This window comes from Bordetella tumbae, assembly GCF_965139195.1.
GTDB classification, from domain to species: domain Bacteria; phylum Pseudomonadota; class Gammaproteobacteria; order Burkholderiales; family Burkholderiaceae_B; genus Bordetella_A; species Bordetella_A tumbae.
Genome location: NZ_CBCSJH010000013.1, coordinates 57672 through 113849, shown reverse-complemented (window position 1 = coordinate 113849; position 56178 = coordinate 57672). Strand labels below are relative to the sequence as shown.

Annotated in this window: 51 protein-coding genes (2 of these 51 running past the window's edge); 29 read left to right on the top strand and 22 right to left on the bottom strand. The window is 59.4% G+C overall.

Going from position 1 to position 56178, the window contains the following annotated elements:
• Both dmeF and ACNA0J_RS15600 read left to right on the top strand, forming a co-directional pair.
• A protein-coding gene (gene dmeF / locus ACNA0J_RS15605; protein WP_415819792.1) for a CDF family Co(II)/Ni(II) efflux transporter DmeF crosses the window boundary here: on the top strand, positions 1 to 99 show its final stretch. The gene continues 990 nt to the left of window position 1, outside the view; only the last 99 of its 1089 coding nucleotides appear in the window; its start codon lies off the left edge, out of view; it ends in the stop codon at positions 97 to 99.
• A gap of 416 nt (positions 100 to 515) precedes the next feature.
• Positions 516 to 2489, top strand: coding sequence for a SurA N-terminal domain-containing protein (locus ACNA0J_RS15600; RefSeq protein ID WP_415819791.1), 1974 nt, complete (start codon positions 516 to 518; stop codon positions 2487 to 2489).
• 2 nt (positions 2490 to 2491) lie between these two features.
• Here the strand turns inward: ACNA0J_RS15600 and ACNA0J_RS15595 are convergent, their stop codons facing one another.
• The gene (locus ACNA0J_RS15595; RefSeq protein ID WP_415819790.1) at positions 2492 to 3151 is read right to left on the bottom strand and encodes an arylesterase; all 660 of its coding nucleotides are present in this window, start codon (positions 3149 to 3151) and stop codon (positions 2492 to 2494) included.
• On the opposite strand from ACNA0J_RS15595, the gene ACNA0J_RS15590 reads away from it, so the two are divergent.
• On the top strand, positions 3150 to 3824 hold the full coding sequence (locus ACNA0J_RS15590) for an ABC transporter ATP-binding protein (protein ID WP_415819789.1): 675 nt from the start codon (positions 3150 to 3152) through the stop codon (positions 3822 to 3824). The two genes, ACNA0J_RS15595 and ACNA0J_RS15590, sit on opposite strands and share 2 nt — an antisense overlap.
• A 16-nt stretch (positions 3825 to 3840) precedes the next feature.
• On the opposite strand, the gene ACNA0J_RS15585 is transcribed toward ACNA0J_RS15590, so the two are convergent.
• A complete protein-coding gene (locus ACNA0J_RS15585) occupies positions 3841 to 4812 on the bottom strand; it encodes a DMT family transporter (RefSeq protein ID WP_415819788.1) in 972 nt (323 codons plus the stop codon).
• A gap of 119 nt (positions 4813 to 4931) precedes the next feature.
• Here ACNA0J_RS15585 and ACNA0J_RS15580 point away from each other — a divergent pair, with 119 nt between their 5' ends.
• The gene (locus ACNA0J_RS15580; protein ID WP_415819787.1) at positions 4932 to 5855 is read left to right on the top strand and encodes a LysR family transcriptional regulator; all 924 of its coding nucleotides are present in this window, start codon (positions 4932 to 4934) and stop codon (positions 5853 to 5855) included.
• Positions 5856 to 6214: 359 nt separating this feature from the next.
• On the opposite strand, the gene ACNA0J_RS15575 is transcribed toward ACNA0J_RS15580, so the two are convergent.
• Positions 6215 to 7468, bottom strand: coding sequence for an RNA-guided endonuclease TnpB family protein (locus tag ACNA0J_RS15575; protein WP_415819786.1), 1254 nt, complete (start codon positions 7466 to 7468; stop codon positions 6215 to 6217).
• Between the two features lie 137 nt (positions 7469 to 7605).
• Between ACNA0J_RS15575 and ACNA0J_RS15570 the strand changes: the two genes are divergently transcribed.
• From ACNA0J_RS15570 to ACNA0J_RS15545, 6 genes are all read left to right on the top strand, one after another.
• A complete protein-coding gene (locus ACNA0J_RS15570; RefSeq protein WP_415819785.1) occupies positions 7606 to 8652 on the top strand; it encodes a TRAP transporter substrate-binding protein in 1047 nt (348 codons plus the stop codon).
• A gap of 177 nt (positions 8653 to 8829) precedes the next feature.
• A complete protein-coding gene (locus ACNA0J_RS15565; RefSeq protein ID WP_415819784.1) occupies positions 8830 to 9450 on the top strand; it encodes a TRAP transporter small permease subunit in 621 nt (206 codons plus the stop codon).
• Positions 9447 to 10730, top strand: a complete 1284-nt coding sequence (locus ACNA0J_RS15560; RefSeq protein ID WP_415819783.1) for a TRAP transporter large permease — start codon at positions 9447 to 9449, stop codon at positions 10728 to 10730. Before ACNA0J_RS15565 ends, ACNA0J_RS15560 begins: the two co-directional genes overlap by 4 nt.
• Before the next feature lie 90 nt (positions 10731 to 10820).
• Entirely contained in the window at positions 10821 to 11510 is a 690-nt protein-coding gene (locus tag ACNA0J_RS15555) for a DUF2848 domain-containing protein (protein WP_415819782.1), read from the top strand.
• A 56-nt stretch (positions 11511 to 11566) separates the two neighbouring features.
• Entirely contained in the window at positions 11567 to 12925 is a 1359-nt protein-coding gene (locus ACNA0J_RS15550) for an amidase (protein WP_415819816.1), read from the top strand.
• 87 nt (positions 12926 to 13012) lie between these two features.
• Positions 13013 to 13807, top strand: a complete 795-nt coding sequence (locus ACNA0J_RS15545; RefSeq protein ID WP_415819781.1) for a putative hydro-lyase — start codon at positions 13013 to 13015, stop codon at positions 13805 to 13807.
• A gap of 84 nt (positions 13808 to 13891) precedes the next feature.
• Here the strand turns inward: ACNA0J_RS15545 and ACNA0J_RS15540 are convergent, their stop codons facing one another.
• The 6 genes from ACNA0J_RS15540 to ACNA0J_RS15515 form a co-directional block, all read right to left on the bottom strand.
• Positions 13892 to 15259: an MmgE/PrpD family protein gene (locus ACNA0J_RS15540; RefSeq protein ID WP_415819780.1), complete on the bottom strand. Its 1368-nt coding sequence runs from the start codon at positions 15257 to 15259 to the stop codon at positions 13892 to 13894.
• Between the two features lie 50 nt (positions 15260 to 15309).
• On the bottom strand, positions 15310 to 16293 hold the full coding sequence (locus ACNA0J_RS15535; protein ID WP_415819779.1) for a Bug family tripartite tricarboxylate transporter substrate binding protein: 984 nt from the start codon (positions 16291 to 16293) through the stop codon (positions 15310 to 15312).
• A 42-nt stretch (positions 16294 to 16335) separates the two neighbouring features.
• Complete coding sequence (locus ACNA0J_RS15530) at positions 16336 to 17037, bottom strand: GntR family transcriptional regulator (protein WP_415819778.1); 702 nt, start codon at positions 17035 to 17037, stop codon at positions 16336 to 16338.
• Between the two features lie 268 nt (positions 17038 to 17305).
• Positions 17306 to 18364: a porin gene (locus ACNA0J_RS15525; protein WP_415819777.1), complete on the bottom strand. Its 1059-nt coding sequence runs from the start codon at positions 18362 to 18364 to the stop codon at positions 17306 to 17308.
• A gap of 123 nt (positions 18365 to 18487) precedes the next feature.
• Positions 18488 to 18937, bottom strand: coding sequence for a hypothetical protein (locus tag ACNA0J_RS15520; protein ID WP_415819776.1), 450 nt, complete (start codon positions 18935 to 18937; stop codon positions 18488 to 18490).
• On the bottom strand, positions 18912 to 19304 hold the full coding sequence (locus ACNA0J_RS15515) for a phage holin family protein (RefSeq protein WP_415819775.1): 393 nt from the start codon (positions 19302 to 19304) through the stop codon (positions 18912 to 18914). Before ACNA0J_RS15515 ends, ACNA0J_RS15520 begins: the two co-directional genes overlap by 26 nt.
• Before the next feature lie 127 nt (positions 19305 to 19431).
• On the opposite strand from ACNA0J_RS15515, the gene ACNA0J_RS15510 reads away from it, so the two are divergent.
• Together ACNA0J_RS15510 and ACNA0J_RS15505 are read left to right on the top strand one after the other, a co-directional pair.
• Positions 19432 to 21072 (top strand): VRR-NUC domain-containing protein, encoded by a 1641-nt coding sequence (locus ACNA0J_RS15510; protein ID WP_415819774.1) that lies wholly within the window; start codon positions 19432 to 19434, stop codon positions 21070 to 21072.
• Positions 21073 to 21139: 67 nt separating this feature from the next.
• Positions 21140 to 23479, top strand: a complete 2340-nt coding sequence (locus ACNA0J_RS15505; protein WP_415819773.1) for an ATP-dependent DNA helicase — start codon at positions 21140 to 21142, stop codon at positions 23477 to 23479.
• Here the strand turns inward: ACNA0J_RS15505 and ACNA0J_RS15500 are convergent.
• The 3 genes from ACNA0J_RS15500 to ACNA0J_RS15490 are packed head-to-tail and all read right to left on the bottom strand — an operon-like array spanning position 23448 to position 26222.
• A complete protein-coding gene (locus ACNA0J_RS15500; protein WP_415819772.1) occupies positions 23448 to 24749 on the bottom strand; it encodes a TRAP transporter large permease in 1302 nt (433 codons plus the stop codon). The genes ACNA0J_RS15505 and ACNA0J_RS15500 overlap by 32 nt on opposite strands.
• On the bottom strand, positions 24742 to 25242 hold the full coding sequence (locus ACNA0J_RS15495; protein WP_415819771.1) for a TRAP transporter small permease: 501 nt from the start codon (positions 25240 to 25242) through the stop codon (positions 24742 to 24744). Before ACNA0J_RS15495 ends, ACNA0J_RS15500 begins: the two co-directional genes overlap by 8 nt.
• A 5-nt stretch (positions 25243 to 25247) precedes the next feature.
• Positions 25248 to 26222 carry a TRAP transporter substrate-binding protein gene (locus ACNA0J_RS15490; RefSeq protein WP_415819770.1) on the bottom strand — a complete coding sequence of 325 codons (975 nt, stop codon included), beginning with the start codon at positions 26220 to 26222 and terminating at the stop codon, positions 25248 to 25250.
• A gap of 242 nt (positions 26223 to 26464) precedes the next feature.
• Here ACNA0J_RS15490 and ACNA0J_RS15485 point away from each other — a divergent pair, with 242 nt between their 5' ends.
• The 3 genes from ACNA0J_RS15485 (at position 26465) to ACNA0J_RS15475 (ending at position 29376) form a co-directional block, all read left to right on the top strand.
• Positions 26465 to 26995 (top strand): GNAT family N-acetyltransferase, encoded by a 531-nt coding sequence (locus ACNA0J_RS15485; RefSeq protein ID WP_415819769.1) that lies wholly within the window; start codon positions 26465 to 26467, stop codon positions 26993 to 26995.
• Complete coding sequence (locus tag ACNA0J_RS15480) at positions 26995 to 28398, top strand: 3-deoxy-D-arabino-heptulosonate 7-phosphate synthase (protein WP_415819768.1); 1404 nt, start codon at positions 26995 to 26997, stop codon at positions 28396 to 28398. Before ACNA0J_RS15485 ends, ACNA0J_RS15480 begins: the two co-directional genes overlap by 1 nt.
• Before the next feature lie 216 nt (positions 28399 to 28614).
• On the top strand, positions 28615 to 29376 hold the full coding sequence (locus tag ACNA0J_RS15475; protein ID WP_415819767.1) for an ankyrin repeat domain-containing protein: 762 nt from the start codon (positions 28615 to 28617) through the stop codon (positions 29374 to 29376).
• Between the two features lie 111 nt (positions 29377 to 29487).
• Here the strand turns inward: ACNA0J_RS15475 and ACNA0J_RS15470 are convergent, their stop codons facing one another.
• Positions 29488 to 31677 (bottom strand): phosphocholine-specific phospholipase C, encoded by a 2190-nt coding sequence (locus ACNA0J_RS15470; RefSeq protein ID WP_415819766.1) that lies wholly within the window; start codon positions 31675 to 31677, stop codon positions 29488 to 29490.
• 37 nt (positions 31678 to 31714) lie between these two features.
• The gene (locus ACNA0J_RS15465) at positions 31715 to 31900 is read right to left on the bottom strand and encodes a hypothetical protein (protein ID WP_415819765.1); all 186 of its coding nucleotides are present in this window, start codon (positions 31898 to 31900) and stop codon (positions 31715 to 31717) included.
• Between the two features lie 640 nt (positions 31901 to 32540).
• Here ACNA0J_RS15465 and ACNA0J_RS15460 point away from each other — a divergent pair.
• A complete protein-coding gene (locus ACNA0J_RS15460; protein WP_415819764.1) occupies positions 32541 to 34562 on the top strand; it encodes an autotransporter outer membrane beta-barrel domain-containing protein in 2022 nt (673 codons plus the stop codon).
• Positions 34563 to 34686: 124 nt separating this feature from the next.
• Here ACNA0J_RS15460 and ACNA0J_RS15455 read toward each other — a convergent pair whose 3' ends face one another.
• Positions 34687 to 35709 (bottom strand): C45 family autoproteolytic acyltransferase/hydolase, encoded by a 1023-nt coding sequence (locus ACNA0J_RS15455; protein WP_415819763.1) that lies wholly within the window; start codon positions 35707 to 35709, stop codon positions 34687 to 34689.
• A 247-nt stretch (positions 35710 to 35956) separates the two neighbouring features.
• Between ACNA0J_RS15455 and glnH the strand changes: the two genes are divergently transcribed.
• From glnH to glnQ, 3 genes are all read left to right on the top strand, one after another.
• Positions 35957 to 36703 carry a glutamine ABC transporter substrate-binding protein GlnH gene (gene glnH, locus ACNA0J_RS15450; protein WP_415819762.1) on the top strand — a complete coding sequence of 249 codons (747 nt, stop codon included), beginning with the start codon at positions 35957 to 35959 and terminating at the stop codon, positions 36701 to 36703.
• 105 nt (positions 36704 to 36808) lie between these two features.
• Positions 36809 to 37468 carry a glutamine ABC transporter permease GlnP gene (glnP, locus tag ACNA0J_RS15445; RefSeq protein WP_415804880.1) on the top strand — a complete coding sequence of 220 codons (660 nt, stop codon included), beginning with the start codon at positions 36809 to 36811 and terminating at the stop codon, positions 37466 to 37468.
• Positions 37465 to 38193 (top strand): glutamine ABC transporter ATP-binding protein GlnQ, encoded by a 729-nt coding sequence (gene glnQ, locus ACNA0J_RS15440; protein WP_415819761.1) that lies wholly within the window; start codon positions 37465 to 37467, stop codon positions 38191 to 38193. The genes glnP and glnQ overlap by 4 nt, the downstream gene beginning before the upstream one ends.
• 6 nt (positions 38194 to 38199) lie before the next feature.
• Here the strand turns inward: glnQ and ACNA0J_RS15435 are convergent, their stop codons facing one another.
• The 3 genes from ACNA0J_RS15435 to gmk are packed head-to-tail and all read right to left on the bottom strand — an operon-like array spanning position 38200 to position 41391.
• Complete coding sequence (locus ACNA0J_RS15435) at positions 38200 to 40494, bottom strand: RelA/SpoT family protein (RefSeq protein WP_415819760.1); 2295 nt, start codon at positions 40492 to 40494, stop codon at positions 38200 to 38202.
• Positions 40495 to 40515: 21 nt separating this feature from the next.
• Positions 40516 to 40719: a DNA-directed RNA polymerase subunit omega gene (gene rpoZ, locus ACNA0J_RS15430; RefSeq protein WP_094821324.1), complete on the bottom strand. Its 204-nt coding sequence runs from the start codon at positions 40717 to 40719 to the stop codon at positions 40516 to 40518.
• 39 nt (positions 40720 to 40758) lie between these two features.
• On the bottom strand, positions 40759 to 41391 hold the full coding sequence (gene gmk, locus ACNA0J_RS15425; protein WP_415819759.1) for a guanylate kinase: 633 nt from the start codon (positions 41389 to 41391) through the stop codon (positions 40759 to 40761).
• 213 nt (positions 41392 to 41604) lie between these two features.
• Between gmk and ACNA0J_RS15420 the strand changes: the two genes are divergently transcribed.
• A complete protein-coding gene (locus ACNA0J_RS15420) occupies positions 41605 to 42378 on the top strand; it encodes an SDR family oxidoreductase (protein WP_415819758.1) in 774 nt (257 codons plus the stop codon).
• Between the two features lie 92 nt (positions 42379 to 42470).
• On the opposite strand, the gene ACNA0J_RS15415 is transcribed toward ACNA0J_RS15420, so the two are convergent.
• Positions 42471 to 43076 carry a C40 family peptidase gene (locus tag ACNA0J_RS15415; protein ID WP_415819757.1) on the bottom strand — a complete coding sequence of 202 codons (606 nt, stop codon included), beginning with the start codon at positions 43074 to 43076 and terminating at the stop codon, positions 42471 to 42473.
• Between the two features lie 243 nt (positions 43077 to 43319).
• Here ACNA0J_RS15415 and ACNA0J_RS15410 point away from each other — a divergent pair, with 243 nt between their 5' ends.
• From ACNA0J_RS15410 to ACNA0J_RS15380, 7 genes are all read left to right on the top strand, one after another.
• Complete coding sequence (locus tag ACNA0J_RS15410) at positions 43320 to 44813, top strand: AMP nucleosidase (RefSeq protein ID WP_415819756.1); 1494 nt, start codon at positions 43320 to 43322, stop codon at positions 44811 to 44813.
• 117 nt (positions 44814 to 44930) lie between these two features.
• Positions 44931 to 45227, top strand: coding sequence for a helix-turn-helix domain-containing protein (locus ACNA0J_RS15405; RefSeq protein WP_415819755.1), 297 nt, complete (start codon positions 44931 to 44933; stop codon positions 45225 to 45227).
• Positions 45224 to 46648: a type II toxin-antitoxin system HipA family toxin gene (locus ACNA0J_RS15400; RefSeq protein ID WP_415819754.1), complete on the top strand. Its 1425-nt coding sequence runs from the start codon at positions 45224 to 45226 to the stop codon at positions 46646 to 46648. The genes ACNA0J_RS15405 and ACNA0J_RS15400 overlap by 4 nt, the downstream gene beginning before the upstream one ends.
• Positions 46649 to 46694: 46 nt before the next feature.
• The gene (locus ACNA0J_RS15395) at positions 46695 to 48233 is read left to right on the top strand and encodes a phospholipase D family protein (RefSeq protein ID WP_415819753.1); all 1539 of its coding nucleotides are present in this window, start codon (positions 46695 to 46697) and stop codon (positions 48231 to 48233) included.
• Between the two features lie 94 nt (positions 48234 to 48327).
• Positions 48328 to 49353 carry a L,D-transpeptidase gene (locus ACNA0J_RS15390; protein WP_415819752.1) on the top strand — a complete coding sequence of 342 codons (1026 nt, stop codon included), beginning with the start codon at positions 48328 to 48330 and terminating at the stop codon, positions 49351 to 49353.
• 198 nt (positions 49354 to 49551) lie between these two features.
• Positions 49552 to 50364 (top strand): murein L,D-transpeptidase catalytic domain family protein, encoded by an 813-nt coding sequence (locus ACNA0J_RS15385; protein ID WP_415819751.1) that lies wholly within the window; start codon positions 49552 to 49554, stop codon positions 50362 to 50364.
• Between the two features lie 74 nt (positions 50365 to 50438).
• Complete coding sequence (locus tag ACNA0J_RS15380; protein WP_415819750.1) at positions 50439 to 50780, top strand: hypothetical protein; 342 nt, start codon at positions 50439 to 50441, stop codon at positions 50778 to 50780.
• A gap of 69 nt (positions 50781 to 50849) precedes the next feature.
• Here the strand turns inward: ACNA0J_RS15380 and ACNA0J_RS15375 are convergent, their stop codons facing one another.
• Positions 50850 to 51803 carry a YicC/YloC family endoribonuclease gene (locus ACNA0J_RS15375; RefSeq protein WP_415819749.1) on the bottom strand — a complete coding sequence of 318 codons (954 nt, stop codon included), beginning with the start codon at positions 51801 to 51803 and terminating at the stop codon, positions 50850 to 50852.
• A 134-nt stretch (positions 51804 to 51937) separates the two neighbouring features.
• Here ACNA0J_RS15375 and rph point away from each other — a divergent pair, with 134 nt between their 5' ends.
• Together rph and ACNA0J_RS15365 are read left to right on the top strand one after the other, a co-directional pair.
• Positions 51938 to 52681, top strand: coding sequence for a ribonuclease PH (gene rph / locus ACNA0J_RS15370; RefSeq protein ID WP_415819748.1), 744 nt, complete (start codon positions 51938 to 51940; stop codon positions 52679 to 52681).
• Positions 52682 to 52812: 131 nt separating this feature from the next.
• Positions 52813 to 53895, top strand: coding sequence for a hypothetical protein (locus ACNA0J_RS15365; RefSeq protein ID WP_415819747.1), 1083 nt, complete (start codon positions 52813 to 52815; stop codon positions 53893 to 53895).
• Positions 53896 to 54013: 118 nt separating this feature from the next.
• Here the strand turns inward: ACNA0J_RS15365 and ACNA0J_RS15360 are convergent, their stop codons facing one another.
• Positions 54014 to 55381: an MmgE/PrpD family protein gene (locus ACNA0J_RS15360; RefSeq protein ID WP_415819746.1), complete on the bottom strand. Its 1368-nt coding sequence runs from the start codon at positions 55379 to 55381 to the stop codon at positions 54014 to 54016.
• Between the two features lie 25 nt (positions 55382 to 55406).
• Positions 55407 to 56178 carry the 3' portion of an acyl-CoA dehydrogenase family protein gene (locus ACNA0J_RS15355; protein WP_415819745.1) on the bottom strand. The gene runs 389 nt beyond the window's last position, so only the last 772 of its 1161 coding nucleotides appear in the window; the start codon falls outside the window, past its right edge; its stop codon occupies positions 55407 to 55409.

The following is a 56178-nucleotide window of genomic DNA, read 5'->3' as shown; positions in this document are numbered from 1 at the left end:
GTCAAGGCAGCCGCCGGCATTACCGCGAGCGAGATCCGGTCCAGACTTGCCGTGATCGACGAAATTCGCCACCTGACGGTCGAGGTCGCTCCTGGGTGATACGCTGCCAAACCGCTTGTCTGATATCCCGCTGACAATGGTAAACTCCGGCGGCTAACCTAGTGCGGTTATAGCAGTGGCAAGGGCGAATCGGTTCGCCCTTTTTTGCCCCAGCTGCCTCAAGGCAAAAAATGCCCCATCGGGGGTGTTCAGCCGGTGGCGTGGGGGGATGTGCCATCGGCCGCTAATAGGAAAGTCTTCCCTTACGGGAGGCCCTTTTAGGGAGCCCCTTTTGGGCAGCGCCGCCGCGCCGTGGCAAGCGTGGCGTATTTATTTGTGCCGGGCCATCTCGAACCAAAACATGTGGTTCGAGATAATGCCATTCATGAGATTGGCGTTGCGGTCTGTTTTGATGCGTTTTTTTGCGGCGCGAGGCCCGTTTTTGCCGGGCGTCGCGTAGGGCAAACAAGGATTCCATGTTCGAACTAATACGCAATCACCGTCGCTGGATGCAGTTCATTCTGCTGATTTTGATCGTGCCGTCGTTTTTCCTGGTCGGTATCCAGGGCTATGACAGCTTCATCAGCCGTGAACCAGAGTTGGCCACGGTCGCCGGGCAACCCATTACGCGCGGCGAGTTCGACAACGCGCACCGCAATCAGCTCGAGAATTTCCGTCAACGCCTGGGCAGCCGTTACGACCCCGCTCTGGTGGATACGCCAGCCATGCGTGAGCAGCTGTTGAATCAATTGATCGACCAGCGCTTGTTGGCCCAGGTGGCTCAGGACAACCGTTTTTCCGTCTCTGATAGCACGCTGCGCAATACCATCGCTTCCATTCCCCAGGTTCAGGATAACGGCCGTTTCTCGCCTGAGCGCTATCGCCAGGTGTTGGCCGGCCAGGGAATGACGCCTACGATGTATGAGGCAGGCCTGCGCAGCGATCTGGCGATCGGACGCGTGCTGCAACCCGTGGCGGAATCCGCTACTGCGCCTACCGCTGTGACGGCGTCGCTGGAGTCGGCCCTGACCCAGGAACGCACTGTGCAATTGCGCCGCTTTGCCGCCGCCGATTACCGGACGCAAGTCTCCGTGTCGCCCGAGGACATCAAGGCCTGGTACGACGCCAATCAGCAACAGCTGACCGTGCCCGAGCAAGTCACCGCACAATACCTGGTGCTGGACGAGGCGGCCGCCTCGCAAGACATCCAAGTCAAAGACGAGGACGTCACCAGCTATTACGAACAGAACAAGAACCGTTTTGGTCAGCCAGAGCGCCGCCGCGCCAGCCACATCATGATCCAGGTGGCCGCTGGCGCCTCGGATGCAGATCGCCAGGCCGCTCGTGCCAAGGCCGAGTCGCTGGCCCAGCAGGCTAGTGCAAACCCGGCCGGCTTTGCCGATCTGGCCAAGGCCAACTCACAGGATGCAGGCTCGGCCCAAAAGGGCGGTGATCTGGGATGGATGGCGTCCGGTATGCTGACCGGCGACCTGAACAAGACCATTTTCAGCCTGAACAAGGACCAGGTATCTGGTGTCGTCGAGAGCCCATCGGGTTTCCACGTGATCCAGGTGACAGATATTCAGCCAGCGAGCGCCAAGCCCCTGGCCGAAGTCCGTGACGAGATCACGGCCGAGATCCGCAAACAGATCGCGGCGACGCGATTTGCCGAGATGGCCACCAAACTGACCGAGATTGTCTATGACCAGCGCGATAGCCTGCAGCCTGCCGCCGATGCGCTGGGGCTGAAGATTCGCAGCGTCAGCGGTATCACCCGCCAAGGCTTGCTGCCCGCGGATAAAACCGTCGGTGCGAATCCGGCATCTGCCAGCAGCGATGCCGCCTTGCTGGACAATCCGCGCGTGCGCGAATCCCTGTTCTCGAACGATACGCTGCGTGAAAAGTTGAATTCTGGTGTGATCGAGCTGTCCTCTGACACCTTGCTGGTCGTGCGCGCGGCAGAGGTTCAGCCGCAGCACGTATCGCCGCTGGACAAAGTCACCGATTCCATCCGAGATCGTCTCACCAATGAGCGCGCCGCCGAGGCTGCCCGCAAGGCGGGCGACGAAGCCCTGAAAACCTGGTCAGCCGATGCTGCCAGCTTGCCCGAGGGCTTTGGCGCCAGCATTACCGTGACGCGCGAGCAGCCGCAACAGCTGACTGCGCCTATCCTACAGGCCGCGATGCGTTTGCCCTCGCAGCCTTTGCCTGCGTATGCAGGAGCGGTCGACGGCAATGACTACGTGGTGGTGCGCCTGGACAAGGTCGAGGCGGGCAAGGTCGAGGCGGCTGACTCCGAGCTCTTTAGCCGCCAACTCGGTGCTGCGTGGGGCGATGCAGAGTCCGCTGCCATCATGAAAATGCTGCGCGAGCAGTATCAGGTCAAGATCCTGCCCGAGGCAGCGAATGCGATTAAGGGGTCGGGTGACCCCGAATCGGCCGCAGGCTAGGGCTATTTAGCCGTTTTGCTTGTTTCCAGTATGGGCCGCAATGCGGCCCATACGTTTTTGAGCAGGGCAGGCTGGGCTTGTTCGTTGGGATGAATGCCGTCGGCCTGAAATTGCGTGCGGTCTGTGGCGATGCCTTCCATGAGAAAGGGCGCCAGATGGGCTTGCTCGGATTTGGCGACCGCCGGAAAGACATTGGCAAAGCGCTGGGTGTAATCCCGGCCATAGTTGGGCGGGATCTGCATGCCCACCAATAGCACTTGGGCGCCGGCTTTTTGCGCGCTCTGTGTCATGGTGCGCAGGTTCTGCTCGGTCATTTGCAGTGATAGGCCGCGCAGCGCATCATTCGAGCCCAGCTCGATCACGACAATCTCTGGGTGATGGCGTTGCAGCAGGGCTGGCAGGCGGGCTAGCCCGCCGCTGGTCGTGTCGCCGCTGATGCTGGCATTCATGACCTGATAGTTAGGGTATTGTTCTGACATTCGCTTGGCCAGCAAATCCACCCAACCGGATCCGCGCGTCAGACCATACTCGGCCGACAAGCTGTCACCGACGACGAGTAAGGTGTGCGTTGCGGAACCCGCGGCAGGATTGGGAGTCTGAGCGAAGGCTGTCGCGGAAATGGCCAACGCGCCTATGGCAAAACAACGGAAAAGCATACGCATGGATAGTAAGGTCTCGATTGAAGTCTCAGGGCTGGGCAAACAGGTTTCCGATGCCGGTGGTACCTTGTCGATCCTGCAAAATATCGATTTTACGGTGGCTGCCGGCAGCGCTTTGGCGATCACTGGCAGTTCCGGCTCCGGTAAATCTACCTTATTGGGACTGATGGCGGGGTTGGATGTTCCCTCGTCAGGTACGGTCCGTCTGGCGGGACAAGACCTGTTCTCCCTGGATGAGGATGGCCGTGCGCAGTTGCGTGCCCGGCACGTGGGGTTTGTGTTCCAGTCTTTCCAGTTGCTGCCCAATCTGACTGCCCTGGAAAACGTCATGCTGCCGCTCGAGCTCGCCGGCCAGCCGGCGCGAGAGGCGGCCCAGAGCATGTTGCAACGCGTCGGCCTGGGCGAGCGCCTGCATCATTATCCCCGCACATTGTCCGGCGGTGAACAGCAGCGCGTGTCACTGGCGCGCGCGTTTGTGGTGCAACCCGATCTGTTATTTGCCGACGAGCCCACCGGCAGTCTCGATGCCGCGACGGGAGAGACGGTGATAGACCTCATGTTCGATTTGCATCGCGAGCAGGGGACGACGCTGATCCTGGTCACTCATGATCCGCAACTGGCCTCGCGGTGCGGCCAGCAACTGGTGCTATCGGCGGGGCGCGTAGTCGACGCTTGATGGCCCAAAGGGCCTGTCAAGCCTGCCGTATCCGCCGTGCAGTGGCCTGACCCCGTCGCCATTCGATCAGCCCCGTCACGATACCGCTGGCGCAGATGATCGCAATCCCGAGCCACGTCAGCGCATCGGGAAAGTGCCCCCAGGCCAGCCAACCCACCGTCGTGGCGCTGACGATCTGCAGGTAGACGAATGGCGCCAGCGTTGACGCCGCCGCATTGCGATAGGCGCCGATTTGCAGCAAATGGCCCAAGGCACCCGAGAACCCCGTGGAAATCAGCAGCATCCAATTACCGGGACTCAGATTGCTTAATACCGGAAGCGCAGCCGGCAGGATCAACGGCAACATCAGGGTCAGACAGACCGCGCCCACGGCGCCGCTCCAGATCAGGGAGGTGTACGGGTCGTCACCGGCAATACGGCGCGTGGCGATGTATTGCGCGGTAAAGCAGCAGGCCGTCAAGAGGCCGAAGAGCACGCCTAGGGGATGCAAACCGCCACCCGGGCGGATGATGATCAGCACGCCACAGAATGCCACTGCGGCCGCTACCCAACGCGACATGCGCGCAGGTTCTTTCAGCACCCAGGGCGCCAGCGCCAAGACAAGCAACGGCGCCAGAAAATTGATGGCCGTGGCCTCGGCCTGCGGCATATAGCTCAGCGCGGTAAAGAAAGCTGCGGTCGCGCACAGCATCGCGCCGCCGCGGATGAGCTGCTCGCGCGGGCGCGTGCTGCGCAAAATTCCCAGCCCCCGTTTGGGCAATACCAGTCCCAGCACCAGCACCAGATGCACCATATAGCGTACCCAGCACAGAAACCACAAGGGCACACCTGCCTCCATCACCCATTTGCCGCTGGCATCCAGGCACGTGAGCGTCCAGGCCGACAAAATCAACAGGACAATGCCCAATACGGGGCGCGCTGACGGGGCGCGCGGCGCAGAGGGCAATGGCGAAGCTGCCGGTCTGGATCCGGCGGCGGCCCGGTGCATGCGAGTCTCCTTGGTTCTAGTGCAGGGCAAACACAAGCCGGCGCAAGGCCGGCTCGGTAAAACGCAACATAATACGCCTATCCCTTGGAAACGGATGCGGCGGCTATGATGAGCAGACCATGATCGATCTACGCAACATTGAAACTTTCTTTTGGGTGTCCACGCTGGGCAGTTTTCGGGCGGCGGCGGAGAAACTCAACACCACGCAACCCGCTATTTCTCAGCGGATCGCTTCGCTGGAAGGCGACCTGGGGGTTCGGCTGTTTGAACGTGACGCGCGGGGTGTGACGCTGACTGGCAAGGGGCAAGAGCTGTTATCGCACGCTGAGCGCATGTTGCAGTTGCGCAGCGATATGTTGCGGGCGGCGCGCGAACAGAACGTGATGCGCGGGCCGCTGCGTTTGGGGGTGGCCGAGACCATCGTCCAGACCTGGTTGCCGTTGCTGATCGAGCACGTGCATGCCGCCTATCCGGCGCTGGTGCTGCAGATCGAGGTCGATACGACATCGGTCTTGCATAGCCATTTGACAGCGCGCCAGATTGACCTGGCTTTCTTGATGGGGCCGATCCTGGAGCCGCGGTTCGAAAATCTGCCGCTGTGCGCGTATCCCTTGGCATGGGTGGCCAGCCCGCGTCTGGCGCTGGGGCCAGAGCCGCTGACGCTGGAGCGCATAGGCAAGCTGCCGCTGATTACGTATCCGTCGAGTAGTCGGCCGTATCAAATGGTGCGTGACATGCTGACGCGCGCCGGTGTGCAAGCCCCGCGCATGTACGGCAGCGCTTCGCTGTCGATGGTGGTGCGCATGACGCTGGATTGCATCGGTACCAGCGTCATTGCACCTGTGTTTCTGGACAAAGAGCTTGCCAATGGCGAGTTGCGCATTCTGAATGTTCAGGCGGACTCCTTGCCCGATCTGGCCTTTACCGCGACGTGGGTACAAGGACCGGACAGCCATGTGGCTCGCACGATTGCGTTGCTGGCGCAGCAAGCGGCCGAAGGCAAACTGCAGCCCTTGCCGCAGAGCGGGATAGTGGGCTCGTAGCTTGCCGCATCGATGCAATCGCATCGGGATAACGTACCTGTCGGAGCATCATTCAGCGCGGCAGCAGGGTCCGAATTGGATTCCAAGCGGGCTAGGACTTTCCCTGATGCCTTGCGATGGATCTGGTGCTCAGCCGCACCCTGCGTGCTGATGCGCTTTATTGCCACCTGGCGGCAAACCCGCGCCGTTATTGGCTTTGCGCCCGTCGGCCTTCTGTGCTGCATACAGACATAAAAAATATTTATATCTCAGCATCGCAACTTACGATTGGACAGGGTTACGTCCAGCCGGTGGAATGCGTGCGAGAGCAAGGCCGGCTGCAGACAATCTGCGGCGGTCGTTTTGCTGATCGCAGCGCGTCATCGGGTAACGGGGCCTGGCGCGTACGAATACCGCCTGCAAGGAGAGCCTCCTTGACTGCTCCCTTCCCTAAAGGAAAGGGATTCCCACTTCACAGAACCGAGCCGTCGTACATCCTCACTCATGCACTCAGGTCTTACCGTTTCTCCATGGGCTAACACCGCCAGCCCGGCGGCTAATACGTTATGCGCCGCGTTGACGTCGCGGTCGTGGTCCGTGTTGCATTGCGGACAGGACCAATGTCGCACGCTCAACGGCAGCTTGGGTAAGACATATCCGCAAACGTGGCAGCGCTTGCTCGACGGGTACCAGCGATCGACCCGCACGAACTCACGTCCGTACCAACGGGCCTTGTATTCGAGCTGTCTCACAAATTCTGCCCATCCGGCATCGCCGATGGACTTGGCAAGACAGCGGTTTTTCTGCATGTTGGACACAGACAAGCTTTCTACGGCGATCACTTGGTTCTCGTGGATCAACCGGGTAGAAAGCTGGTGTAGGAAATCCCTGCGGGTGTCTGAGATCTTTGCATGCAGCTTGGCGACTTTCAGCTTCGCCTTGGCGCGACGAGCCGATCCCTTTTGTTTCCTGGCCAAGCGGCGCTGTAGCTTGGCCAACTTAACTTCATGCTTACGAAAGACCTGTGGTGCATCGACTTTTTCTCCTGTTGAGAGAATCGCAAAATGAGACAGGCCCAGATCAATCCCGACACAGCTCGACGTAGGCGCTTTCTGCGCCACAACGTCGTCGCACAGCAGACTGACAAAGTATCGGCCCGCTGCGTCTTTGCTGACCGTGACGGTAGTGACCTTGGCGGCTTTAGGAATCTGACGGGACCAACGGATGGGAAGTGCCTCAGCCATCTTCGCGAGCTTGAGCGAGCGGCCATCCCATTTAAAGGCACTGGCGGTGTATTCCGCCGATTGCGGGCCGTCCTTGCGTTTGAAGCGAGGATATCCCGTTCGCTTGGCAAAGAACCCGGTAAACGCCGTTTGCAGATGGCGCAGTGTTTGCTGCAACGGAACACTGCTGACCTCGTTCAGCCAGACGTAGTTCGGCAGCTTTTTCAGCGTCGTCAGCGCAGCAGACGTCGCGTGATATCCCAGGCGCTCTTGCCGATCGGCCCAGGCGGTCGCACGCAGACTAAGCATGTGGTTGTAGACCACACGAACACAACCAAACGTGCGAGTCAGCGTGATCGCTTGCTCGGGCGTCGGATAGAACCGGAATCGGTAGGCACGTTTGGTTTGCATGCCCGCGATACTAACCACGCCAGACCGAAAAACTGGGTATTTACCCAGCTATCAATTCAAATCAGACTAATCGTGCAGCCTTGCGGCTGCGCCCCTTACCTCCTCGGCATGAATGCCGAGGTTTCTCGGAGCAATGGATGAAAAAGCCACTGATTACAGCCGCCATCGCCGTAGCGTTGTTGGCCACTGCCGCACATGCTCAGGATTTGCCCAAGACACATTTGAAAGTCGTCGGTGGCCTGAGCAACCTGACTGCTTATAACGACTATGAAAAGCCGTTCTGGACCAAGACCATTCCCGAGCTTTCCAAAGGCCAGGTGACGGCGGATATCAAAGGCTTTAACGAAATGGGCTTGAAAGGCCCTGAGCTGCTGCGCCTGATGTCACAGGGCGTGATCGAGTTCGGCACTGCGACGCTGTCCTACTTTGCCAGCGACAATCCGATCAACGAGGCCATCGATCTGGCCGGCTTGGCCCCTGATGTCAAAACCGTACGCGCGGTGACGAATGCCTTTGAGCCGGTCTACGCCAAGGTCTACGGCGAGGGCGCCAACGTCAAACTGCTGGGCATCTCGACCTATCCCGGTCAAGTGCTGTTCTGCAATGCCGACATCAAGAGTCTGGCCGATATCAAGGGCAAAAAGGTTCGCACCAGCAGCCGCACGACGGCGGAATTTGTGCAGGCGCTAGGCGGCTCCAGCGTCACCATGGCGTTTGGCGAAGTCGTCCCCGCGCTGCAAAACAAGGTGGTCGATTGCGCGATCACCGGCTCGCTGTCCGGCTATTCCGCGAAATGGTACGAGGTGTCCACGCACCTGTACGCTTTGCCCATCAACTGGAATCAGCAGATTCATGCGGTAAACCAAAAAGCCTGGGACAAGCTCGATCCCAAGGTCCAGACGTTCCTGCAGACCAACATCGACAAACTGGTGGACGACATCTGGGACGCCGCTGCCCGTCAGACGCAAGAAGGCTATGACTGCAACACAGGCGCTGCCGCATGCCCGTACCCCGTCAAGGGCAAGATGGTGCTGGTTCAACCCACGGACGCTGATCGCGAACTGCTGAAGAAAGTCCTGGCTGAAGCCGTGCTGCCGAAATGGGCGGCACGCTGCTCGGCGCAATGCGTCGAGGACTTCAACGCGACCATAGGCAAAGAGCTGGGCGTCGTGGCCAAGAAGTAATGACCGATACATGACTACCCTCAGGGCGCGTTGCGCGGTGGGTAGTCATGTCATCGAACGATAGTGACGCATCGTCCAGAGGGCGTGCGGACCATGCATGTCCTCATCGCAGTTCACGCCGTGCACTTCACGTGAGGTGATGTGTGTATGGATGCGCGGCAACGAAGGCAGATATTTATGACCTCATCCGAACATTTTCGAACACTGGGCAAGCTATTGCGCTGCGCAGAGTCCTTTTCGCGCGCGGCCGTCTGGGCTGGGGGCGCGCTCATTCTGGCCAGCGTGCTGTTGATCTCGTTCGACGTTGTGGCGCGTAAGCTCTTTGGCTTTACCACGGGCGGCGCAGACGAGTTGTCCAGCTATGCGTTTGCGATCAGCACGACGTGGGCCTTGGCGTTTGCCACCTTGCAACGCGCCAACGTGCGTGTGGACGTGCTGTATCAGTTCTTTCCTGTACGCGTATCGGCCTTGCTTGACTGGATTGCATTGGTTGCGTTGGGCATTTTCATGGCGTATCTGACGTATTACGCCCTCGAGATTGTGCAGACCTCATGGACTAGCCATTCCGCTGCGAACACGCCGTTAGCGACGCCGCTTTGGATTCCTCAGGGATTGTGGTGGCTCGGACTGGTGTGGATGTGCATCACCGTAGCCCTGATGCTGGTGCGTGCTTCGCTGGCGCTGGTGACGGGCGACATCGCCTTGGTCAAAGCCATCTGCGGCGTGCGCTCCACGCAAGAAGAAGCCGAGGAAGAAGCCGCCGCCGGTGAGCGTATGGTGAAAGGGGATGCAGCATGATCACGACTGCTTTGACACTGCTGTTGGTGCTCATCGGCATTTCGATTCCGGTCGGTGCGGCGCTGGGCGTGCTGGGTCTGATCCTGGACCCGCTGTATTCGATGCTGCCGCTCACGCGGGCCATGGGCGAAGTCTCCTGGAGCACGAATAACGAATTCCTGCTCGTCGCGATCCCCTTGTTCATCATGTTGGGCGAAATCCTGTTGCGTTCCGGATTTGCCGAGCGCATGTATAGCGCGATGAGCCTTTGGCTGTCGTGGTTGCCGGGGGGATTGATGCATGCCAACATCGGCGCGTCGACCTTGTTTTCCGCGACCTCGGGGTCCAGCGTGGCCACGGCTGCCACGGTGGGCACGGTTGCATTGCCGCAGATCAAGAAGTACGGCTATAACGAGCCGCTGTTCTTGGGCAGTCTCGCCGCGGGCGGCACGCTGGGGATCTTGATTCCGCCCTCTATCAATCTGGTCATCTATGGCGTGTTGACGAATTCGTCCGTGCCCAAGCTGTATTTGGCGGGGATCCTTCCGGGTCTGGGCTTGGCAGCATTGTTCATGCTGACTGTCGTGATCGCCTGCGTGATCAAACCGGCGTGGGGCGGGCACAAGATCCACGCGACATGGGGCCAGCGCATTGTCAGCTTGACACATCTGGCGCCACCGTTGGGGATTTTTTTGCTGGTGGTTGGCTCGATTTACGCGGGCCTGGCCACGCCTACCGAGGCCGCCGCCTTGGGTGTACTCGGCGCGTTGGTTCTCGCCGCGTGCTATGGCCGGCTGACGTTTGCCATGTTGCGTGATGCCATCGAAGGCACGATGCGTTCCACCGCGATGATCATGTTGATCGTGATTGCGGCCAGCTTCTTGAATTTCATTCTGGCGGCGACGGGGATCACCGATGCATTGACCCAATCCATCACCGGGCTTGGCTTGTCGCCTGGTTGGATGCTGCTGATCGTGATTCTGTTCTACCTGGTCCTTGGCTGCTTCATGGAAACGCTGTCCATGATGATCACCACCATCCCCATCGTGGCGCCCATCATGATCGCGTTGGGCTATGACCCGATCTGGTTGGGCATTGTCATTATCGTGCTCGTCGAGGCTGCACTGATTACGCCGCCCGTGGGGCTGAATCTGTTCGTGGTGCAGAGCCTGCGCAAGAGCGGAAACATGACGGCAGTCATCGTCGGCGCGTTGCCGTTCGTAGTGGCCATGTTTGTCCTGTTGGCGCTGCTGGCCTTTATCCCGGACCTGGCACTGTGGTTGCCACGCGTATTCGGCTGACGCCCTGTCGATGTATTGAACTTATTCGCAGCCTCGCGGCTGCATCCTTTTTCCTCCTGGCATGGATGCCGAGGTCTCTCGGAGCAACAAATGAAAGCTGTATTCCAAGTCGAATCCGCTACTGATAATACTGTCAACGCAATCGAAGCCGACATTCGCAATCTGGTCGTCGCGGGTTGGGCAGGGCGCGATCGCGCGGCCATCGAACACCATATCGAAGAGCTCGCCGCGATCGGCGTACCGCGTCCCAGCAGTGTGCCGCTGTACTACCGCATCGCAGATAATCAATTGACACAGACTGATCGCATTCAGGCGGTCGGCGACGCCTCGTCAGGCGAAGTCGAGACTTTTGTTTTTGCCGTAGGTGGAGAGCTCTACGTCAGTATTGCCTCGGACCATACCGACCGCAAACTCGAGTCGCATAGTGTGGCGTTGTCCAAGCAGGTCTGCGCGAAACCGGTCGGCACGACGGCATGGCGTCTTTCTGATGTCGCCGAGTACTGGGATGAACTTGTGATTCGTTCTCTCATCATCGAAAACGGTGCAGAGATCTTGTACCAAGAAGGCACGCTGGATGCGTTGCGCACGCCCCAGGAACTGATCGCCGGCTATACCGGTGGCTCAGGGTTGCCGGATGGCACCGGCATGACCTGCGGCACCGTGGGGGCTATTGGTGGGATCCGTGCCTCGACGACCTTCATCATGGAACTGTTCGACCCGCGTCGCCAGCGGTCATTGCGCCATCGGTATGATGTAGAGGTATTGCCGGAAGTCGCTTGAGTGTGACCCGGTACGAGATCATCAGGGATGCGCCGCCCAGCGGCTACGAGGACTTTATGCTTTCCACATTGCATGACACTGCTACGGCCCTGCAACAAGGCCGTTTGAGCGCCGTCGAGTTGACCGAAGCCGCATTGGCGCGTGCTGCCGATCCGGCAGGCGAGGGCGCTCGAGTATTTACGCGGGTCTACGCTGAACAGGCCCGCGCAGCGGCGCAGGCCTCTGATACCCTGCGTGCCGCGGGCCTGTCGCGCTCGCCGATAGATGGGTTGCCGATTTCGATCAAAGACCTGTTTGACGTTGCCGGCGAAACCACGCTGGCGGGCTCTGTTGCCCTGCAAGGGGCGCCCGCTGCCGAGGAAAACGCGGTCGTGGTTCAACGCCTGTTGGCTGCGGGGGCAGTCATCATCGGCCGCACGAATATGGTCGAATTCGCCTACTCTGGCCTAGGCATCAATCCGCATTACGGTACGCCGCGTAATCCCTGGGACCGCGCCAGTGGCCGTATCCCGGGCGGCTCGTCGTCGGGGGCCGGCGTATCCGTCGCCGATGGGATGGCGCTGGGCGCGATCGGCTCCGATACTGGCGGCTCAGTACGCATCCCAGCGGCCTTGTGTGGCCTGGCGGGCTTTAAGCCCAGCGCGTGGCGAGTGTCCATGGCCGGCGTGTTGCCTTTGTCCGCCAATCTCGATTCCATTGGCCCATTGGCGCCCACTGTCCGCTGTTGCGCGACTTTGGATGCGATCCTCGCCGGCGACGATATCGACAGCGTGAGTCCATCCTGGCAGCCCGCCGCTGTGCGTGGCCTGCGCCTGGCGGTGCCGACGACGTTGGCCTTGGACGGCATGGACGCCAGCGTCACAGCCGCTTTTTCTGCGGCCATCAGCCGGCTATCCGCTGCTGGCGCGCTGGTCGATGAAATCGAGATTCCGGAGTTCGCCCAGTTGGCAGCTATCAACGCCAAAGGCGGTTTTACTGCCGCCGAGGCTTGGGCCTGGCATCGCGATTTGATTGCCACCGCGGGCGACCGCTACGATCCGCGCGTGGTTTCCCGCATGCGTCGCGGCGAGGGCATGTCCGCGGCTGATTACCTGGACTTGCTGGACGCGCGCGAGGCCTGGGTTGCTGCGGTTGATCACCGCATTGCGGGCTACGATGCCTTGATGATGCCGACCGTGCCCATCACAGCGCCGACCATTGCAGAGGTCACCGCCAGCGACGAGGTTTATTACGCCACGAATGGACTGATTCTGCGTAATCCTACCTTGATCAACTTTCTCGATGGTTGTGCGGTATCCGTGCCGTGCCAGCCTGCGGACACCGCGCCCGTCGGGCTCATGATCGCAGGATCCAATGGCGCCGACGCTCGTGTCCTGTCCATCGGGATGGCGATTGAAGACCTGTTGCGCGCCTAACGCAACGCCGGCTCCGCATCATCTGGGTGCCGGCATTTTTAGAGACGTGGCGGTTCCTTCGCAACCGAGGGAGCACCGCATGGAACCATGACCTACACTGCTGATACCCATCCTGCCTATCGTGCGCGTCTCGATGCGCGTGACGGCCTGCTGACTGGTCCCACCGCCAATATCGCGCCGGGCTATGTGCAAGCTAACCTGGCGATTTTGCCATCGAACCTGGCTGCGGATTTTCTGCGATTCTGCCAACGTAATCCCAAGCCGTGTCCTTTGCTGGCGATGTCAGAGCCCGGCAGCGCAGCTTTGCCTGACCTGGGTCATGACATCGACATCCGCAGCGATGTGCCGCGCTATCGCCTCTGGCGCAATGGGCAGTTGGTCGACGAGCCTACCGATGTCCGGGACATATGGCGCGATGATCTGGTGTCTTTTTTGATCGGCTGCTCGTTCTCGTTCGAAGAAGCCATGCTGGACAACGGCCTGCCTGTCCGCCACATCGAACAGGGCTGCAACGTGCCGATGTATCGCACCTCGATTCCGACGCAGCCTGCGGGTCCTTTTCATGGACAGCTCGTCGTCTCCATGCGCCCACTCAAGGCCGCCGACGCGATCCGTGCCATCCAGGTAACCTCGCGATTCCCCTCTGTGCATGGCGCACCTGTGCACTTCGGCGATCCCGCGGAAATCGGCATTGCCGACATCAACCGCCCGGACTATGGCGACGCGGTTGAGATCCGCCCCGGCGAAGTACCTGTATTCTGGGCCTGCGGCGTTACCCCTCAATCGGTCGTCGCTGCGGTACAGCCGGAGTTCTGTATTACGCACGCGCCCGGGCACATGCTGATTACCGATCTATTGAACAGCCGGATGGCAGTGCTGTGAATGCCGCGCCGTCTTCGGGCGTCTTGTTTCCTCGCGCCTTCGGTGCCGGATACCGAAGGCGCTGAAACGCAGGAACTATCCACACTAGTGTGTCAGTGCCACCAACGCTTTGAGCGAGGGGGCAGACGCTAATTTCCAGCATGCATCCAGCAGGGCGCGTGTGCGGGTTTCGCCCAGCAACGGATTGCTCATGTTGCTGAATTTCGCCTCCAGGTCCTGATCCGTCATCGGTCGCTGCAGCGAGCCGATCGCATGTTCAACGGTGACTTGAATCTGCCGGCCATCCTTGAGAATCGCCGTGGCGTGAACGGCAGCCTCATCAATGGTGTCGTCAACGACGGCCTGGACTTTTCTGCGCGTGGCCACGACGTCTTCCCGGGTCACGATATCGTCGGCGTATTCGCTTTCACTGGCGCGGCCAAAGAGCAGGCCGACCGCGCAGCCGTGATAGACGCTGAACTTGCCTTGCAGTCCATCGGCGGGTTCTTTTTTGCCGGTCAGTTCCAGCACCAGCGAATGCACGCGCAGTTTCAGTTGTTCCAGGTTATCGGGCGTGACGCCTTGCTTGCGCAACTGCACGCTGGCATCAATGCTGGGGTGAATGACGATGCCGCAGGCGAAAGGCTTGTACGTGTTGTAGGCGATTTCGAATCGTTGGCCGAGTTCTCCGGTGATCTCATTCCAGTCGTATTTCGTCGAGGTGACTTGGGCAAATCCGCGTGGCGCTTCGATGGCGCGGGGGCTGGCGGTAAAGCCTTCGCGCGCCAGCAGGGCCGACATCAATCCGGCCTTGGCGGCGCCGCCGGGATGAAAAGGCTTGGTCATGGTGCCGAACTGGTCGCGCAGGCCCACGGGCTGAGAGGCCGCGATGCCGAGAGCCATGGCGGTCTGCTCCACGTCGAGTCCCAGCAGACGAGCGCATGCGGCGGCGGCGCCGAGCGTCCCAGTCGAGCCGGTGATGTGCCAGCCTCGATCGTAGTGTTGAGGATAAATCGTGTTGCCGACGCGGCACGACACGTCGATGCCGAGTACGACGGCATCAACGATCTGGCGGCCACTCGCACCCGTGTGTTCCGCCAGGGCAAATACCGCCGAGCACACCGGGCCCGCCGGATGGATGATGGTCTTGAGGTGCGTGTCGTCAAAGTCGAAGGTATGCGAGGTGATGCCATTGATCAGTGCTGCGTTGCTGATGTCCACCCGTTCGTGGCGGCCAAAGATCGCGGCCTGGGGCGCTGGCTGCAGGAACTGGACGGCGCCCAGCGCTGCGTCCGCAGCCTCGTGGCGAGCCGCGCCGATGGCGCAGCCCAGCCAGTTCATGATGGTGCGATGTGCCTCGTGTTCGATCTCGTCATTCCAGCCGCGCGAGGGATGCGTGGCGACAAACTCGGCCAGGATGCGGGTGACAGGAGGCGCGTTGTGATCAGCTTCGACTTTCGTGTTGATGGCCATAGGTCTCGTGTTTCGTTGCGATAAAGGGAATAGGGGAAGTGGCTGCGGGCTTATCCGTCGAGCCGGATGTTTTGTTCTTGGGCGACGCGTTTCCACCGCTCCAGGTCTTTGCGTACGTAGGCGGCAAATTCTTTGGGCGTCATGGGCATGGGAACAACGGCCTCGATTTCCAGGCGTTTGTCGACCTCGGAGGACTGCAGTGTTTTGTTCAGGCTTTCGTTGAGTGTGTTGACGATGGCGCTGTCCATGCCTGCGGGTCCCGAGACGCCGTACCACTGCAGGATGTCGTCAAAGCCGTCCAGGCCCAGCTCGGTAAACGTCGGCACATCGGGAAAGCGCGGGCTGCGCGCCTTGCCGGTGACGGCCAGTGGCCTGACGGTTTTTGCGGTGAGATGCGGGACAGCTGCTGCCAGGCCGGGGAACATGGCTTGTGTGCGGCCGCCTATGATGTCTTGAAATGCCGGCGCGATGCCTTTGTAGGCAATATGCTGGATCGGGATATCGAGGCGCTGTTTTAGCAGCTCCATCAGCAGGTGCGTCAATGAGCCGGCGCCGGCCGATCCATAGTTGGCGTTGGGATGGGCTTTTGCGTATTGCGCGAACGCTTTCAATGTGTGGATCGGCAGCTTGGCATCGACGATCAGCACATTGGGTGTTCCGCCTATCATGCCCACCGCGGTGAAGTCTTTGATAGGATCGTAGGGGACGTTGCGCGTGGCCGGGCTGGTGCCCAGGGTGGCGACATAGCCCTGCATCAGGGTATAGCCATCCGGGTCCGACCGCGCTGCGCGTTGACAGGCGATGACGCCACCTCCACCACTGACGTTTTCTACGACAAACGAGGCATTGTTGCTCAGCGATTTACCCCATTCGCTGGTGACTGCACGCGCAATGTAATCGCTGCCGCCGCCGGCTGCGACAGGCACGATAAAGGTGATAGGTCGTTGCGGAAAACCGGCGGCAGCCCGGGATGCAAGGGGAAAGCCCGCAACGCTGGCAGCACTCAAGCCGCACAGGAACGATCGACGGTCCATGCTGTTTGTCTCCTCTGGTTTTTTTGGGGGTAAGGTCAGTCGCTACATATCGGATAGGCGTTCGTGCGCATTGATGACGTGATGGGACAGCAGCTCGGCACAGCGCGCCGCACCGCCGATCGAGGCGTGGGAATCGATCAGGGCGCGGACGATCTGTTTATGTTCTGTGTTTGATTGGATGCGGTGATCTTTCGAGGACAGATTTTTGACGCGGGCCAGGTGCAGTTTCTGGATGACTTCGCGATAGCTTTTGGCGATTTCCTGGTTGCCTGCGTATTCGATGAACAACCAATGGAATTGCAGGTTGGCGTTGTAGTAGACCTGCGTGTTGCCGGTCTCGACGGCGTCGTCCATGGCGGTGGTGCAGGCCAGGAGTTTGTCGATCAGTTCTGTTTGTTGTGCTTGGGGCAGTTGCGTGACGATGCGGCCTGCGTGGCTATCCATCAGGGCGCGGAATTGGTACAGGTCGTGGACTTCCTGGGTGGTGAGTTCGCGGATGTAGACGCCGGAATGTTTGCGCGAGACGACCAGGCCCATGCTTTCGAGTTCGCGCAGGGCTTCGCGGACGGGGACGCGGGAGACTTGCAGTTGTTCTACGAGATCGGGCTCGCGTAACGGCTGGCCGGGTTGCAGGGTGCCGGCCATGATTTGAGTTAGCAGGTGGTCTCTCACTAGTTTGCCTAGTGAGGTGTTTTTTAGGTGGGTGAAGGCTTCGGGAGTGAGGTTGGGGGTGGGCCAGGTCATGTTGTATCTCGTAGTTTTGTAGAATCGTATACGAAAATATGAGATGTGGATAGGTGGCTGGTGTGTGGGTATTTTTGCTGGCTTGGGGTGTTTCTGTTTAGGCGTCCGGGCCGTGTGCGTGGGGGCCGCNCCGGCCTAATCGCAACGGCTCGGCGCAAGACCAGGCGCCGAGGTCCNCTNCGNGGACTGCCCGNCGCTCAAAAGGCCGGCGCGGCCCCCNCGCACACGGCCCGGACTCGCAGCAGGGGCTGGCCCCGAGAGCAGGGCATCAGAAGATGTGGCGGAATCCTACGGCGGCGCCTAACTGGCTGCCGCTGCCGGCGATTTCGTCGCTGGCGGCGTCTTTGACTTTGTTGTAGTCGACGGTTACGTAGACTTGTGAGCGCTTGGAGAGGGCGTACTCGGCGACGCCGACCAGGGCGTAGCGCTTGCCTTTGTCGCCTGAGACGACGACGTTTTCGCTGCGGTCATAGTAGGCGGCGCCGGTCAGGGCCCAGCGGGGAGTGGCTTGCCAGGTGAGGCCGGCGAAATAGCCGTTGTCCTTGCGGTCCAGACCTGCGACGGGGTTGCCGCCCATGACGGCATTGACGAATCCGGTTTCGTCGCGGCCGTTGAAGTAGCCGGCAAAGACCTTGGCGGATTCGAATTGGTATGACGCGTTCAGGTTCCAGACGCGTTGGCGATAGTCCGAGCTGGTTTCGGAATAGGTCTGCTGGTAGGCGCCGCCCACTGCGAATTGACCAAAGGTATAGCGCAGCGATGCGCCGTATTGCGAGCCGACTTTGTGATCGTCGTAGTCCTCGCCGTTGGCGTAGGAGAGCACCAGCGCCAGGTCGCCTAGCGTGTTGGCATAGGTGAACATATTGCTCGTGCGCACGCGCGACATGGCTGCGGGCAGCCAGGCGTTTTGATCGTAGTTGCCGACGGTCAGGGGATCGAAATGATCGGCCAGCAGGTTGAACATGGGCGTGTTCTGCAGGCCCAGCGTCAGGACACCGAGTGAGCCGCCGTCCAGGCCGACATAGGCCAGGCGGCTAAACGTCTTGTTTGGATCGGAGCCATTCCCGTTCTGGATATTGAAGCCATTCTCCAACCGGAAAAACGCTTTATTCCCGTCGCCGAGGTCCTCGACCCCGCGCAGGCCCCAACGGCTATTGGAGATGGCGCCGTTGGCCAGCCCGATGTGGCTGCCGTCGACTTGGTTGCTGCGATTCAGATATCGAATACTGACATCTGCAATCCCGTACAAGGTCACGCTCGATTCGGCGGCGGCGGTGCCTGCGGCCAATCCACTCAGCGCCAGCAGCGCCATAGCGGCTTTCTTCATTGTCTCACTCCCTGAGATCCGACTCGTAGTCGGAATTAAATATGGCCGCCTCACAGCGGATAGCTGCGAGGAGGCCGAGAAATCAGGTCGCAAGTCTATACCGAAAATCGGTTGGCCTGTCCTTTAGCGAGGGAGGGTTTGCCCGGGGGCTTGCTTCAGCGCCTTTAGCTCACGGATGCGCGCCACTTGATCGTCCAGTTCCCGCCGTATTCGCTCGATTTCTTCCGCGGGCGCTATGCGTTCTATCGCTTGGCGCAAATCTGCTGCTAATTGGGCCAGGCGGTCGACTTCTGGGTTGGCAGCCGGCGGGCTGGCGCGCCTTTGATGGCGGCGCTTGAGGACGTTGGTTACGCGGTCGCGCAGCGCTACGGCAGCCATCGCGCGCAGCGGCTTTTTTAGAAATCGGGGCCACCCGATGACGGCCCCGGCGGCCAGCGCCGTGGTGGAGGCCCATCCGTTGGATGTTTTCGTCTGAGTGGCAGCGCGCGCAAAGGCGTCGGCCAGCTCGTCTCTATCGCGCTCCATTTTCGCCAGCAAGGCGTCTTTTTCAGCTTGTGTGGTCGTCTTGGGCATAATGACTCCGGGCGGCGGCGGCATCCAGGCGCACTTGGTGGCTGAGTTCGGAAAAAAGCGAATTTTTTGGCGCGTTACGGGCGGCAATGGTCAACGCGATGAGCGTAATAAGGAGCCATGCGCCAGCCACCAACCACGCCACGAGCAGCCGATGATCTGTGTCCCAGAAACTCACGATGGTGGCTACCGATACAAAGGCTAGTGTACCGAGTCCGCAAAACAGCAGCGCCACGCTGCTGATCAATGTGGTGACCAACGCCGAGCGGTACAGCGACAGTTCAATGCCAGCCAGTTCCAGATAATCGCCGCTGCGTTCCATGACAAACTCGGCCAGATGGCGTATCCGCTTCAATCGTTCTGAAATCATGGCATCCCCTAGGTTTGGAGCATGTTGCGCTGCAAGTTGCATACCTGGCCCGGCAGCGTCCCAGGCGTGGGGCGCTACCCGGCCGGGATTTGATATGATTACTGGATAAATATCCAGTTTTGGCCAGATGCTTCCCCCGCACCGTTACTACTATCTGCATAACTTCCAGCGTGCGCTGGAGGTCGTGGCCGATCGTTATGCCGATTTGCTCGATGACGGCGAGCGCGCCTTTCTCGACGATTTCGACCGCTTGCCGCAGATGTCGCGCGCGCTGTTTGTGCGTATGGCGATGAGACGGGGGCCGTGGTTTCGTGCCAGCCGCCTGGCGTATGAAGAAATTCCCGATCTGCTTGCGGCGGTTGCGCCGTTGGTGTCGTTGGGTTGGCTCGACGCCAGGGCGCAGATGACATTGGACGAGCTATTCGATATCTGCACCTTGCCCGAGTTGCGTGGTTTGTTTCCGGCATCTGTCATGGCGGGGCTGCGTAAATCGGAATGGCTGGCCATGTTGCGCGAGCAGCACGATGACGCCCGCTCCTACGACCAGTGGTGCCCGGCGTCGCCGGAGCCGGCCTGGCGCTTTATGCTGGGAGATCATTGCGACCGGCTGCGGCTGATGTTTTTCGGCAATCTGCGGCAGGACTGGTCGGAGTTCGTGCTGGCCGATCTGGGGGTGTTTCGCTACGAATCCGTCGCGTTCGACCGCGCGTCGCGTGCATTCCAGATACGCGCCGATATCGACAGATACCTGGCGCTGCACGCATGCCGCGAGGCGTTGGACGCGAACCCTGAGATAGATGATCTGTTGGACGTCGTACAGTCCTGTGCCAGTACGAACGCCTGGCTGGAGCAACGCCGCGCCAAGGTGCTTTTGCGCATCGGTCACGTCTGTGAACGCGGCCTGCATTGGGACAGGGCTTATCGCGTGTATGAGCAATGTGCTTATCCGGGGGCTCGTCATCGTCGTATTCGAATGCTTGAGCGCATGGGACGCCATGACGATGCGTTAGCACTGGCCCTGCAGGCCCGGCAGGCCCCGGAAAGCGAGGCGGAAAGCCAAGCTCTATCCAGAATGCTGCCGCGCTTGCGACGCAATGCCGGGCTGCCTGCGCTGGCCCGGGCGGCTATTGCCGCTCCTGTGCGGCGCGATCTGGCATTGTCGCGTCCTGTCGAGCCGCAATCTGTCGAGTTTGTCGCGCGCGATCATCTGCATTGCGACGCTGCGCCGGTGTATTACGTCGAAAACACCTTGATCAACGCATTATTTGGCTTGCTGTGTTGGTCAGCCGTTTTCGCGCCATTGCCAGGGGCGTTCTTTCATCCCTTTCAGCGTGGTCCTGCGGACTTGTCGGCGCCGGACTTTGTTTCACGTCGTGCTGATCTGTTCGCCGCAGCGCTGTCGCAGCTGGAATCGGGCGCTTACCGTGACACGATATGGCGTCACTACACCGAAAAAGCGGGCCTGCAATCGCCTTTTGTGTTCTGGGGAGCGTTATCCGAGCCGTTGCTGGGGTTGGCGTTGGAATGCCTGCCCGCGAATCATCTGAGATTATTTTTCATGCGGATGCTGCAAGACATCACGCAAAACCGCACGGGCTTGCCCGACCTGATCCGGTTTATGCCCGGCGAAAAGCGTTATGAACTGATCGAAATCAAGGGGCCAGGCGACAAGTTGCAGGATAACCAGATTCGCTGGCTGCAATATTGCGCCGAGCATGGAATTGCGGCGCACGTGTGCCATGTGCAATGGCGCGAGGATGAGGCATGAACGATTCGATCGTGACGCGTCCGTGGTACGCATTCATCGACGTTGCCAGCCGGCATGAGGCCCAGGCATGAGTTATTCGGTCGCAGTGCGCGCGCTGTGTGAATTCACCGCTAGAGCAGGGGACCTGGATCTGCGTTTCACGCCTGCACCGACTGGCCCCGAAGGCGTGGCGGGGCACGCTACGGTAGTGGATCGGCGCGCCGCCACCTACGAGTCTGAAATTGCATTGTCGGGCCAATACCAGGACCTGTTGGTGCGTGGCCGTGCCGACGGCTACGATCCGGGCTCGAATCAGCTTGAGGAGATCAAGACCTATCGAGGCGAACTGAGCAGTGTGCGCGACAATCATCGTGCGCTGCATTGGGCACAGGCATGCGTGTATGGGCACTTGTTTTGCCAAGCACGAGGCATGACGCGCCTGCGTGTGGCTGTCGTGTATTTCAATGTGGTCACTGAAGAAGAAACTCTATTTTCCCGCGACTACGACGCGGTGGAACTCCAGGCTTTTTTCGAAGAGCAATGTACGCGTTTTCAGGCATGGGCGGCCACCGAGCTCGCCCATCGCCAGGCGCGCGACCTCGCGTTGGCGCAATTGGATTTTCCATTGGGCCGGTTTCGCGCGGGACAACGGGAGTTGGCGGTATCGGTATATCGCAGCGCCCGTGACGGACGCTGTTTATTGGCGCAGGCATCCACAGGTATCGGCAAGACGCTAGGGACATTGTTTCCATTGCTCAAAGCCGCACCCGATACGCGTATCGACAAGGTATTTTTCCTCGCGGCCAAGAATGCAGGCAAGGCGCTGGCGCAACAGGCGTTGGACCGTCTCAATGAGTCGCCCGCGCAACCCGGATTGCGAGTGCTTGACCTGCAGGCGCGCGATAAAGTCTGCGTCTATCCCGACAAGTCATGCCATGGCGAGTCTTGCCCGTTGGCCCGGGGCTTTTATGATCGTTTGCCTGAGGCTCGTGCCGCCGCGTTGGAGCATACTCGGCTGGATGGGGCAACCGTGCGCACCGTTGCTGAGGAACACGGTGTATGCCCGTACTACCTGTCGCAAGAGCTCGCACGCTGGAGCGATGTGGTGATCGGCGACTACAACTACTACTTCGATAGCAATGCCATTCTGTATGCGCTCGCGCAGGCTCATCAATGGCGTGTGGCAGTGCTGGTGGACGAAGCGCACAATCTGGTGGATCGTGCGCGCCATATGTATAGCAGCAGCCTGTCGCAGCCTGCGCTCAAGCGGGCGCGCCAGGCAGCGCCAAAGGCGCTGCGCAAACCGCTGGATGGCTTGAATCGGGCATGGAACGCATTGAACCGTAAACAGGCCGCCGCGTATCAAGCCTATGACGCCGTGCCTGCTGGCGTGCTCGCCTCCTTACAGAAGGCCATCATTGCCATGACGGAACACGTAGGACAGGCGCCCTTGGCCCAGGATGATCCCCTGTTGCTGTTCTATTTCGAGATGCTGAGCTTTGCCCGATTGGCAGAGCAGTTCGGCCCGCACGCGCTGTTTGATGTCACGCGAGATCGGCTTGATGATCTGGACGGCCCGACGAGTCCATCCACGCTCTGCGTTCGCAATGTCGTGCCCGCGCCGCATTTGGCGTCGCGCTACGCCGCAGCGCACGCCACGATATTGTTTTCTGCCACGCTCAATCCGCAACAGTATTACCGGGATACGCTGGGGTTGCCTGACAATACGGCCTGGATCGAGGTGGCCGCGCCTTTTCAGGCGGAACAATTGGCCGTGCATGTCGCGGGTAATGTGTCTACCCGCTATCGTGACCGCAAACAATCACTGCGTCCTATCGTGGACTTGATAGCGACGCAATATGCCAAACGCCCAGGCAACTATTTGAGCTTTTTGAGCAGTTTCGAATACCTGGAGCAGGTGGCCGATCTGTTGAGCCAGAGCCATCCGCACGTCCCGCTCTGGAAACAAACGCCTGCCATGAACGAAGCCAGCCGGCAGGCATTTCTGGCCCGGTTCACCGAGACTGGGGCCGGCGTCGGCTTTGCCGTGTTGGGAGGCGCGTTTTCCGAAGCGGTCGATTTGCCTGGGAAACGCCTGATTGGTGCTTTTATCGCGACGCTGGGTTTACCGCAGGTCAATCCGGTCAACGAGCAGATGAAAGCCGCCATGGAAAGGCTCTATGGCAGCGGCCAGGGATACGACTACACCTACTTGTACCCCGGACTGCAAAAGGTCGTACAGGCCGCTGGTCGCGTGATCCGTGGTGAGCATGATACGGGTACGGTTTATCTCATCGACGATCGCTACCGCAGGGCCAAGGTGCGGGCATTATTGCCTGGATGGTGGCAACTACCCGCGCCAGAGGAATCAACGTGTGTCGATCGTCAGCTCGACATTACAGCGTCATATGCTGTGGCAACCAGGTAGCAATCCCCGGCACCACATACAACAACAGCACCGCCAGAATCATCAAAAAGAACATCGGCAACGACGCCTTGGCGATATAGGGCAACTCTCTTCCTGTCATTCCCGACAGCACGAAAAGATTGAACCCGACCGGCGGCGTAATCTGCGCCATCTCGACGACAAACACGACAAAAATGCCAAACCAGATCAGATCGATCCCGGCCGCCTGCACCGTTGGCAACAGCACCCCCATCGTGAGCACGACGATGGAAATGCCATCCAGAAAACAACCCAGCACCACGAAAAAGACCATCAGCGCCATGATCAATCCGAACTGCGATAGTCCCAGCCCGCCGATCCATTCAGCCAGCGCACGCGGCAGTCCGATATAGCCCATGGAGAGCGTCAGAAACTGTGCGCCGGCCAGGATCAATGCGATCATGCAATACAGCCGGGTTGCACCCATCAACGATTGCCAAAAGCTATCCTTGTTCAGCGAGCCTTGCAACGCTGAGAGGATCAGCGCACCCACGACGCCAATGGCTGCTGCCTCGGTCGCCGTCGCAATGCCCGTGTAAATCGATCCCAGCACCGCCGCGATCAGCAGCAACACCGGAATCAAGTGGCGGGATTGATAGAGCTTTTGCCGCAACGTCATGTGCTCGTCCGAGGCAGGCACCTCTTTCGGATTGCGTATGGCCCACCAGGCGATATAGCCCATGAACAGCGCGGCCAGCATGATTCCCGGCACAATGCCTGCGATGAACAGGCGAGCGATCGAGACATCCGCCGCCACGCCGTACACGATCATGATGATCGACGGCGGAATCAGCAGCCCCAGTGTCCCTGCACCGGATAGCGTGCCTAACACCTTGCTCTCGGGATAGCCCCGCCGTTTCAACTCAGGGATCGTCATCTTGCCGACCGTCGCGCAGGTCGCAGCCGACGATCCCGACACCGCGGCAAAGATCGCGCAGCCAATCACGTTGGTGTGCAGCAGACGGCCAGGCAGGCGATTCAACCAGGGCGCGAGCCCCTTGAACAGATCTTCTGATAACCGCGTGCGAAACAGAATCTCGCCCATCCACAAAAACAGTGGCAGCGCCGTCAGCGTCCAGCTTGACGCGGCGCCCCAGATCGTGACCGCCATCGCGTCTCCGGCAGGCCGGCTGGAGAAGATCTCCATGCCTATCCACGCCGTGCCCGCCAGCGTCAAGCCAACCCAGACACCGCAACCCAGCAGAGCGAAAATCGAGACGACCAATAAGGTAATGACCAGGACTTCATTCATGGGTTTGGTGTGACGTAGGAGCAGGCAGACCGTGCAAGCGGCGGATCAATTCGTCGACCAGCGACACCAGGAACAACACGGTCCCGGCAGCCATGCTGATCTGGGGGATCCACAATGGCGTGGCGTCGTTAGACGTGGAAACATCGTTATAGGTGTGCGAGTCCAGCATCAGTTTGATACTGAAAAACGCAAAAGCCGCCGCGAGCAGGGTACCCGCACACAGCGCAAAAATATCCAGGCGCCTGCTGCCACGCGCGGCCAGCGAATTCAGCAACAGCGTGACGCGGATGTGTTCGCCGTGTTTGAATGTACTGGCCAGAGCCAGAAAGCCTGCACCAGCCATGAAGTAGCCGGCGTAGGCATCCATCCCTGCGACATGCCAATCGATCTGGCGTCCAATGATGGAAATCAGTACTGAAATCAGCACACCTATCATGCACAGGCCGGCCAGGAGGCCGGCCGCGCCGTACAGAGTATCGAGTAAGCGGCGCATGCGGATTACATCTTGCGATAGGCTTCGATGATGGCCTTGCCGTCATCGCCGGCGCGCTCGGTCCATTCGTTGATCATGACCTCGCCGATCTTGTTCAAACCGGCCTTCAGTTCAGGCGTGGGTTGAATGATGGCCATGCCGTTTTTCGTGAGCTCCTGCTTGTACCATTCGCCTTTCTCCTGGGCGAGCTTCCAGCCGCGCTCTTCCGCTTGGGCGCCCGCTTTTTTCAGGGCTTCCTGGGTCGCCGGATCGAGCGCGTCAAAGGCTTTCTTGTTCACAATGATCGCGTTCTTGGGCAGCCAGGCCTGCGTGTCATACCATTTCTTGATGTACTCGTAGGTCTTGGTGTCATAGCCAGTCGAGGCCGACGACATGTACGAATCAATCACGCCCGTGGCCATGGCTTGAGACAGCTCGGCAGCCTGGACCGTGACGGGCTGGGCGCCAGCCAGCTCCGCGATTTTGGCGGTGACAGGGCTATAGGCGCGCCATTTCAGTCCCTTCAGGTCGTCCACGGTTTTCAGGTCGCGGTTGGCAAAAATGCCTTGAGGAGGCCAGGCGACGGTAAACAGCAGCGTCATGCCTTGCGAGGCAAGCTTCTTTTCCAGATACGGTTTTTGTGTCTGATAAAGCTTGAATGAGGCGTCGTAGCCCGTGGCCAGAAAGGGCAGGCCGTCCAGGGCATAGATCGGATCTTCGTTCGCGTAGTTGGTCAGCAGGATCTCGCCGATCTGTGCCTGGTTGCCTTGTACCGCGCGCTTGATCTCGGGCGCTTTATAGAGCGACGCATTATTGTGTATCGTGATCTTGAGCTGTCCGCCCGACAGCGATTCGACGTCTTTGGCAAAGTTATTCAGGTTTTCGACGTGGAAATTGCTCGCAGGATAGGCGCTGGGCAGGTCCCACTTGGTTTGAGCCATAGCGCCGGCGCTGAAAGCCAGCACAAAACTGCCGGCCAATAGGGGGAGGGTCTTTTTCATTCGAGTGATCCTTCTTCGCATAGAGAGGGCGATGTGCCCGGCATATCACAGAAACACTGCGAGCAAGCATTGCGGTGCCATAAGCGTTGCAATTCTACGGGGCCAGGAACGCCGATTGCCCCAGGAAACCCCTACATAGGGGAAAGTCCTAGGGTCGCGCTGTGTCAAAATTTACATTTTGGAGGTCCGAGCTTTTCATGTCAGCCCAACAGAGATCCCCGGCCCATAGGCCGGAATACCGATTGCTGAATCATGCAGACGTCGCGGCGTTTCGGGTGCTGCGCGCGCAAATGCTCGCAGACTCTCCCGAGTCGTTCATGAGCAGCCTCGAGGACGAGTCCGTTCTGTCAGAGGCGGATTGGTCTGCCCGCGTCGGCCCGACTGACGACGCCTTGATCATCGGAGCGTTTGTCGCCGGCGAGCTCAAGGGCAGCGCGGGCGTATTCCGGCATCGGGGTAAAAAGGCCACGCACAAGGCCACGATATGGGGCGTATATGTGCACCCCGATTTGCGGGGAAAGGGGGCGGCCAGGGCGCTGCTGGCGGCGGCTATCGCCCACACCCGCGAATTGGCGGGAATTCGACAGATCACATTGAACGTGACAGCGTCCAATACGGTGGCGTTTCAGCTCTACTTAAGCCTGGGCTTTCAGCTATGTGGTGAAGAGCCCGATTCGCTGTGTATCGATGGCAAGTTCTACGCGGACAAACATATGTTCTTGAGACTCGTGGATGCCGTGCCTGCGCCAGCGCCGTTTCAACATCAAGCGTAATGCAACCCGTGCAGCCTGCGCCCTTATTGCTGCAAGACACACTGCGCACGGTGAGGCGCCGGTATCGGCTGCCCGCGATGCCGACGGCATCATCTCGCACGCAAGATGACAGTCCATCGGCGACGCTCGCAATCGTGCTGGAGCAGATTCGAATCTCGCTAGAGGCCGGCGAAACGCCGGACGATGCCCTGAAATACAGGTTCTTCGATGCCCTCGATTGTTTGATTCGGGAGGCGATGCAGCCAGCGCGGGGGGACACCGCTTTTCAGGCCATGGTCTTGCGCTATCAAATCGCCGCCGTGCGTGAGTATGCTTCGCTGGCTGCCCATGCCAATCAGGATCGCCGCGAAGTCCATGCCGCGGTCAATACCATCGCTCATCCGGCAAAACTGCAGCGCATGCCCTCAGGGGCGCTGCATGCGGCGCTAACGCAGTTACAGGCCTTTGCGGTCGCAGAGGACTGGAACGCGCTGTCTGCCTGTGCGGAACAAGTCCTGCCTCTGGCACAGGCCGAAGCCGATTCGGCGGTCGCGCGCGGCACGGACCGGTTGTTTGGCAGCCCGGCGCTAGGACGGTTACAACGCCTGGCGGTGCTGGTATCCGACCAGCAGGTGCAGCGTTACCGGTCGCTATGGGACCAGCAGGGGCCCCGTGCAGGCAGTGCCATTGCGATGGAACAAGGCGCTGCATCGCAGCAGCGCGGCGCGGCAGTCGAAGCACGCGCGGCACAGGCGCTAGAGGTGTTGGCCCAGCGGCTGAATGCGCAACCGGAGAACAGAACACCCTATCGCGTAGTGACGTCGATGCGTGCCTCCCCGTCGCTGCCAGGAAACGCCGACTATGCCAAGAGTGAGTGGGATGCCGTGCTGTTGCAGCAGGTTTCTTCGGATGGAGACGCGCCGGCGTTTGACGTCTGCCTGCTCATTGAGGCCAAAGCCTCCGTCGAGGCAGCGACTACCGATTTACCTCGCCTGCTGCGGGGTTTGCGGCTATTGGCCAGTGCCGAGGCCGATGCAACGTATGTGTTTGACACCCATCAAGGACGTATGCGATTGCGCGGCTCATCATTAAAGAGATTCGCCGGTGATGATACCCATGTGGCAGGCAGTGTCCTCTATTGCTGTGACGCATCGGCTGACGCCTATCCAAAACTGCTCAGTACCGCGACCCGCATGCAACTCTTGTCCGCGCCTGGCAGCGTGGCGTATGCCAGTGGTGTGGCAGATGCAGCGTCTGGCGATAGGCAGAGCCTGGCGTCCGTCTGGGAACAGCTGTTGACATCTGCCAGATGGGACACGGTGCGGCGTCAATATCCACTGTTGCGCCAGGTCCGCGACTTGATGGTACATGTCGATGACCTGTTCATGGCGGTAAACGGCCAGTCCGGGCTTGGTGCGGCCTGATTGGCTGTTCCACATACCAGGCTTTATTGATCAAGACGCTCAGATGATCGGGCGGGACAAGTAAATCGAGTCCGAATCTCACGGTTTGAGCTGACGCCGTACGAGACTCGACACGTTGATTTGGTACATAAGCGGATGCCTGATCACGCACGCACTGTTTCGAGCGCGTGCCGCTTTGTGGTCGGTAACCGCCATGTCAACGACGAGGTTTCAACCATGTTCATCCGTGCTTTCGTATCCGCCGTTTCGGCTCACCTTCCCGGAGCGAAGAGCGACACGCTTCATACGCAGGATCTGATGCAAAGCCTGGCCGAATATGTGGCCAGTGATGATGATAAGGCCATTGATTCTCTGCTGAGCAATGCCAGTGATGTGGAATTGGTCGTCACTGAGCTAAAGAAATCAGGATACTCATGCCTGCATCGCGCTGCAGAGCAAGGAAAGGCCAGGGCCATGGACGCGCTGCTCGAAAGGTTACCCCTGGATGTTTGGGATTTGCGCACCTACGATACCGGACGCACCGCTTTTATGTTGGCTGCGCAGCACGGTCACGGCGACATCGTTCTCAGTTGCCGACGCGCCATGCAGGGACAGCCGATCGATTCCGCTGCCGCTGCCGCTTCCCAGGCCACGATGCTGGGCTACGCTGCAAACCTCTTCACGGCGCCATTCAGCTATGTGGCGAGCAGGGAGCCACAGGCTGCGGTCGATAGATGGCAGTACTCTCTCAATGCGCAAGACCGGGATGGAAACACGTCTCTGCATCTGGCTGTGTTGCATGGCGATTTGCCGTGCTGCCGCACGCTGCTGCTCAATGGCGCCAACCCCGATATTACAAATGGGCAAGGACAACGTGCGAAAGACTTGGCCCTCGAACGGCATATGCGCGAACTATTGTTTTCCGACGTCGGTCTTTCAGAGCGAGTGAGTGCCAGCATGCTGCGACACGCAACGGCTTCGACTCAGGCGCCAGATTAAGTCGCCGGGCAGGCCTCATGCCTTGTACTGCGGGGCATGTGGCTGCCAATAACGTTCGGGCATCCTTCCAACGTCCGGGGCGAAACTTCACGGCGTTTCGCCCCGGTGTCATCAGGCTTGACCCATCTCGGGGTCCGAAACCGAGTCTTTGCCGTTCTCTACGTGACCGGCAAAGCGGCGCGACCAGCCCTTTGAATCGCCCGCGGTCACGACAAAGTCATACCAATTACCGCTGTCACCTAGCGCCCAGCTCAGTTTGCCGATTTTTCCAGCTTCGACCAGGCTCGTCCACGGACCATCCTGGTGATAGGCTTGGGCAACTGCACTGAATGTGACTGCGCTGTCGCTACGGTTGTATAGCTTGACTTGGACCTCTGGCGGTTCGCACAACTGATAGCAGACCTGGATTTCCAATCCGGATGTTGCCGTGTCGCGCAGATCGCCAATGAACTCGCGATGGTAGCCATTGGGACCCAGTATCCAGAAATGGTATCGGCCATTGTCTGCACTGACGTCGATGGCGTCATCGAGCTCCTTGCCGGCTTCGACCATATAGCGGCGCGGGATCTGGCCCAGGTGCAGCTTGTCGTATACATGAAACACCGCGCCAGCCTGGCCGCTATTGGCAAACGCCAGCGTGACTGTTCCTGCATTGACGTCGGGCTTGGCCGTCGTATGCAACTCGTACGGCAGGGCGCGCGAGGGCCGTGTGCCGGTTTCCTGACTCGGCAACGCAGGATCCACTGGCACCGGAATGGCCGAGGCGGATTCTTGTTGAACGACCAGTTCGGCCGCCGCGTCTTTGGTCGTGCTGCCGGCCAGCGTGGGCAGCGCCTCGCCGTTCGGGTTGGCGAAATTGAACGCCGTCGTAAGGTCGCCGCAGATCGCGCGGCGATAGGCGCTGATATTGGGTTCTTGTACGCCAAATCGCTTTTCCAGAAACAGCAGCGTCGACGTGTGATCAAACACCTGGGAATTCACCCAGCCGCCACGGCTCCAGGGGGATACCACCCACATCGGCACGCGCGGACCCGGGCCAAAGGGTTTGCCGTCTTGCGCAGGATGCGACGAAGAGGCTGGAGCATAGTTGTAGTACTCAAAGGCCATCTCCTTGTCGCTCAGCGTCGTTTTGCCAGCCAAGGAGCCATCATCACGAACCGACGGTGCAGACGGCGGCGGTAAGTGGTCGAAGAATCCGTCGTTTTCGTCGTAATTGATCAGCAAGACCGTACTGGCCCAAACCTCTGGATTCGACGTCAATGCATCCAGAACCTCTTGCATGTACCACCCGCCTTGGGCGGGACTGGAGGGGCCAGGATGCTCGCTGTAGGTCGATGGAGGAATGATCCACGACACAGCAGGCAGCGTGCCATTTTTCACGTCATCTCGCAGGCTTTGCAGCAAGCCATCGGGCATGGTGTTGCCAAAGCCCTTGGCCAGCGGGCTCAGCGCATCGTCGATGGCGGGATCATAGGCCGGCGAAATGGCGGGCAACGCCACAGGGCGGCGATCCGCAGGCATGACCTCCATGGCCTCGCGCCAATGGCGGAACGTCATGAGCTGATTGCAGCCGAAATTGTCGTCCAGGCTTTGGTAGACCTTCCAGCTGACACCGGCTTGTTCCAGGCGGTCCGCATAAGTGGTCCACGTCCAGCCTTCGGTCGACGGGCCGACATCGTTGCCGCCGTTGTACTGGTTGATGATAGCCGCGTAGTTATCGCCCGACGGGCCGTTCGTGCCGGTCCAGTAGAACAGGCGATTCGGGATCGTGCCTGTGTGCATGGAACAGTGATATGCATCGCACAGCGTAAAGGCGTCCGCCAGCGCCCGATGGAACGGGACTTCGGCGTTTTCCATGTAGGCCATGGACAGCGGTTGCTTCGCCACGGGCCAGCGGTTCATGCGGCCATGATCCCAAGCTGCCTGCGCGTCAGGCCAGGTGTGCGGGGTGCCGCCCGCGCGCTGTGCGTTGCCTATGCTGCTGTCCAGGTGATATGGCGTTTCGGTATTGCCGTTGGCGTCGGTCTGATAAAGCACATGACTGCCGTTTGCCAAAGGGATCGGATGACGATCGCCAAATCCGCGCACGCCGCGGAACGTGCCGAAATGGCTATCGAACGAACGGTTTTCCAGCATCAGCAACACCACGTGCTTGACGTCTTGCATGGTGCCTGTGACGGAGTTGGCTTCGATGGCCAGAGCGCGGCGGATAGACAGCGGCAGCGTCGAGAGGGCGGTCAATGCCGCGGTCGTGCCTAGCGAAGCACGCAGAAACCCGCGCTTGGAGGGATCAAATGACATGTTGGGTACGTGATTTCCGTGAATGAAAGAAGAGGGGTCAGGGCGCGGGCGCACAGTGAGCCTCGGCGGTGCACTCGGTCGAGCCGCCGGGAGGAGGCGTCGTCGTGTCGTCATCGTCCGAATCGCTATTGCTGCAAGCCGCCAGCAGGACCGCCAACGACAGACTCATTGCCCACGCAAGCTTGCGCGTATAGGGCCGTCCCTCAGTGTTACTTCGCATCATCGTTTCGTATCGCCTGGAAAGAGTGCGCGCACCCGCGGTGATCAGGCGAGAGTGCACACGTTGATAAGCCAGCTCAAAAACAGGGTCGGATTGCAATCGTCAGGGGCGGAAGTCTAGGCCTGAAAAAAGGCATTTTTTTGACAACGATGCATTGTTGTATTGCAGATTTTGGCGATTGGGTCGAGTGCTGTCTCGGCTCTGTCATAGAACAGGCTCGGCCTCCTATGAAGGATGAGGAGGGCGTCGATCCATGGCGATGGATTCGCTTAAGGCTTGGAAAGATGTTTTACAGAAGCCGAGTCTCATCGACTGCAACGCGGCGTTTGCGGTGGACGACGGTCTCAACGTTGTGAGGGCAGGAATAGTCTGATTTTGTTGAGGGGTCGTTTCTTAGGTATCTAAGTCGGTTCGGGGTGCGCTTTGGATGACATGAGACCCCTCAAAAACAGCGAAAAAATGAGATTTCGACACTAATAATCCGACGCGATTTATACGTGTTTTTATCAAACGGCCGGCATTTCATCTCTGCATTGATCGTGGCCAAATCTCGAGCATGATTTCTTCTTAGATGCAGGAATCGTCCGTTTTTTCTTGTTGAGATATCAAATTGCCTAGCCTTGTCGGGAGAGAAAGAGAATAAATGAATAAGGTCTTTAAGTTAGTCTGGAATCGCAGTCTGCACTGCTGGGTGGTCGTGTCAGAGTTGACGAAAAGCCGAGGTAAAAAGTCGGTCTCAATCGCTGCCTGTGCTTTGGTGGGTCCATTGCTGCTGCCGAATGTGGGGCACGCATTCACCTCTTGGAATTCGACAAATCAGATCGACGAATGGATGAATAAGACGTCGCCTGTGAACGGGACGTTCGCGCCTCAATTGCAAGATGACGCGTTTGTCTTCGATCAAGCCTTTGGTGCCGAGGGTACGCCGCTGACGAACTCATCAAACGAAATCGTGCCTGAACCTGCGACGTTTCCCGTACAGACCAATGTGACGTCGCAGTTCACTGCAATGACGATCTACAACAAGACCGAAACGTCCAATGCAACTGCGTCCAATACAACTGCGTCTAATACAACTGCGTCCGACATAACTCCTGTGTATGTCGACAAGGAGGAGAAGCAGCTGTACGGGCCCGAGACCAAAGAAGATGCAGCGAAAAAAGACAGAGCGCTCGAGGCAGACGCCAAAGCCGTCAATGGTACGTTTTCTAATGCATCGGAGGCTCTTAATGGTAGCGGCTCGTCCAACACAATCGCTCCGGGGGCCGACAAGATAATGCCCCCGTCCGCGGTTAACCACACCGAGGAAAAAGTCGAAGCAAAAACCGAGGAGATAAAGGCAGTCCCCGTGGTCGGCAATAGCACGATGCCTGATGTCCCGGTGGTCCCTGGCGATAGCGGAGTTTCCGACACACCCGTTCCGCATGTCGACGAGAACGGACTCCCATACTACGGGCCCCTTACCAAAGAACAAGCCGAGGCAATCGAAAAGGTCGCTGTAGCCGACGATGATACGTCGCCCGAGCCAATCGAGCAGGTTGAAGAGCATTCGGACGAGCAGCCCCCGAAACAGTCGGGCGAGGAGTCCGATGATGCGTCGAACGAACAGCAAGCACTCGAGGAGGAAACCCCGGACGTTCCGGCTGATGAGCCCGTGGTTGCGCCGGCACCTTTGCCCGCCGAGGCTTCGGCACCAGTGCCCGAGAAAGGCATCGTCGTTGTTGCTCCCCAGGCAGGCTCGTACAACAGCAACGCCTGGGCGGCCAACACGATGTTCCAGATGAACCTGAACGATCGCTTGGGCAGCTATTTCCAGGGCGAAGGCCATCCCCATCAGGGCAGTGCCTGGATCCGGTACAGCGGTTCGCACAGCGCTCTGAAAGACACATCCGGTCAGTTGCGCACCAAGGGTGACAAGAATACGGTCATGATGGGTGTCGATATGCTGGTGGATTCCACCAATGATCGCGATCAGGTGACGCTCGGTGTGATGGGTGGGTACGGCCACTATGATGGCAATACCAGTTCGAGCTTGGCTGGCTTTGGCAGCAAGGGCAAAGTCGATGGCTACGGTCTGGGCCTGTATGGAACCTATCAGCAGAATGCCGAAACTCAGCAAGGGGTGTACGTGGACAGCTGGCTGCTGTGGAACCAGTTCGATAACCACGTCAAGGGTAACGATCTGCCGAGCGAGAAATACAAATCAAAAGGCATGACCGCGTCGCTGGAGTTTGGCTACAACGCCAAGATCGCCGAACGCAATAACGTGAAGTACGTGTTGCAGCCACATGCGCAGTTGACCTATCAGCATGTACGCTCGGACAATTTCACCGACAGCACTGGCACCCGTATCGAGTTTCAGAACGGATCGCGCATGCGGACCAGTTTGGGCTTGCGCGCCGCTGCGCATATCCCAACGGGATTGACGTCTGTCATCACGCCGCACTTTGAGGCGAACTGGCTGCATTCCAGCAAGGGCTACGGTGTCCGTATGAACAATACCGATGCAAAAATGAATAGCGGACGCGATGCTGGCCAGTTGAAATTGGGCGTGGAGGGCAACATCAATCAGCGCATTTCGCTCAACGTCGAGTTGTTCCATAACCAGGGGACCGCGGGTTATCACGAAACCGGTGGCAACCTGATGGCGAAGTATCGCTATTAATCCGTGCGATAGGGCATAACGCCCGAGCTGCGTAATCAGCCGTCAAGATCATTGTTGATCTTGACGGCTTTTTTCGCAGTGAAGTGCGCCACAACGCTGAGCCGATTCATGTCGGTGCGATCCATCATTTGATGGCGAGGCTTTGTGCCGCTGTTGCTTTCCGATCGTAAACCTTCAGGGTGACGTGAGCGTCGTCCAGGGTAAATACCGCAGTTGCCAGGGTGTTTTCCTCGTCGGGGTCATCGGCTGCGCGGCGCAGAATAGGTAGGTTTCCTTCTTTATCGTGCAAGGCGGCGACGACGTCGCTTTCTGTGATGTCTTCGTGCCAGCTGTCCAGCAGACTTTCGATGCGGCTTTGACGTGAGCGGGATGACTCGGTGATGATCTGGGCAATGTCTTGGGTCGCCCCATGTACCAGGTGATTCGCATGTCCATATCGGCGCTGGACGGGCTCGATGGAGCACAGGCCAGGCATAGCCTCTATGCTGAACAAGCGCTTGTCGCCCGCCGCGCCCAACGTGTGATGAAACGCGCCGGCACGTGGCGTGTCGTGCAAGCGTGTGATCGCCTGATCCAGGGTCGTGCAGTCCAGTACGGCGCGTGCCAAAAACATACGCGGTACGCCCGCACGCCGGGTGCGCGTACGCAGATTATTGATGGTCTGGACAATCCCTGCGCGATTGGCGGCAAAGGTATGCCCAGGTAATGACCCCGGGTAATAGAAACTGACATAGCCCGGTGCATCATCGGGCTGTACGTCGACCACATGGCAACGTCCGTAAAGGTAGGGGTCACCATCCTCGTTATGGCCGATCCACCGAGTGCCATCGGGGCCGTGTATCGCAACAGAGGTGCAGCCGTCAGTCGTCTGATGCAACAGATCACCACGGCAGTTCCACAGCAGCAAATCCTCTGCAGGCATTTGCAGTCCCTCGACCATGCCTTCGAACTCTTGCCAGAGTTCAGGCAGGTTGCGCTGGATGTGTGCGGCGAGCTCCTGCAGATAGGCGTGACCGCGCCAGGGGCGTAACGCTCGCCAAGTTGTGCTTTGATCCAGATAGACGGACATCAGCGGGCGGGCGAGTTTTCCTAATGCGGCGCCAACTTGGCGGCGAGTACCCGTGATGCGTACAGGTTTGAACGGCATGAGTCGTCTCCGGCGTAGAGCGTCATCGAGGAAATAATCACACCCTATAGGATACTTTCCGCTGGATCTCCGCGATATTTCCGGTCAAGTTACATTTGGGGCCGGATCGGGCATTGGCGTCGTCCCTTATACGCTCATGGGGACGCATGAGTTAAGATGGATTACAGGCATGCAGCTATCCGTTGCAATGTGTTTATTGGCCTATCTGGATTTACCAGAGGTTCGTTGTCTCTACAGGAGCAGATCGATGATGAAACGCAAATTTGCCGCCGTGCTGATGGGTTTGAGCCTGATCGGCGCAGTTTCCACCGCCGCGGCCCAAGATAAAGAGCTGATCGTCGCCACGGATACGGCGTTTATTCCGTTTGAATTCAAGCAGGGCAGTACCTACACCGGTTTTGACATCGACCTCTGGGCCGCTATCGCCAAAGAGCTGAACCTGAAATACAAGCTGCAGCCGATGGATTTCAACGGCATTATCCCCGGTCTGCAGACGAAAAACATCGATGCGGCGCTGGCGGGAATCACGATACGGGACGATCGCAAACAGGTCATTGATTTTTCGGACCCTTATTACGAGAGCGGCTTGGCCATTCTGGTGGCTGACAACAATACCGATATCAAGGCCGCGTCCGACCTGGCGGGCAAAAGTGTCGCCGTCAAGACCGGCACCGCTACGGTCGACTTCATGAAAAAAGAGGTGCCGGACGCCAAACTGCGGCTGTTCCCGAACATCGATAACGCCTATCTCGAGTTGGCTACCGGCCGTGTCGATGCCGCCGTGCACGATACGCCGAACGTGCAGTACTACGCCAATACCGCGGGCAAAGGCCGGGTCAAAGTCGCCGGCACGGTCAAGAGCGGCGATTTTTACGGAATCGCGTTCCCCAAGGGCAGCGATCTGACGGCCAAGGTCAATCAGGCCCTCGCCACACTGAAATCCAACGGTCAGTATGACGAGATCTATACGAAGTGGTTTGGTAAAAAGCCCTAAATAGTTTGCTGAGCAGGCTGGGTGCGAGCGAGGCCGCTCGCACCCACGTAGCAGACGACGCGCGGGGCCAGCCGGGTCCGCGCCATCAAAATGAAGGGGAAGACCGTGCAATTCGACTGGTCTGTCATCTGGGCTGCCTTGCCCAATCTGCTCGACGGTACGCTGATGACCGTCAAAATCACGTTTTGGGGGTTGGTAGGGGGCTTTGTGCTAGGGGCGCTGGCTGGTGTCGCGCGTGCGTACGGACCTGCGATCCTCTCAGGCATTGCCCAGATTTACGTGTCGATCATTCGCGGTACGCCGATCGTCGTGCAGGTGATGTTCATCTACTTTGCCTTGCCGTTGATGATTCCAGGTTTGCGCGTCGATGCTATCTGGGCGGCGATCGCCACGTTGATCATCAACTCGGGTGCCTATATTGCCGAGATCGTGCGCGGCTCGTTGCTGTCGGTGCACAAAGGCCTGAAAGAGGCTGGCCAGGCCATGGGCCTGCCGTTTCACAAGATTCTGCTGCACATTATCGGGCCGGTGGCGTTTCGCCGCATGATTCCCCCACTGGGCAATCAATGCATCATCAGCTTGAAAGACTCATCGCTGTTCATCGTGATCGGCGTGGCCGAACTGACGCGCCAGGGCCAGGAAATCATGGCCAGTAATTTTCGTGCGGTCGAGATCTGGTCGGCAGTCGCGATCATCTATCTGATTCTGACCGGAGCGCTGGCCTTGGCCTTGCGTTTGGTCGAAAAAAGGATGCGCATCCTATGAGCATGGTCGAATTCCACGACGTCATCAAACGCTTTGGTGATACCGTCGTACTGAACGGCATCACCCTGAATATTGATGCAGGCGAAGTAGTGGTGGTGGTTGGACCCTCGGGCTCAGGCAAGTCCACGTTTCTACGCTGTATCAACGTGTTGGAAACGATCGAGGGCGGTGATCTGCTGGTCGATGGTTTGAGCGTGAAAGGCCCATCCGCACAGGTGCGCGAGATCCGGCGCGAGGCAGGGATGGTGTTCCAGCAGTTCAATCTGTTCCCGCAGATGTCGGCACTGGATAATGTCATGTTCGGTCCGGTCCATACGCGAGGGATGCCACGCCGGGAGGCGCGTACGCTGGCGGAGGATCTTTTGCGTAAAGTCGGCCTCGGCGAGCGGATGAATCACTATCCCTCGGAACTGTCGGGAGGGCAGCAACAACGTGTGGCCATAGCGCGCGCGTTGGCGATCAAACCCAAGCTCATGCTGTTTGACGAGCCGACCTCGGCGTTGGATCCTGAGCTGCGCCACGAGGTGCTCAAAGTCATGCGAGACTTGGCCGAGGAGGGCATGACAATGGTGGTCGTGACGCACGAGATGGAGTTCGCGCGTAAAGTCGGCAGCCGATTGATTTTCATCGACGACGGCAAGGTCGCTCATGACGGGCCGCCGGCGGAGCTGTTGTCCAATCCACCGAGCCAGCGCCTGAAAGACTTTTTACAGCACGTGGCCTAAAGTCGTTCAGGTCTTGACCCGAACGATTTTCTGGACTTGCGGCACATGCCGTATCGAACGGATCACCTGGGCCAGGTGTTTGCGGCTGTCGACCTGGATTGTCAGGTGCAGCGAGACCGTCGCGATGGCATCGTCATGCATGGTGATCTGCACGATGTTGGCGTCGGCTGCCGTGACCTCGGCGGCAAGCCGGCCCAGGACGCCACGTTCATTACGTGTAATAACATCCAGGCGTGTAGACAGGTGCTTGGCGGTATGTGCGTCCCACGCGACATTGACCCAGCGATCGGGTTCGCGGGCCCGTAAGCGCGTCGCGGTGGGGCAGTCTGCCGTGTGCACGACCAGGCCTTGGCCCAGGCGCAGGCCCGCGACGATGGGGTCACCGGGTAATGGGCCACAGCAGGAGGCCAACTGGACTGCCTGGCCTTCGTTGCCCTGGATCAGAATGGGCGCGCTGCGCGCCGAGGTGATTTCGTCGACGGCGGCGGCTGTCGTGGCGACCAATTGATGTTCGGGTGCGAAGCGTCGTGCAACGACGGCGGCCAGCCGCTTGCCCAAACCGATATCGGCCAGAATTTCGTCGCGAGAGCTCGCGCCCGTGCTGCGCGCGAGTTTTTGCCAGGCCGGGTCGTCCTGCGCAGGCAGGTTCAGATGCAGCTCTTGCAGGGCTTGTTCCAGCAGCCGCTCGCCAAAGGCGACCGATTCCTCGTATTTGACTGTACGCAGATAATGGCGGATCTCCGAGCGCGCACGGCCGGTGCGCACGTAGTTCAGCCATTGGGCATTGGGGCGTGAGGCGGGCGAGGTGATGACCTCGACCACGTCACCGCTGCTGAGCTCGGTGCGTAGCGGCACGAACTCGTTGTTGACCTTGGTTGCCACGGCCTGGTTGCCGATGTCGGTGTGGATCGCATAGGCGAAATCCACCGGTGTGGCGCCGCGTGGCAAGGAAATGATCTTGCCGCGAGGGGTGAATACGTAGACGGCATCCGGGAACAGGTCGACTTTGACATGCTCGAGGAATTCGCCCGAGTCGCCCGTCTGGCTCTGGATGTCCAGCAACGACTGCAACCACTGGTGCGTACGCTTTTGCAGGTCGTTCAGGCTGACGTCGGATCCCTTGTACAGCCAGTGCGAGGCGACGCCTGCCTCGGCAATGTGATGCATGTCGCGCGTGCGGAACTGGAATTCGACAGGCGTGCCATAGGGGCCCACCAGCGTCGTGTGCAGGGATTGATAGCCGTTGACCTTGGGGATGGCAATGTAGTCTTTGAACTTGCCAGGCACCGGGCGGTATAGCTGGTGCAGCGTCCCTAGCGCCAGGTAGCATTCCGGCAGCGTGTGCACGATGACGCGGAATCCGTAGATGTCCAGCACCTCGGAGAAGGATTTTTTCTGTTCGACCATCTTGGTGTAGATGCCGAACAGGGTTTTTTCTCGGCCAGAGACCTCGGCCTCGATGCCTGCGGCGGGCAGGGCGGCGCGTACTGCATCGCTGATCTTGCCTATGACCTCGCGCCGATTGCCGCGTGCAGCCAATACGGCCTTGTACAGGACCTGATAGCGATTGGGGTACATCGCCGCAAAGCACAAGTCCTGCAGTTCGCGGAACAGCACATTCAGGCCCAGGCGATGCGCGATCGGCGCATAGATGTCCAGGGTCTCGCGAGCGATGCGGCGGCGCTTTTCGGGGTTGACCGCATCCAGCGTGCGCATATTGTGCAGGCGATCGGCCAGCTTGATCAGGATGACACGCACGTCGCGCGCCATGGCCAGCAGCATTTTGCGAAAGCTCTCGGCTTGTTGCTGGGCCTTGGTCGCGAAATCCAGGCGATCGAGCTTGGACAGGCCGTCGACTAATTCGGCGACCTGTACGCCGAATTTTTCAGCGAGCTCTTGCTTGGGGATGCCTTGATCTTCGATGACGTCGTGCAGCAGGGCTGCCGACAACGCGTTCGCGTCGAGTTTCCAGGCCGCGCAGATTTCTGTCACGGCGATCGGGTGCGAGATATAGGGCGCACCGCTGGCACGGAACTGGCCCAGATGCGCCTGGTCGGCGAACCGGTAGGCCTCACGCACCCGCTCGACGTCTTTTTTGTCGAGGTAGCTGCCGATGATCTCGGTCAGCGGCGCAAGCGAGGCGACAGGAGAGGCGGGGGTATCTGAAAGCGTGCCGTCAGACGTCGTGCTGGAAAGCTCGACTGGCGAGTTTTTTTTGTCGGAACGGCGTCCGAGCCGTGATCCTGCTCGCAAGGCAGCGAGCAGGCCCGTAGAAGCGTACTTCAGCCGGGGAAAAGCCATGTTGCCGCCCCCTGGACTGGATCAGGTGGGGACTTTACGCAGCATTTCCAGGCCGGTATGGCCGCTGGCGATTTCGCGCAGGGCGGTGACCGTGGGCTTGTCTTTGCTGTCGATACGCGGGGCGTGGCCCTGCGCCAGCTCGCGAGCGCGATAGGTAGCGGTCAGCGTCAGCTTGAAGCGGTTAGGAATCTGATTCAGACAGTCTTCGACAGTAATGCGAGCCATGAGTTATACCTGGAACGGGCTGTGAAAAGGAGGATCGTCTCAGTGATCGGCCGGAATGCCCAACTGAGCGAACAGCGGAGCATGGCGAACGGCCTGAGACGAAAAACGTAGCCGGGCAGCACTGATCACCTGAGACAGTTCCGCCAAGGCTACGCTAAATTCTTGATTAATAATAACATATTCGCATTCCGGCGCGTGGGCGATTTCGCCGCCAGCTGCCAGCAATCGACGAGCGATGACTTGGGGGGCGTCTTGGCCACGGGTCTTGAGGCGATGTTCGAGTTCCTCGATGGACGGCGGCAAAATAAAAATGCCGATGGCTTGAGGAAAGCGCTGGCGGACCTGGCGAGCGCCTTGCCAGTCGATCTCCAGCAGTACGTCGCGGCCGTCCTCGGTAGCCTGATCGATCAGGTCCCGCGGAGTGCCGTAGAAATTGCCGTGCACCTCAGCCCATTCGAGCAGCGCCTGATTTTGGCGCAGGGTTTCAAACTGCTCTTTGGTGATGAAGCGGTATTCACGCCCGTCCACCTCGCCAGTGCGCGGCTCGCGCGTGGTGCAGGAAATCGACAAGACCAGTGATTTGTCATGGTCGAGCAAGGCCTTGACCAGGCTGGACTTGCCAGCGCCGCTGGGCGCGACCACCATGAACACATTGCCGGGGCGTTTTGACATAAATCGGATCGACAGACGGGATACAGGACGCGAAGAATAACAAATTCACGTTTTTAACTATTATATTTGGTCTCTGAGCCGGAGTCCCTGCGCCGGAGGATAGTGCCGCTGGTGTCCTCAAAGTGACGCAGGAAGATCACGGTTGTTTGTAACTCAAGTCGCGCGATTGCTTTAGGATTATGCGACGTAGACCCATACAGAGAGACGAAAAACATGCAGTCAAATGAGCAGACAAGCATTTCGCCAGTGGCGTTGGTGACGGGGGCAGGCAGTGGCATCGGCCGTGCCGTCGCGCTGGAGTTCTTGGCGCAAGGCTATCGAGTGGTACTGGCAGGCCGCCGGCGCGAACAGCTCGAGCAGACCCGTACCGCAGCAGGCGAAGACGGCGCACGCGCCTTGGTGGTGCCCACGGATGTCAGTGACGAGCAGGCCGTGCGCGAACTGTTTGATGAAATACAGCGGGCTTATGGGCGGTTGGATGTCCTGTTCAATAACGCCGGGCGCAATACGCCGGCAGTGCCTATCGAAGACCTGCCCGTGGAGGTATGGCGCGAGGTCGTCGATGTGAACCTCACGGGGATGTTCCTGTGCGCACAGGCGGCGATTCGATTGATGAAGGCCCAACAACCCGGTGGTGGCCGCATCATCAATAACGGATCGATTTCGGCATACGCACCCAGACCCTTGTCGATTGCCTATACCGCGACCAAGCATGCCGTGACGGGGATGACCAAATCCATTTCGCTTGACTGCCGCGAGTACGGCATCGCCTGCGGACAGATCGATATCGGCAATGCCGCCACGGACATGACCCAGCGCATGGCCGAGGGCGTGTTGCAGGCCAATGGTGAGCGCCGTCCGGAACCTCGTATGGACGTTGCGCACGTGGCCCATGCCGTTGTCTCGATGGCGAAGCTGCCCTTGGATGCCAACGTGCAGTTCATGACGATCATGGCGACGAACATGCCGTTTGTGGGCCGAGGCTGATTCGCGGGGATTCGTCTCTGCTTTGCTGCAATCAAAAGGGAGCCCGAGGGCTCCCTTTTGATATTCATTCGCCGTACTGGCTTGTGCGGGAATTACTGCCCCGTGTCGGCTTTGGCGATCAGATGGCCTTGGGGGACGGTGCTTGGCTCGATGTAGCGCCGCGCCGCGACGTAGTGGCGCGACCAATAGCTGTTGTCCAGGCTGTCGACGCGAACTTTCGAGCCGCGTGTAGGGGCATGGACGAATTGGTTTTGACCGATATAAATGCCCACATGGGAGACCCCGCGACGACGCATCGTCGCAAAGAACACCAGGTCGCCGGGCTTGAGCTCGGTTTTCTTGATGCCGGTTCCCTCGAGGCGCTGCGCGCGTGCCGTGCGAGGCAATTCCATGCCGACGATCTCGCGATAGACGAATTGCGTCAGGCCGCTGCAATCGAAACCGGCATCGGGGTCTTCGCCACCCCAGACATAGGGAGTGCCGATGGCATCCAGGCCGGCACGCACGACCATGTCGGACAGGCTGGGAACCGTAAGGGGATCAATCAACCGCAGGCCTTGCATCGAAGCGATGGCTTCGGGCGTATTCGTGGCGTGAGCGGTGGGGGGCCAAGAGAGGCCGAGAGCCAAAAGCGGCGCGGCCAGGAATGAGGGGAGGGCGGATAAATTAAGACGGACTTTTCGCGTCGGTGGAGTCATTGCGACACTTCAACTTTCGGAGTGGGGCGGGATGGCTGACTACGTCAAGCCGGCGAAAATGTGGTGCGCATACAACGCGTCCACGGGGCATTGTAACCCATTGACGATTTTTTGCATTTTGGGGTTATTACTAACCTGATCGAAACAGATGGTGGCGGCTTGAGGGGGATTTGGTGCTGTCATCGTGTTCATGCATGATAAGCATATGCTGGATAGGCATGCCGTTTTACGGAAATCTAAAAAATGACAGTTGACTTTTCGATTGGTTCCCACAGTTCGCCACCTCCGCTGGAGTTCGAGGCCTTTCATCAGGCGGAGGCCGCCGTCGAGCGCCTGACGGAGATTTATGGCCGCAATACGGCCTTTATACGGGCGGCGTTTCAGGATGTGGTGAATGGCCGGGACTTGCCGGGGCCCGTACGGGCGTGTTACCCCGCGATCCGCATCAGGGTGGATACCTATGATCTGATTGACAGCCGGCTGTCATTCGGCCACGTCGCGGAGCCTGGCGTATATCAGACCACGGTGACCCAGCCGATGCTGTTTCGTGACTACTATCTGGAGCAGATCGGTCTGCTGATTCAGAATCATGGCGTTGCGGTCGAGGTGGGGGAGTCGGATTGCCCCATTCCGCTGCATTTCGCCTTTCCGGAGGGAGCCTATGTCGAGGGCGAACGCCTGGCGGGCATGCGGCGGCCATTGCGTGATCTGTTTGATGTGCCGGATTTGGCGGTGACGGACGATGCGATCGTCAATGGTTCCTGGCATGGCCGGGAGGGCGAGCCGCGCCCCCTGGCGCCCTTTACGGCGCCGCGGGTGGATTATTCGCTGCATCGCCTGCAGCACTATACGGCGACTGCGCCTTCGTATTTTCAGAATTTCGTGCTGTTCACGAATTATCAGTTTTATGTAGACGAGTTCTGCGCACGAGCCCGGGCGCTGATGGCCGAGGGCGGGGGCGATTACGATGCGCTGGTCGAGCCCGGTAATCGCATGACTCGCCGCGGCGAGACCGCTGCGGCTCCTCCGGCCGGCGGTGTGCGGTTGCCGCAAATGCCGGCGTACCACCTGGTGCGTTCCAATCACTCGGGCATTACCCTGGTCAATATCGGAGTAGGGCCCTCGAATGCCAAAACCATTACCGATCACATTGCCGTGCTGCGCCCCCATGCCTGGCTGATGCTGGGGCACTGCGCCGGACTGCGGGATTCCCAGCGGTTGGGGGACTATGTATTGGCGCACGGTTATGTGCGAGAAGACCACGTGTTGGACGACGATCTGCCAACTTGGGTGCCGGTACCGCCTCTAGCGGAAGTGCAGGTGGCGCTGGAGCAGGCAGTAGAAGAGGTGGCAGGCCTATCAGGCTGGGAACTGAAACGCATCATGCGTACCGGGACGGTCGCCAGCATCGATAACCGCAATTGGGAACTGCGGGATCATACCGAGCTGGTGGAGCGATTTACGCAATCGCGGGCGATTGCATTGGATATGGAGTCTGCGACGATCGCCGCGAATGGGTTCCGGTTTCGCGTGCCTTATGGGACCTTGTTATGCGTGTCGGACAAGCCCTTGCATGGCGAGCTGAAGCTGCCGGGGATGGCCAGCGCGTTCTACCGGGACCAGGTGAATCAGCATCTGGAAATCGGGATACGGGCGCTGGAGCGCTTGCGGGATATGCCACCAGAGCGTCTGCATTCTCGCAAACTGCGCACCTTTATGGAAACGGCATTTCAATAGGCATTAAAGTAGTATATTTTTCTATAAAACTACTTTAGTGCTATTTATAAGGCTTGTTTACTAGTAATATAGTAGTTATTATTTTTCTAATACTACTTTATTGCGCTTGGTGGCAGTATGAACAGCCTATCTGACATCGCCGATATTCTGCGGGCACGCTTGCAACAACAAGGGCAGACGCAGGCGCATTTGCGCCAGTCTGCAGGGATCGCACAGCGCACGCTGACTAACGTCCTGAGCGGCGAGCAGGACTTTAAGGTCAGTACGTTGCTGGCGCTGGCTGACCGCCTGGGGTTGGAAATGGTGTTGGTCCCCAAGGGGGCGGCTGTAGCGATGGATGCACGAGACGCGGTCAAGCCCAAGATCCCCACGCGCATCGAGGTCGCCCGCCGGCAACTGGGTGAGACAAAATGAACGTGCAGGCATTGGCCATTTTCATCGGTGCCGAGCGGGTCGGCGTGCTGTTCCAATACCGCATGCAGGGGGCGGACGTGGTGACCCGTTTTGTCGCCGACGATGCTTTCGCGCATCAGTGGGATGCGCCCGTGGTGTCGGCTGCCTATGTCGCGGACTCTCCCGAGGATCAGGCGGCGTTCTGGGCGGATGTCCGGAGCGAGCCGTTAAATGGACGCTATTCCCCGCAAAATGGCTGGCTATTGCCGGCATTTTTCCAGAATTTGCTGCCAGAGGGTGTTTTTCGCGATCATGTGGCTCGCGTGCGGGGCTGCGACCCAAAAGATCACTTTGAAATGTTGGCCGCGTGTGGGGGGGATTTGCCGGGGAATGTCTATGCGCGGCCGGTGGAGCTGTCACGTGACGAGTTGGCCCACTACGTGACACAGGACCAGGACGCGCTGGAAATGACGGTTACGGCCGATCCGATGGAGCAGGGCGTGTCGCTGTCAGGTGTTCAGCCCAAGCTGGGCGTGATTAAACAGGGCGAGCGTTATGTGGGACGTACACGGGATCACGACACCCATATCATTGCGAAGCTGCCGGTGGTGGGGCAGCCGCTGTTGCCGGAACTGGAATCGCTGTCCCTGCAATTGGCGCAGGTGGCCGGCGTGACTATTTGCGAGGCCTATCTCGAGCCGCTGGAGAATCTGGCAGCCGAGCACGGCTATGACCTGGGCGACGCCGATGCACGTACGCAGTTTCTGGCCGTGGTGCGCTATGACCGCGAGCCGGGGCGGCGCATTCATTGCGAAGACTTCGCCCAGGTGCTGGGCGCGATGCCCGAGCAAAAATACCAGGCGGCGTCGTATCTGGATGTGGCTGCGGTATTAATGGCGTTTCCGTCGTTAGGCGAGCCGGCTGTGCATGAGTTGCTGCGCCGTATGGCAGTCAACGAGATGCTGGGCAATCCGGATATGCATCTGAAGAACATCGGCCTGATCTACGCAGATGGTCATACACCGCAGTTGGCGCCTGCGTACGATATCGTGGCGTATGCGGCCTATCACCCGTGCCAGGGGCATGCGCTGCGCATCATGCCGGAGGGATTGGAACCACGCCGTGCCGGCAGAGCGGCAGCCGCGCCGGAAAAGGCACCGTTCTCCGCGTCCGGAACACAACAGCCCACGATCGGCGCCGGCAACATGCCGCCGGGTACTAAGGCATCCTTGAAACCCGCCTTGTCTCCTGCGATGCTGCGCGCTTTCTGCGCGCACCTGCGTATTCCAGAAAAACCCGCTGCCAAGGCAGTGGGCGATTGCGTAAAAGCCGCGCACGCGCAATGGCCTGCTCTGATCGAGCAGGCCAAGCTGACCGCCCGTCAAAAGCAAAATCTATTGGCGCATTTCCATGCGCATCCCATGGTGAAATCGGTGCGCTGATGGCCGATTCGAAAACTGAATTCAACAGCGTTCGCCGCCGGCCCGAATGATGAAGTTTGCACTCTATGCCATTGCTGTATTGGCCATCGCCTTTGTCGCGGCCAGGGCGATCTTTCGTCTGCCGGATATCTCTGGCCGTCCGATTCAGGTTGCCCTGTCGATGGATCCGAGCACGCCATTGGCCCGGCGGACGGCACACGAGATGGCCGAGCGGCCGGAACTCAGTGGCGTCGTCCCCCTGGTCAGCGGCCATGACGCATACGGCAGCAGGCTGGCGTTGGCGCGGATGGCGGAAAGATCGATCGACGCTCAGTACTATATCTGGCACGATGACACGACCGGCCAGCTATTGCTCAAAGCGCTATACGATGCGGCCCGGCGCGGTGTGCGGGTGCGGCTGCTGCTGGACGATAACGGTGTGCCAGGTCTGGATGACACACTGGCAGCGCTGAATGCGCTGGATAATTTCGAGATCCGTCTGTTCAATCCATCCACGGTGCGCACCCCGAAATTAGCGGGTTACGCGTTCGATTTCATGCGCATGAATCGCCGCATGCACAACAAGGCGTATATCGTCGATGGTGCGGCGGCGATCATTGGCGGCCGTAATATCGGCGACGAGTATTTCCAAGTCGGCGACGACCATTATTTCTTGGATCTGGACGTGCTGGCCATGGGCTCGGTGGTTGCCGATACCTCGGCCGCCTTTGATGCGTATTGGAATAGCGCTTCGGCTTTCGGTGTCGAGCAAATCGTCGGACGTACGGGGAATCTGGCTGCATTTCTAAGTAAAGTCGCTGACACCGAGGCCAGTGATCGGGCACGCACCTTCGCGGATCAGCTGGAATCCAGTGCGGCGAGTTTTCGCAATGGTCAGGTGCGTCCCGAACTGACGGCCGTGCAATTGGTCGTCGACGATCCTGTCAAAGGACAGGGTACGGCCAGACGTGATCAATTGATGATTTCGCGGTTGATCACGATTTTGGGCGGCGTCGAAAAACAATTGGATCTGGTGTCGGCCTATTTCATACCGGGACGCGAAGGCGCTGCTTTTTTTGAGAATCTCGCGGGCCAAGGCAAGCGAGTGCGGGTACTGACGAATGCGATGAACACTACCGATGTGTTGGTGGTGCATGCCGGCTATGCCAAATATCGCCGTGAGCTGTTGCAGGCGGGCATCGAGTTATTTGAGCTGAAATTGCGTGCCGGCCAGCCATCAGGCCGCGATGAACTCAAGCCCATGGGACTGTCGGGGGCCGCCCTGCATGCTAAGACATTTGCCGTTGATGATCGGCGTGTGTTCATCGGATCGTTCAATTTCGATCCTCGCTCGGCGCAGCTCAATTGCGAGATGGGGTTTCTGATCGATAGCCCGACGATGGCGGCTCAGACGGAACGGAATTTTGACGGCCCGCTCGAGCTCGCCGCATACCGTCCCGTATTGACCGATGATGGCGACATGGTCTGGCATGAAAAGCTTGCGGACGGCCGCACCGAGATCCACCGACAAGAACCCGGCGCGGGCTGGTTCAAGCGGGCCATCATCACGATGGTCGGCTGGCTGCCGGTGGAATGGCTGTTGTGACGGCATCCATGATTTTCCCGATGGAGAGATAAGGTTCACCTTCTCTGAATAAAACGGCTACAGTTAATGTTGTGTCCCTAACCATTCAGCCGCTATGCCATTGACATCGAACGCCGTGTATTCGCGTCGCGCTTTTCTGGGCGCGTGCTTGTCGACTGCTCTTGTTGCCAGCGCGGACGCGCTGGCTATCAATGTGAAGGACATGAGCCCGGGTGAGTTCATTTGGCATCCCGAGGCGGCGCCCGCCGGTCCATTGGTCGTCCTGGTCAGCCTGGACGAACAGCGCGTGTATGTCTACCGCAATGGCGTTGCGATAGGCGTATCGACCATCAGCTCAGGCAAGCCTGGGCATGAGACGCCTCCCGGGGTGTTCACCATCCTGCAAAAAGACCGTGATCACCGGTCCAATATCTATAACAATGCGCCCATGCCGTACATGCAGCGGCTGACCTGGAGCGGGATTGCGCTGCACGGCGGTGCCATTCCTGGGCACCCGGCTTCCCATGGCTGCGTGCGGTTGCCGAATGCGTTTGCGCAACGGTTGTTTGCCGAGACAAAGACCGGCGATACGGTGGTGGTAGCCGATACCCGGGTGGATCCAGCCCGGATCGCTTTTCCCGCGTTGCTGGCGCCTGTAGCGCCCGGGGCGGCGGTATCCCCCGTTGACCAGATTGCCCAGCGTGGCAAGGGAGATTTCTGGGATGAGAGTATTTCACCCTCAGGACCCCTGAGTATTGTCGTCAGCTTGAGCGAGCAGCGGTTTTACGTCCTGCGTAACGGGATCGCGATCGGTTCGTCATGGTTGCATGCTGATTCAGGTGCCCATTTTGATGGTGCGCTGCTGCTGGTGATGGGGGCAGGGACGGTCAACGAGCCCAGTCCTTTTGATCCTACGCAATTGCGGCATCAATGGGCCAGCTATCCTTTGTTTGGCTCGCCGCCGTCCCTGAGCAGTCTGGAAAACAGCATCAAAGCACAGCCTGAATTCATCCGCCGTGTGTACAGTTTGCTCAAACCTGGCACCACCATGCTGATCACGAGCGTGCCTGCGGTCAGGCCGGCGCCTGACGTTCCTGGACCGGGTCAGACGGAACGTGTATTAGAATCTGATGTTGATTAAATGTCTCCTGGGCTTGATATGGCCCGCCTGAAATAGGGGACATAATGCCGGCTTTGGCCCGGCATTTTTTTAGATAGGCGTTCCTTGCGGCCCGACTGCATCCGGCCGGTCTCCCGCAGGAGGCAAGGAATCGCCATCCCCGCTAGGGGCAAGGAGACGCGGATTTCCGCGGTTTCTTTGAGAAAGTTAGAGTTGCCCATGATTGATCATCCTTCCCGTCGTCGTGTTTTGCGTACCTTGGCCGGCCTGGCTTTGGGCGGGGCGCTGCCCTCCGCGTTTGCGCGTTCTGAGGCTGCATTCAAGCAGACCTCGGCCCTTTCCACGCTGCCATGTGCAGCGCACGGTGCTGGCGGTGTCCAGGCCGGCAGTGAATTCTGCAGTAATGCCTCGTCGAGCGCAGCTGCCGCCAACAAGCTGGCATTGTCGCTGGCTGCGAAAGCGCCCAATGCGTCGATGCTGGCCGTGCAACTCGCGACCGAGGCACTGGAGCGCGCTCGGGCCGACAAGGCCTTGCCCGGCGGCGATCCGCGTGTGCTGGCGCTGGTGGATTTCAGCCTGCCTTCCACTGCCAAGCGTTTGTGGGTATTTGACCTGAATAGTCACGACGTCCTGTTCGAGGAGTGGGTCGCCCATGGGCGCAATACTGGCGACAATTTTGCGCGTGAGTTCTCGAACCGCCCGGAAAGCCATATGTCCAGTCTGGGGGCTTATCAGGCGGGCGAGATCTATACGGGAAAGAACGGCTATTCCCTGCGTTTGCACGGGCTGGAGCCGGGTTTCAACGATCTGGCTTTTGACCGCGCCATCGTCATTCACGGCGCGCCGTATGTGAGCGCCGAGACGATCCGGTCGCAGGGGCGGCTGGGGCGCAGTTTTGGTTGTCCGGCGGTACGCGTGCCCGTTGCGCGGCCCTTGATCGATACGTTGGCGAAACAGGCATTCCTATTTAATTTTTATCCGCAACGCGATTGGATGGAGCATTCTGCATTGATCGGCGGACATCAGGCCTAGGGCTGTTCACTACAGTAGTGCTTGACTCTGGGGGCCGAATCGTGCGACATAGCTGCCACACGATTGGAGCCGCTATGAAATTAATTGCCACGCTATCTGCTAGTCTGATCTTGACCGCCTGTACGACTTTGGACGACACCGTCGACTCGGCGCCCTCGGCCACTATTGAATCGGCTCGCTCGGTGAGCAATGTGGTCAACTGCATCAACAGTGCCTGGGTATTGCAGGCGACGGTGCAATCGGCCGCAATCCCTGGCGGACAACGTCTCTCCACCCAGGACCCTGGCCGTATCGGGCCCGCGCATGTGGCGGAGGTCGTCCAGCAGGGCAAAGGGTCGATCGTGCGGTACTGGCAAAACACGCATCAGAATGCGCATGAGTTCGATGACCCGATCATGGCGTGTACGAAGGGGTGAGGCGTGATTCTCCGATGAGCAAAGGGCTCCTGGATTGATCCAGGAGCCCTCGTTTATTCCTGCCCTCAATCACTCAATATTCTGCGCCTGCTCCCGCATCTGCTCGATCAGCAATTTCAAATCCATTGCAGCGCGCGTGACGTCCATGCTGCCGGCTTTGGATCCTAATGTGTTGGCTTCGCGGTTCATTTCCTGGAACAGGAAATCGAGTCGTTTGCCAGCGCTGCCGCCAGCGTTGCCGCGTTTGCCGTCGGCTTTGCCTTTTTTGGCGCTTGCGCCTTCGCCGCCGCCTAGCAGGTGACGGAGTTCTTCCAGGTGCGAACGCAGGCGGGCGAGTTCTTCTGCGACATCGATGCGTAGGGCGAATAGATTGGCCTCATGGGCCACGCGCTCAGAGAGCTCTGCACCGGAAATATGCGTGAATCCGCCGGGAAAGGCGGTTTCCATGGATTCGCGTAGTTTATTGGCCAGTTTTTCCCGATGGTCCTGCAGGAGTTGCGGCAGGTGAGTTTCGACCGATTCCACGATACCGGCGACACCATCGGCGCATTCGAGCATGATGGCTGCCAGGCGTTGGCCTTCGCGTTCGCGGCCTTCCTGGAGCTGTGTCAGCGCTTGTTTGGCGGCCTGGACGCATGCGGCTCCCCAGACCTGAGGGTCGAGCGCATCGTTGCCGCGTTGACCGGGCCAATTGAAAAGCTCCGCCAGGCGAGGGGCTTCAACCTCAGGCAGGATATTGCGGGCGGCCTCGAGTTGCGTAGCCAGATGCTGGAGCCACGCAGGATCCAGCGTGGTCAATTCTGCGCCGGCATTACGGGCATAGGACGCTCGCACTTCGACTTTGCCGCGGGCCAGATTGGTGGTGAGCAATTCGCGCAGCGGCGTTTCCGCATGCCGCAGTTCGTCGGGCAAACGGAAATACAGATCCAGATAACGGCTGTTGACGCTGCGCAGTTCCAGCGCCAAAGTGCCTTGCTCGAGGTCGACGCGGGCGTTGCCGAAAGCGGTCATGCTGCGAATCATGGAGTGTCCTGAAGAAATCTAGAAAAATAGGCTGCCAGGAGCCGTATTCCGGCAGGATAACTCAAGCGGGTCGGTGATGCTGCGGCAAGCCCCGTACAATGCGGCGAATTGCTAATTTTGTATGGAGTCTATCCGTGTCCTCGTCCACCACTGTTTCTCGTCCGTCCGGCCGTTCGGTTGATCAATTGCGGCCGTTTAGCCTGGAGCGTGGCTTTACACGCTATGCCGAAGGATCGGTGTTGGTGCGTGCCGGTAATACGCATGTACTGTGCACAGCGAGTGTGCTGGACAAAGTGCCCCCATTTCTGAAAGGGCGAGGCGAGGGGTGGGTCACGGCCGAATACGGCATGTTGCCGCGTGCCACGCATACGCGCGGTGATCGCGAGGCCGCACGCGGTAAGCAAAGTGGCCGGACCCAGGAAATTCAACGCTTGATTGGCCGCAGCTTGCGTGCGGTGTTCGATATGCAGGCCTTGGGCGAACGCACGCTGCATCTGGATTGTGATGTGTTGCAGGCCGATGGCGGGACCCGTTGCGCCAGCATTACGGGCGCCTGGGTGGCGGCGGCCGACGCGGTGGCTCTGTTGGTGCAGCGCGGCGATCTGGCGGTCAATCCGATCCGTGATGCGGTGGCAGCGGTGTCGGTGGGCATGGTCGACGGCCGGCCCGTGCTTGATCTGGATTACCAGGAAGACTCGGCCTGCGACGCCGACGTGAATGTGGTGATGACAGGGGCCGGCGCTTTTGTGGAAGTGCAAGGCACGGGCGAGGGCGCGACGTTTGCGCGTTCGGAACTGGATGCCATGCTGGGCCTGGCGGAGCAGGGCATTGCACAATTGGTGCAAGCGCAGCGCGCTGCCTTGAAATCAGGGGTTTAAGCCTCGGATCCTGCTAAAAAGTCACAAGAGTGTTGCGAAGGGTCACGATGTAAAAGATAGCATTGCCCAAGCGGTCGCAAGCCAACTTCCACTGATATAAACCAGCTGTTTTCAGCAATCAGGGGTAGAGGATGATTGGCTTGCGTATGCTGCCATGCGCGGTGTTTTTGCTGTGTGTCGCAGGCTGTTCCAGTGGCCGGTATTATTCTCACCCCGAGATGATGGTGCCGGTTTCGTCTGCGGATGCGGCAGTGCCGGCTGGCCTGACGGCCGGCACCTGTGCAATGCCTGTGGCGCAAGCTGTTCCAGACAGCAGCACTGCATCGAGTGACGGCATTGCATCGAATGGCAGCACGGTATCGGGTACTGGCACGGTGTCGAGCGCCGGCGCCACCTCGAATACCGGCATGGCGAATAGCAACAAGAACACCGTCTTCGTGCATCCAGGCATGTTGTCGTTGAGCGCCCGCTGGGATCAGGGGCTGGCCGTGGATGGGGGGAAATGGTTGGTTAGCCATGGCTATGCCGCGCGGATTTTCGAGCTGAATGGGCGCGACCCGGAGCGTATCGCTCAAGTCATGGCTCGCGATCCAGGGACACGCTTCATAGGTTTGCACTACAGCATGGGAGGCAGTGCAGATCTCGTGGTGCGCAGCGTGGCTGCGACGGCGCGAGCCGCAAAGATGTCGGGCCGGCAGCTATCCTACTTTCCTATCGTCATCGATCCAGCTTCGTTCACCTCGGTGGGAGAACGGCTGGATATGAATTCGCCGTATCTGGGGCAAATGTTTGTGCTCGTATCCGAAGAAGGCTCCGCGCTGCGGACAAGCATCACATCGGTGTCGCGAAAGGTGTTGGATCACGCCAAGACGCATCTCTTGTATGCCGAGGATTTTGGCTTGAATTGGAGCCATTTTGGCGTACTGGAAGGCTTGACCGCCGAGCAGCCCACCGGTGCTCAGAAGCGGGTGCAAGACGTGTTTGATGTGATCGCGCGTGGTATTGATGCCGGAACAGATCCCGCACAAATCGAGGCACAGTTGGATGCGTTGAAAGTCGACTACGCGCGAGCGGACGAGCGGCCGATACTGCGTGCCTGGTTGCAGCATACGCAGGGAGCTTGTGGCACTCAGCGAACTGCGCAGCAGGTTTGTGATAGCTCGACGCAGCAGACGGGCTGTGGCGTGGAAACCGTCAGTGCTGGACGGCTTTGACGGCTCCGCGCGCAGCGTACGGTCCCGGACAACAGTAAACGGGCACGTGCAACAGCAGATGGGCACGCAGGGCCTGTGTCTGCTGCCGCGCGTAGTACTTCAGCGGCGAAACGTCGCCTCAGCGTTTAGGTAATAGTGCCGTCACGCGCGCAGCATTTTCCAGGTTCCACACGCTTTTGATCACGTCGCGGACTTCCGCTTCGCTGGCAGCTTGTGCATACACACCGAGCCGCAAGGCTTTCTCTTCGATTTCATCGCGGCTGAGCGTGTTACCTGGATCGCCCTTGGGTTCGTCTACGCGCGCATGCAGGACACGGCCATCTGTGGTTCGCACGGTGACTTTGCCGATCCATCTTTCGGGGTACGCGGCATCGACTTCGGGGTCGAGTTCCATGCGGACTTTGGTGCGTAGCGTCGCTACGTCGGCGTTGCCGGGGGCCGCGTCAAACTCGGCCAGCCCAGCGCGGCCTTCGCGTGCGATCAAGGCCAGGACCGTGCCCATCGAGAATTTCGATTGATGTACGGTCTTGGGGTCGACGACAGGGCCCAGGACATCAATCGCACCTTGGTGGACGTGCGTGATGACTTCGGCGATGTCGGTATCGCGCAGTTTGTATTCGCGCATCGCCTGCTGCAATGCGTCGGCGGCAGGATGGGTGTGGCGGCACGAGGCGTGATACTTGAACGACGTCTCGGACAGCGCCCAGCGTTCGCCTAGCCGATCGAGCAGGCGCGCAGGGTCCGCATCAGTGGACATGCCAGCGGCGAGCCCTTGCGGGCCTTCGAGAATGCGGCGTGCGCCAGTGAAGCCTTCTTTTGCCAGGTATGCTGCGGTCATGCCATCGGCAGCGGCCTTGGCGGTATGCAACTGTTTGGAATCCGCCGCATCGCGCAGAAACTCCCACAGACCTGCGGCCTGTGTCCCCGCAGAGCCCAACGCATGCAGCATTTGCTCGGCGTTCAAATTCAGCAGCCGGCCCACGGTGACGGCGGCCGCCAGGGTCCCCACGGTCCCGGTGGTATGAAAGATCTTGTAGTGCGAACGGCCCAGGTATTCACCGATACGGATGCCGACCTCGTAGCCCGCCACGGCCGCGACCAGCAGTTCTTTGCCGGATCGGCCCAAGGCCTGCGCAACGGCCAGGGCAGGGGGGAACACCACAGCAGCGGGGTGAAACACCGAGCCATTATGAACGTCGTCTTGCTCGACCACGTGGGCCGCGGCTGCATTGACCATTGCAGCAAATAGCGGGGATGTCTGGCGACGGGAAATCAGGACCTCTGCACCGCCGTCGGCCGGGCCCATGGCGACAGCATAGCGCTCGATAGCCTGGATAGGGCGCGTAGTGGCGCCTGCCAGGATCGATGCCACACAGTCCAGGAGCAAGTCCTCGGCACGGCGCAGCACGGAGGCTGGAATGTCTTCGAAACGCAGATTGGCGGCAAATTCAGCGAGTGCAGCGCTCGGATGAGAAGTAGCAGTCATGAAGGGCTTCAAATTATCAGGCTGATCAGAACGAGCGCGGCATACCCAGCACGTGCTCGGCCACATACGACAGAATCAGATTGGTCGAAATAGGCGCAACTTGATACAGGCGGGTCTCGCGGAATTTGCGCTCGACGTCATATTCGTTGGCGAAACCAAAACCGCCGTGAAACTGCAGGCAGGCGTTGGCGGCTTCCCAGGAGGCGTCCGCGGCGAGCAGTTTCGCCATGTTGGCTTGCGCGCCGCAGGGTTGATGGGCGTCAAACAGGCGGCAGGCCTCGTAGCGCATCAAACTGGCGGCTTCGACGTTGATGTGTGCGCGTGCGATCGGGAATTGCACGCCCTGGTTCTGGCCGATCGGGCGGCCGAATACGATGCGTTCTTTCGCGTAGGCCGTGACTTTATCGACAAACCAGTAGCCATCGCCGATACATTCCGCAGCGATCAGCGTGCGCTCGGCATTGAGGCCATCCAGGATGTACTTAAAGCCTTTGCCTTCTTCGCCGATCAGGTTTTCGACCGGGATTTCCAGATTGTCGAAAAACAGTTCGTTTGTCTCGTGATTGACCATGTTCGGAATGGGGCGCACTTGCATGCCGTGTTTCACTGCATGATGCAGATCCACCAGAAAAATCGACATGCCTTCCGATTTGCGGGTGACTTGCTCCAGCGGCGTGGTCCGGGCCAGCAAGATCATCAGGTCCGAGTGCTGCACACGTGAGATCCAGACTTTTTGGCCGTTGATGACATAGCGGTCGCCGCGCCGCACCGCTGTGGTTTTGATCTTGGTGGTGTCG

What these genes read in the sequence shown, in the direction of transcription:
- ACNA0J_RS15600 (WP_415819791.1), top strand. Translation starts at nt 516, where the DNA reads ATGTTCGAACTAATACGCAATCACCGTCGCTGGATGCAGTTCATTCTG.
- ACNA0J_RS15590 (WP_415819789.1), top strand. Translation starts at nt 3,150, where the DNA reads ATGGATAGTAAGGTCTCGATTGAAGTCTCAGGGCTGGGCAAACAGGTT.
- ACNA0J_RS15595 (WP_415819790.1), bottom strand. Translation starts at nt 3,151, where the DNA reads ATGCGTATGCTTTTCCGTTGTTTTGCCATAGGCGCGTTGGCCATTTCC.
- ACNA0J_RS15585 (WP_415819788.1), bottom strand. Translation starts at nt 4,812, where the DNA reads ATGCACCGGGCCGCCGCCGGATCCAGACCGGCAGCTTCGCCATTGCCC.
- ACNA0J_RS15580 (WP_415819787.1), top strand. Translation starts at nt 4,932, where the DNA reads ATGATCGATCTACGCAACATTGAAACTTTCTTTTGGGTGTCCACGCTG.
- ACNA0J_RS15575 (WP_415819786.1), bottom strand. Translation starts at nt 7,468, where the DNA reads ATGCAAACCAAACGTGCCTACCGATTCCGGTTCTATCCGACGCCCGAG.
- ACNA0J_RS15570 (WP_415819785.1), top strand. Translation starts at nt 7,606, where the DNA reads ATGAAAAAGCCACTGATTACAGCCGCCATCGCCGTAGCGTTGTTGGCC.
- ACNA0J_RS15565 (WP_415819784.1), top strand. Translation starts at nt 8,830, where the DNA reads ATGACCTCATCCGAACATTTTCGAACACTGGGCAAGCTATTGCGCTGC.
- ACNA0J_RS15560 (WP_415819783.1), top strand. Translation starts at nt 9,447, where the DNA reads ATGATCACGACTGCTTTGACACTGCTGTTGGTGCTCATCGGCATTTCG.
- ACNA0J_RS15555 (WP_415819782.1), top strand. Translation starts at nt 10,821, where the DNA reads ATGAAAGCTGTATTCCAAGTCGAATCCGCTACTGATAATACTGTCAAC.
- ACNA0J_RS15550 (WP_415819816.1), top strand. Translation starts at nt 11,567, where the DNA reads ATGCTTTCCACATTGCATGACACTGCTACGGCCCTGCAACAAGGCCGT.
- ACNA0J_RS15545 (WP_415819781.1), top strand. Translation starts at nt 13,013, where the DNA reads ATGACCTACACTGCTGATACCCATCCTGCCTATCGTGCGCGTCTCGAT.
- ACNA0J_RS15540 (WP_415819780.1), bottom strand. Translation starts at nt 15,259, where the DNA reads ATGGCCATCAACACGAAAGTCGAAGCTGATCACAACGCGCCTCCTGTC.
- ACNA0J_RS15535 (WP_415819779.1), bottom strand. Translation starts at nt 16,293, where the DNA reads ATGGACCGTCGATCGTTCCTGTGCGGCTTGAGTGCTGCCAGCGTTGCG.
- ACNA0J_RS15530 (WP_415819778.1), bottom strand. Translation starts at nt 17,037, where the DNA reads ATGACCTGGCCCACCCCCAACCTCACTCCCGAAGCCTTCACCCACCTA.
- ACNA0J_RS15525 (WP_415819777.1), bottom strand. Translation starts at nt 18,364, where the DNA reads ATGAAGAAAGCCGCTATGGCGCTGCTGGCGCTGAGTGGATTGGCCGCA.
- ACNA0J_RS15520 (WP_415819776.1), bottom strand. Translation starts at nt 18,937, where the DNA reads ATGCCCAAGACGACCACACAAGCTGAAAAAGACGCCTTGCTGGCGAAA.
- ACNA0J_RS15515 (WP_415819775.1), bottom strand. Translation starts at nt 19,304, where the DNA reads ATGATTTCAGAACGATTGAAGCGGATACGCCATCTGGCCGAGTTTGTC.
- ACNA0J_RS15510 (WP_415819774.1), top strand. Translation starts at nt 19,432, where the DNA reads ATGCTTCCCCCGCACCGTTACTACTATCTGCATAACTTCCAGCGTGCG.
- ACNA0J_RS15505 (WP_415819773.1), top strand. Translation starts at nt 21,140, where the DNA reads ATGAGTTATTCGGTCGCAGTGCGCGCGCTGTGTGAATTCACCGCTAGA.
- ACNA0J_RS15500 (WP_415819772.1), bottom strand. Translation starts at nt 24,749, where the DNA reads ATGAATGAAGTCCTGGTCATTACCTTATTGGTCGTCTCGATTTTCGCT.
- ACNA0J_RS15495 (WP_415819771.1), bottom strand. Translation starts at nt 25,242, where the DNA reads ATGCGCCGCTTACTCGATACTCTGTACGGCGCGGCCGGCCTCCTGGCC.
- ACNA0J_RS15490 (WP_415819770.1), bottom strand. Translation starts at nt 26,222, where the DNA reads ATGAAAAAGACCCTCCCCCTATTGGCCGGCAGTTTTGTGCTGGCTTTC.
- ACNA0J_RS15480 (WP_415819768.1), top strand. Translation starts at nt 26,995, where the DNA reads ATGCAACCCGTGCAGCCTGCGCCCTTATTGCTGCAAGACACACTGCGC.
- ACNA0J_RS15475 (WP_415819767.1), top strand. Translation starts at nt 28,615, where the DNA reads ATGTTCATCCGTGCTTTCGTATCCGCCGTTTCGGCTCACCTTCCCGGA.
- ACNA0J_RS15470 (WP_415819766.1), bottom strand. Translation starts at nt 31,677, where the DNA reads ATGTCATTTGATCCCTCCAAGCGCGGGTTTCTGCGTGCTTCGCTAGGC.
- ACNA0J_RS15465 (WP_415819765.1), bottom strand. Translation starts at nt 31,900, where the DNA reads ATGATGCGAAGTAACACTGAGGGACGGCCCTATACGCGCAAGCTTGCG.
- ACNA0J_RS15460 (WP_415819764.1), top strand. Translation starts at nt 32,541, where the DNA reads ATGAATAAGGTCTTTAAGTTAGTCTGGAATCGCAGTCTGCACTGCTGG.
- ACNA0J_RS15455 (WP_415819763.1), bottom strand. Translation starts at nt 35,709, where the DNA reads ATGCCGTTCAAACCTGTACGCATCACGGGTACTCGCCGCCAAGTTGGC.
- glnH (WP_415819762.1), top strand. Translation starts at nt 35,957, where the DNA reads ATGATGAAACGCAAATTTGCCGCCGTGCTGATGGGTTTGAGCCTGATC.
- glnQ (WP_415819761.1), top strand. Translation starts at nt 37,465, where the DNA reads ATGAGCATGGTCGAATTCCACGACGTCATCAAACGCTTTGGTGATACC.
- ACNA0J_RS15435 (WP_415819760.1), bottom strand. Translation starts at nt 40,494, where the DNA reads ATGGCTTTTCCCCGGCTGAAGTACGCTTCTACGGGCCTGCTCGCTGCC.
- rpoZ (WP_094821324.1), bottom strand. Translation starts at nt 40,719, where the DNA reads ATGGCTCGCATTACTGTCGAAGACTGTCTGAATCAGATTCCTAACCGC.
- gmk (WP_415819759.1), bottom strand. Translation starts at nt 41,391, where the DNA reads ATGTCAAAACGCCCCGGCAATGTGTTCATGGTGGTCGCGCCCAGCGGC.
- ACNA0J_RS15420 (WP_415819758.1), top strand. Translation starts at nt 41,605, where the DNA reads ATGCAGTCAAATGAGCAGACAAGCATTTCGCCAGTGGCGTTGGTGACG.
- ACNA0J_RS15415 (WP_415819757.1), bottom strand. Translation starts at nt 43,076, where the DNA reads ATGACTCCACCGACGCGAAAAGTCCGTCTTAATTTATCCGCCCTCCCC.
- ACNA0J_RS15410 (WP_415819756.1), top strand. Translation starts at nt 43,320, where the DNA reads ATGACAGTTGACTTTTCGATTGGTTCCCACAGTTCGCCACCTCCGCTG.
- ACNA0J_RS15405 (WP_415819755.1), top strand. Translation starts at nt 44,931, where the DNA reads ATGAACAGCCTATCTGACATCGCCGATATTCTGCGGGCACGCTTGCAA.
- ACNA0J_RS15400 (WP_415819754.1), top strand. Translation starts at nt 45,224, where the DNA reads ATGAACGTGCAGGCATTGGCCATTTTCATCGGTGCCGAGCGGGTCGGC.
- ACNA0J_RS15395 (WP_415819753.1), top strand. Translation starts at nt 46,695, where the DNA reads ATGATGAAGTTTGCACTCTATGCCATTGCTGTATTGGCCATCGCCTTT.
- ACNA0J_RS15390 (WP_415819752.1), top strand. Translation starts at nt 48,328, where the DNA reads ATGCCATTGACATCGAACGCCGTGTATTCGCGTCGCGCTTTTCTGGGC.
- ACNA0J_RS15385 (WP_415819751.1), top strand. Translation starts at nt 49,552, where the DNA reads ATGATTGATCATCCTTCCCGTCGTCGTGTTTTGCGTACCTTGGCCGGC.
- ACNA0J_RS15380 (WP_415819750.1), top strand. Translation starts at nt 50,439, where the DNA reads ATGAAATTAATTGCCACGCTATCTGCTAGTCTGATCTTGACCGCCTGT.
- ACNA0J_RS15375 (WP_415819749.1), bottom strand. Translation starts at nt 51,803, where the DNA reads ATGATTCGCAGCATGACCGCTTTCGGCAACGCCCGCGTCGACCTCGAG.
- ACNA0J_RS15365 (WP_415819747.1), top strand. Translation starts at nt 52,813, where the DNA reads ATGATTGGCTTGCGTATGCTGCCATGCGCGGTGTTTTTGCTGTGTGTC.
- ACNA0J_RS15360 (WP_415819746.1), bottom strand. Translation starts at nt 55,381, where the DNA reads ATGACTGCTACTTCTCATCCGAGCGCTGCACTCGCTGAATTTGCCGCC.